Origin of the sequence: Dinoroseobacter sp. S375 (genome assembly GCF_049800775.1) — a bacterium.
GTDB lineage: Bacteria > Pseudomonadota > Alphaproteobacteria > Rhodobacterales > Rhodobacteraceae > Dinoroseobacter.
In genome coordinates this window covers 55,256-112,470 of record NZ_JBNAFR010000008.1, presented here as the reverse complement: position 1 = coordinate 112,470, position 57,215 = coordinate 55,256, and the positions used below count along the sequence as shown (strand labels likewise).

Below are 57,215 nucleotides of genomic sequence, written 5' to 3'. Positions count from 1 at the left end.
GAGACCCCGCCCCCGGCAAAGGGCACGCCCAGCCCGTCCACGGTCTGATAGGCGTCCTGCTCGGCCCCCATGGGCCGCCAGAGCCGCGTCGAGGCGAGCGCGGTGACCGATTGACCGGTCACCCGGCTGATCAGCCAGCCCAGCATGTCCGAATTGATGGTCTTGTAGTGAAACGCCTCGCCATGACGGCCCTCGGGCGCGACCTGCTGCAAATACTGCCAATAGCCGTTGGGCCCGGAATACCCCGCCGGTTTTGGCAAGGGGCTGGCCGCCGCCGAATAGCGCCAGATATCCGCCTCCGGGTCCGCGTAATCCTCGGAATAGGCCAGGCCGGTGGTCATATCCATCACCTGCCGCACCGTGGCGGAGGCGAAGGCGCTGTCACCGATCTCGGGGATGATGTCGCGCACCAAGGCCGTCTCATCCAGCACGCCCTCGGCCACCAGGATCTGTCCCAGCAGGCCGGTGATCGATTTGGTCATGGACATGATCGCATGCTTGCCATCCTCGGCCAGACAGCCCGCATAGCGCTCATAGACGATCTCGCCCCGGTGCAGGATCAGCATCCCATCCGTGTAGTTGGCGTGGAAGGCCGCCTCCCAGGTCATCGGGTCCCCATCGCCCAGCGGCTGAAACTGCAGCGCGTCGATCTCGGCCCGCAGGCGCGCCAGCCCCTCGGCGGGTGGGCGCGGCAAGGGGCGCGGTGCCCCAAGGCCCCGGCTGATCTCTTCTGTGGGCAGAAACTCCCGCAGGTGACAGACGGACCAGCGCAGGCGCGGAAAACTGAAATACACCGAATCCGGCTGGGTGATCTGCTTGTCCGGCGGCGGGGGAAATCCCTGCATCCAGCCCATCACGCGCGGATCGCTGTCCTGCGCCGAGAGCGTCCCCGCAGGCAACTGCGCCGCGGCGGGTACGGTCAGGAATGACAGGCCAAGGGCGGCCGCCAGAAAGATGCTGCGCATGGGGGCTCCTTTCGATTTGCGTCTGCCGAAGATCTAGGGCGATTGCGCGCGCTGTCGCGCGGCGGGATCGGGTGATCCGCATCCGCCTTTTCGAGGATCAGCACATCGGCCCCCTCCTCCAGTGCGGCGAGGGCTGCACACAGGGCCGCATTTCCCGAGCCGACGACGATCACATGCTTTGACATCTTGTCCTCCATCCGATACGAATCTTGTATCCAATCGGATACAATGGTGAATGACCCGACCGTGACACGCAAGGACAACCCCGAACTCAACCAGGGCGGCGCGGCCTATGCCGCTCTGCTCAAGGCCATTCGCGCGGGGCATTACGCCCCCGGAGACCGCCTGCGCGAGGTCGAGATCGCCGAGCGTCTGTCCCTGTCGCGCACGCCGATCCGCGAGGCGCTGCGCCGGTTGGAGGCTGATGGCATTGTCGAGCACAAGGCCCGGATCGGGGCGGTCATTCGCCAGCTCAGCCATGCTGAGGTGGTCGAGCTCTACGAGATGCGGCTGGTGCTGGAGCGGACCGCCTCGGAGCTTGCGGCGAAACATGCCGTGGGCGCGCAGGTCGATGAGCTGGCCGCGCTGAACGCCCAGATCGCTGCCTGCCAAGGCGACAGTCAGCGGGCCGCCGCGATCAACCAGCAATTCCACGAGGTGCTCTACCGCGCCGGGCGTAACCGCTTTCTGCTGGAGGCGGCGCGGGCGCTGAACAACGCGCTCTTGCTGCTGGGCCCGACGACGTTGGCCGACGAGGCCCGCATCGAGACGGTCTGCCACCAGCATGACGCGATCATCGATGCGATCCGCGCGGGGGATGAAGCCGCGGCGGGTGCGGCGGCCGAGGCCCATCTGGAAACCTCCCTGCGCCACCGTCTCGCTGTGATGCGCGCCCTGTGATCCTGCTGCGGACATATGCGATCGCCTTGCTGGGGGTTGCCGTCTTCACGGCGCTGGACCTGCCCCTGCCCTGGCTGCTCGGGCCGATTGCTGCCTGCCTGATCGCCGGTCTGCTGGGGCTGGATCTGCGTGGGTTGAAGCCGGTGAACGAGGCGATGCGCGCGGTTCTGGGCGTAGCGGTGGGCGCGACGCTGAGCCTGTCGGTGGTTCTCTCCATGGCGGCGATGTGGCCGACGCTGATGATGATCCCGGTGCTGATCGCACTCTCTGCGGTGATCGGGGTGCCCTATTTCCAGCGCCTCTGGGGCTTCGACTTCGCGACCAGCTACTACTCGGCCATGCCCGGGGGCCTGCAGGACATGCTGGTCTTTGGTGAGGAGGCGGGCGGCGATGTGCGCGCCCTTTCGCTGATCCACGCGACGCGGGTCATGGTCATCGTCACGATCCTGCCCTTCGTGCTGGAATGGGGCTGGGAGGTCGATCTGTCCAACCCGCCCGGCGCCCCGGCCGCGAGCATCCCCGTCGCGCAGCTTGCCCTGATGGTCCTGGCCGGCCTCGTCGGCTGGCAGGTTGCCCGGCGCGTCGGTCTCTTCGGGGCGTCGATCCTCGGCCCGATGATCGCCGCCGGAATCCTCGCCATGCTGGGGATCCTGCAATACCGCCCGCCCGCCGAGGCGATCTGGGCCGCTCAGTTCTTTATCGGGATGACCGTGGGCGCGAAATACGCAGGCGTCACCGGGCCCGAGGTGCGACGCGACGTGCTCGCGGCGCTGGGGTTCTGCGTGGTGCTTCTGGTGCTGGCGCTGATCTTCACCGAGGCGGTGATCCTGCTCGGGCTCGCCCCGCCGCTCGACGCGCTTCTGGCCTTCGCACCGGGGGGGCAGGCCGAGATGACCGTGCTGGCGCTCTTGACCGGGGCGGATATGGCCTTTGTCATCGCCCATCACATCCTGCGGATCGTGACCGTGATCGTCGGGGCACCGGTCGCCTCGCGCTGGCTCAGCCCCAAACCTCCGGGTTGATCATGTGGATCGGCGCGCCCGCCGCAAAGGCCGCCACCTGATCGAAGATATCCGCGAATTGCAGCGCGTACTCCTCTTCGGTGACAAAGCCGATATGAGGCGTGGCAATCACGTTGGGATGGGTCAGGAGCGGATGGGACGGGTCGGTCAGCGGCTCGGTGTCGAAGACATCCACCGCGGCCCGGATCCGGCCCCGGGCGATCTCAGCCTCCAGCGCGCCGGGCGCGATCAGCCCCGCGCGCGCGGTGTTCACCAGAAGACTGCCCGGCGCCATGGCCGCCAGATCCGCCGCGCTAACCCCACCTCGCGTCTCGGGCGTGAGCCTCTGATGGAGGCTGACCACGTCCGAACTCGCAAAGAACTCGGCGCGCGAGGCCGCGACCTGCGCGCCATCGGCGCGGGCCCGGTCCCGACTGCCCTCCGAGGCCCACCAGTGTACCGTCATGCCCAGAGCCTCGGCAGAGGCCGCCACCGCCCGGGCGATCCGGCCATAGCCCAGAAGCCCAAGCCTCCGCCCCCGGAGGGTCCGCCCGACGCCCGCCTGCCAGTGCCCGGCGCGCAGCGACGCCACTTGCGCCGGCAGGTCCCGGGCACTGGCCAGCATCAAGGCCAGCGTCAGCTCGGCCGCCGCATAATTCGGCCCACCCCCGCCCTTCATCTTCGAACAGAGCAGCACCCCGTGCGCGGTACAGGCCGGAACGTCGATATGGGGATAGGTGCTGCGCTGGGAAATCAGGCGCAGCTTCGGCAAATGCGCGAGCAGCTCCTGGTCGATCGCGGTGCGCTCGCGAAACAGCACCAGCGCCTCGGCCTCGGCCAGACGCGCGGCCAGCGTGGCGCGGTCGGCCATATGATCGGTCCAGACCGTGACGTCATGCCCGGCCAACCGGTCAAAACAGGGCAGGCCCCGCAGGGTGTCGAACCAATCGTCGAGAATATGAACCTTCACCTGGCCTCCCCCTTTTCGGCAGCGTCTAGAGATGCCCGGGCCCGAGATCCTCCGGCGGCAGGAGCCGCCCGATAACCGCGATCAGAAAGGCCGTACTGATCCCGAAGGTCAGCAACCCGGTGATGGCCCCGAAGGTCGCAAAGATCCGCAGCCCCTCGCCCAGCGTGAGATCCCCGTAGCCGAGGGTCGTGTAGGTGACGGTCGCGAAATAGAAACTCGCGGCGATGTCATCGAAGGCCCCGACGCTCGTAAAGGCAAAGGCCCAGGTCCAGATCTGGATCGTGTGCGCGGCCACGATGATCATCAACGCCAGCGACAGCAAGAGCGCCGATCGCACCACTTTTCCGTTATGATGGAACCGCTTGTGGACAGTTGCCATTGCCGGAATGCTCAAGGCCATGAACCCCACATGAACCAGAGCGCACACTGTCAGAAAGCAGCTTCCCAACAGAACTTGGGCGGTCATCGTCATTGGCGTCCTTTCCAGTTTGACTGGCGTGGTAAACACTGCAAGCGTACTGGAAAGTCTATAACGATGGAGCCCCGGATGATGAACCAGCTAATCGCGCGTGTCTTTGTGACCGCTGCGCTCACCGGTATGCCTCTGGGTCTGGCCGCGCAGGACAGCGCGGCGCAGGACATTCCGCGCCCTGCCAAGGTGGCCGTGGTCGAACAGACCGCAAGCGAGGTGACCCGGACCTATCCGGCCATCGTTCTGCCCTCCGATGAGGTTGAGCTCTCCTTCCGGGTCAGCGGGCCGGTGGTCGATCTGCCGATCCGGGCCGCAACCAGCGTGGTCAAGGGCGATGTGATCGCCCAGATCGACCCGCGCGATTTCGAGCGCCGGGTTGCCCAGCTCGAAAGCCAGCGCGACCAATCCGCAGCCCAGCTCGAGGCGCTGCGCATCGGTGCCCGGGTCGAAGAGGTCGCCGCACTCGAGGCCGCGGTCGCGTCCGCCGAGGCTCAGCTGGAGCAGGCTCAGGAACAGGCAGCCCGGACACGGCAGCTGACCGAACGGGGCGTGGCCTCCACAGCGCAGCTCGAGGGGGATGAGGCGAATTTGCGGGTCGCACAGGCCAATCTGCGCGCCCAGCAGGAACAGCTTGCCATCGGGCAATCCGGCGGACGCCCGGAGGATATCGAGGCCGCAGAGGCCGTGCTGCGCGGGCTCGAGACGGAAATCCAGATCGCCCGCGACCAGCTGGATGATGCCACCTTGCGCGCGCCCTTTGACGGGATCATCGCGCGGCGCGATATCGACAGCTTCACCATCGTGCAGGCGGGGCAGAGCGTGGCGCTGCTGCAGAACCTGCAGATTGTGCATCTTCTCTTCGACGTGCCGGGACCGGATGTCACCGCGCTCTCGGCCAATGGTCAGGAAAATATCCGCAACAAGGTGACCTTTGACGCCCTGCCCGGAGACATTTTCGACGGCGAGATCGTGGAATTCTCGGTCCAGGCCGACAGCGCAACCCAGACCTATCGCGGACGCGTGGCGGTGGTCCCGCCGGAGAACGCGGCGATCCTGCCGGGCATGGTGGGGCGTGTCCTCTCTTCGGCGCCGGGCAATGGTCAAAAACTGCTGATCCCGCTCACCGCCCTTGCCGCCGACCCAGGCGGCAGCCCCTTTGTCTGGCAAGTGCTGGAGGACAATACCGTGCGCCGCCAGCCCATCACCCTCGGCGAGGCCGAAGGCGACAAGGTCGCGGTGGAGGACGGGCTTGCCGCTGGAGATACGGTTGTGGCCGCCGGGGTGAGCCAGATCATGGAGGGCATGACGATCCGCCCGGTCACGAAGATCGGGGGCTGAGCCAGTGGATCTCGCAGATTTCGCACTGAAAAAGCGGGTCATCTCAGCGGTCTCCACGATCCTGATCCTGATTGCCGGCTATTACGCCTACTCGACGCTGCCACGCTTCGAGGACCCGGAATTCATCATCCGGCAGGCCCAGATCATCACCCCCTATCCCGGGGCGGGCGCCGAGGAGGTGGCCGAAGAGGTCACCGAGGTGATCGAGGATGCGCTGCAGCAATTGCAGGGCGTGCTCGAGGTGCGTTCGGTCTCGTCGCCGGGGCTGAGCAACGTGATGGTGGAATTCAATATCCCCTCCGTGCCCGATTACGACACGCTCTATCAGCGCTTTGCCCAGATGCGGGCCAAGATCGACGATGCGCAACCGAACCTGCCCCCCAACGCCCTGACCAGTCAGGTCTATGACGATTTCGGGGATGTCTTCGCGCTCTATTTCGCGGTGGTGGGCGACGGCTATACGATCACGGATCTTTACAACTACGCCAAGGAGTTACAGCGCCTTCTTGTCACGGTGGATGGCGTCTCCAAGGTGGTCCTGAACGGCGTTCAGGACGAGGTGATCTATGTCGAGTTTTCCTCGGCCCGGCTGATCGAGCTGGGGCTTACCTCCGAGCAGGTCTCGCAGATCCTTGAGGGTCAGAACCTCGTGATCCCGGGCGGCTCGATCCAGGCGGGGCAGACGCGACTGGAAATCCGCGTGCCGGACGGGGTCTCATCAAGCGAGGCCATCGCGAACCTGATCATCACAAATCCCGAGAACGGCGCGCTGTTCCGCCTTGGCGATATCGCCGAGATCAAACGCGGTCTCGTGGACCCGCCCGCCGGGTTGATATACCGCGACGGTCGGCCCGCCATCGGGATCGGCATCTCGAACACCCTGGGCGGCAATGTCGTGAATATGGGCGTCGCCGTGAAAGAGCGGATGGCCGAGAACATCTCGGAACGTCCCATCGGGATCGAAGTCCTGCCGATCTCGGACCAGAGCGACAGCGTAAAGGTCTCGGTCGACGACTTTGTGGGCAACGTGGTGCTGGCCCTTGTGATCGTGGTCGGCACGCTGATGATCTTCATGGGTCTGCGTTCGGGCCTTCTGATGGGGGGGATCCTGCTGATCACCGTGGCAGGGACGCTCTTCGGGATGCTGCTCTACGGGCTGGACATGCAGCGGATCTCGCTCGGGGCGCTGATCATCGCCCTAGGGATGCTGGTGGACAACGCGATCGTCGTGGTCGAGGGCACGCTGGTCCGAGTCCAGAAAGGCGAGAGCACCGCCAAGGCCGCCGTGGCCGTGGTGAACCAGACGAAATGGCCCCTGCTTGGCGGGACTGTGGTGGGCTTTCTCGCCTTCTCGCCCGTGGGATTCTCGCCGGACAATACCGGTGAATATGCGGGCAGCCTGTTCTGGACCATCGCGATCTCGCTGCTGTTCTCCTGGTTGGTGGCGATCTGGCTGACGCCCTATTTCTGCTCGCTCCTGCTCAAGCCGCCTGCCCCATCCGAGGACGGCAAGCCACCTGCCCCCAAACCCGAGAACCGGGCCCTGCGCGCCTATCGCGGCCTGCTCGCCAAGGCGATCCGCTTTCGCTATGGCACGGTGGTGCTGGTCGTGGCGCTCTTTGCCTCGGCCATCGCGATGTTCAGTCAGGTGCCGCCGGGCTTCTTTCCGACCTCGACGCGGCCACAATTCGTGGTTGACTACTTCCTGCCCAAGGGCACCGATATCTCACGCACCCGCGAAGACGTGCTGGAAATCGACGCCCATGCCCGCACTCTGGCCGGTGTGACCGGCACGAACACTGCCGTGGGCAGCGGGCACCAGCGTTTCATGCTGATCTACGAATCCGAGGATCCGGACAGCTCGTACGGACAGGTGCTGGTGGATGTGGAGAGCTTCGACCAGATCTCGGAGCTCGTGGATGAATTGCAGAGCTGGGTCGATGACCGCTTCCCCGAAGCCACGGCCAAGGTCTGGCAATTCACGCTGGGCCCGGGCGGCGGCTCCAAGATCGAGGCACAGTTCAGCGGCCCCGATGCGGCCACCCTGCGCGCCCTGGCGAACCAGGCCAAGGAGGTGATGGCCGAATATGGCGCCATCGCGATCAAGGATGACTGGCGCGAGCAGGTCCCGGTGATCGAACCCAGGATCGATACTGACAGCGCGCGGCGACTTGGCCTCTCGCAGGCGGATATCTCGAACGCGCTTTACGGGCATCTCAACGGGATCACCCTGGGGGTGTTCCGCGAGGGCGACGAGCTGCTGGATGTGGTGATGCGGCCGCGCGAATCGGATCGCAACGATGTTAGCGGGCTGCGCAATGTGCAGGTCTTCAGTCAGGTGACCGGCGGCTATATCCCGATTTCGCAGGTCGTGGACCGTTTCGACGTGGTGTTCGAGGCGGGCAACCTGCGCCGGGTTGACCGGCAACTGACCATCACCGCGCAATCGGACAACGCGCCCGGTGTGCTGTCGGGCGATCTCTTTGAGCAGGTCCGCGGCCCTATCGAGGACATCCCCCTGCCCCCGGGCTACACGCTCAGCTGGGAGGGTGAATACGGCAACTCGCAAGAGGCCAATGCCGGTCTCGCCTCGACCATGCCGCTCGGGTTCGGGGCCATGATCCTCGTGGTGATCCTGCTCTTCAACGCGGTGAAACAACCGCTGATCATCTGGCTGACGGTGCCTCTGGCCCTGATCGGGGTGATCTGGGGGCTGGCGCTGACCGGGACACCTTTGGAATTCATGGCCATCCTCGGGGTGTTGTCCCTGACCGGGATGCTGATCAAGAATGCCATCGTTCTGATCGACGAGACCGACAGTCAGATTACCGATGGCAAGGCGCGCATGTCCGCGGTGGTGGACGCCGCCGTCAGCCGCGTGCGCCCCGTCGTGCTCGGCGTGCTGACCACGGTGCTCGGGGTGGTGCCCCTGCTTTGGGATCCGTTCTTCCAGTCGCTGGCGGTGGTGATCATCTGCGGGCTGAGCTTTGCCACGGTCCTCACCCTTATCATCGTGCCGACGCTTTACACGATCTTCTTCCGCGTCCGCTCGGAAGAGACCGAAGGCGCGGCAGGCTAGAGGCCGACGAAAACCCGGATCACAAAGGCATTGGCCAGATCCACGAAGAAGGCCGAGACCAGGGGCAGCACGATGAAGGCCAGCGGTGCTGCCCCGTAGCGTTTCGTCACCGAGGACATGTTCGCGATTGCCGTGGGCGTGGCCCCGAGGGCAAATCCCGCAAACCCCGCGCTCAGCACGGCAGCGGTGAAGCTGCGCCCGATGGCCGGAAAGACCACGAGGAAGATGAAGGCCGTGGTCATCGCCACCTGCAGGACCAGCACCCCGAGGATCGGCCCGCCCAGCTCGACCAGTGTCCAGAGCTGCATGCTCATGAGCGACATGGCCAGAAAGACCGACAGGCTGTAATCCGAGACGACGGCCAGGGCGCGGCTCCCCGCTGGCCATGTCAGCCGTGGCAGCAGGTAGGGAATGGTGTTCGACATCACGATCCCCACCAAAAGGCAGGGCACGAAGAGCGGCAGTTGCACCCCCGCCTCGAGGATCGCCACATGGGCGATATAGCCCAGCAGGATCGCCACATGGGCCGCCAGCATGGCGCGCATCAGGCTGATATGGTTGACCACCTCGCTGGGCGCGCCGGGGTCCTCGAATTCGAGCCCGACCACCGGGGCGGCGTCCTCCTCGCCGCGCAACCCGTGGCGGTCGATCAGCCGCTTGGCGATCGGCCCGCCCATGGTCGCCGCCAGCACCAGTCCCAGCGTCGCCGCCGCGATCCCCAGCTCGGAGGCGGCGTCAAAACCTGTCATCTCTTCGATTTGCGGCCCCCAGGCGATGGCCGTGCCATGCCCGCCGATCAGCGAGGCAGAGCCCAGCAGCACCCCGACCGGTGTCGGCAGATCAAAGAGCAGCGCACCGAGATAGCCGACCGCGTTCTGCAGCACCATGAAGCCCACCGTCAGCGCCAGCAGCACCCCCAGAAGCCGCCCGCCGCGCAGCAGATCCGCAAAGCGCGCGTTCAACCCGATACAGGCGAAGAACAGCACCAGAAGATAGTCCCGCACTGCCAGATCGAAGACGATCTGCCGCCCGCTCAGCGCGAAGACCGCCCAGGTCACGAGGGCCACCGCCAGCCCACCCGAAACCGGTTCGGGGATGTTGTAATCCTTCAGAAGCCGCAGGCTGCGGGTGAGGAACGCGCCCACGAAATAGACCAAAAGGCCAATCGTGACCGAGATAAAGGCGGGGACGAGGATGTCAGGCATGGGGCCCTCCGGGGTGACGCATCGCCCCGGGGTTTCGCCCTGCCGACCGGTGATTGCAAGGGAATGGTCAGGCCCTGTCGGTCCTGTCGCGGGGTCCCGCCAGATCGTTCAGGATCGGGCAATCGGGACGATCATCCCCGTGACAGGCCGAGACGAGCGTCTGCAACGTCTCTTGCATGGCGCGCAGCTGTGCGATCTTGTCGTCGATCCGGGCCAGATGCTCTTCGGCAACGGCCTTGACCTGCGCGCTGGCGCGGTGGTCATCCTCGTAAAGCGCCATCAGGGTCCGGCAATCCTCGATCGAGAACCCAAGGGTGCGCGCCCGGCCCAGAAAGGCCAGCTTGTGCAGGTCGCTGTCGCGAAACACGCGGTAGCCATTGGCACTGCGCACCGGGCGGATCAGGCCGATCTCTTCGTAGTAGCGGATGGTCTTGGGCGGCAGGCCCGCGCGTTCGGCGACATCTCCGATATTCATCGGCTCACTCCGCAGGCTGCGGCGCAGAGGCCGGGCTGGATGCGTGATCCGCCCCGGCATTGACCGGCGCGAGACGCCGGAGCCGCAGGGCATTGCTCAATACCGAGACCGAGGACAGCGCCATCGCCCCGGCGGCAAAGATCGGCGAAAGCAGGATCCCGAAGGCCGGATAGAGCACGCCCGCCGCCACCGGGATCAGCGCCGCGTTGTACCCAAAGGCCCAGCCAAGATTCTGGCGGATATTGCGCAGGGTCTGCTGCGAGAGATGCCGGGCATTGACCACGCCGCGCAGATCCCCGGACATCAGCACGACATCCGCGCTCTCGATGGCGATATCGGTGCCGGTGCCGATCGCGATGCCCACATCCGCATGGGCCAACGCGGGCGCATCGTTGATCCCGTCCCCGACAAAGCCGAGCGTCGCCCCGGGCTGCGCCGCGCGCAGGGCATCGAGCGCGGCGACCTTGCCGTCGGGCCGGACCTCGGCGATGACCTCGTCGATGCCCGTCTCGCGGGCAATGGCCTCGGCGGCGGCGCGACTGTCACCGGTGATCATCGCCACCTGCAGCCCTTGCGCCTTCAACGCGGCAATCGCGGCGCGACTGCCGGGCTTGATCGGATCGGCCACGGCCAGCACGGCCACCAGTGCGCCATCCCGCGCTACATGGACCACCGTACGGCCCGCGGCACCGAGCCGGGTCGCCTCGGCCTGCAGGATCTCGGTGGACAGGCCCGCCTCAGCCATCATCCGCGCCGTGCCGATCTGAATCTCGGCCCCCTCCACATGTCCGCGCACGCCCGTGCCCGTGTCGCTTTCGAACCCGGTGACCGGCGCGAGCGCGACGCCCTCGGCCCGGGCCGCGCGCAGGATCGCCTCGGCAATCGGATGTTCCGAGGCCGCCTCGACACTCGCCACCGCGCGCAAGAGCTCCGCCCGCGCGACGCCGGGCCGCGTCACCACATCCGTCAGCTCGGGCCGCCCGGCGGTGACCGTCCCGGTCTTGTCGAGCGCGATGATCCCCACCTGGCTCAGGCTTTGGAGCGCATCGCCCTTGCGAAAGACCACCCCCATCTCGGCCGCCCGCCCGGTCCCGACCATGATCGAGGTCGGCGTGGCGAGCCCCATGGCGCAGGGGCAGGCAATGATCAGCACCGACACCCCGGCCACCAGTGCAAAGCCCGGCCCCGGGCCAAAGGTCAGCCAGATCGCCACGGTCACAAGCGCGATGCCCAGCACCGCGGGCACGAACCAGCGCGTGACCAGATCGACGAGCCCCTGGATCGGCAGCTTGGCCCCCTGGGCGTCTTCGACCATGCGAATGATCTGGGCCAGCGTGGTATCCGCCCCGGTCCGGCTGACCGTCACCGAAAGCCCGCCCGCGCCGTTCACCGTACCGCCGGTCACCGGATCGCCAAGCGCCTTGGCCACGGGCAAGGGCTCGCCGGTGATCATGCTCTCATCCACGAAGCCACTGCCCTCGGCGACAGTCCCGTCCACCGGGATCCGCTCGCCCGGGCGAATGCGAACGGTATCGCCCCGCCCCAGCGCCTCGACCGGTACATCCACCGGCACCCCGTCGCGCAAGAGCCGCGCCACCGGCACCTGCAGGCTGAGCAGGCTCTGGATCGCAGCGCCCGTGCGGCCCTTGGCCCGCGCCTCCAGCCAGCGCCCCAGCAGGATCAGCACCACGATCACCGCGGCGGCCTCGAAGTAGACCGCGCGGGTGGCCTCGGGCAGCAGCCCGGGCGCGAAGGTTGCAACCATGGAAAAGCTCCAGGCGGCCCCGGTCCCCAAGGCCACGAGGGCATTCATATCCGGCGCGCCATGGCGCAGGGATTGCCAGCCACGCGCGAAAAACAGCCGCCCCGGTCCGAGCAGCAGAAGCGTGGTAAGCAGCGCCTGCAGCAGCCAGGAGGTCTGCATCCCGATGGTCCCGGCAATGAGATGGTGAAAGGCGGGGATCAGATGGCTGCCCATCTCGAGCACGAAGACCGGCAGGGCCAGTGCCGCGGCGAGGGCTGCCCGCCGGGCCATCTCCTGCGCCTCCTGCGCCTGACGCTCGGCCCGGGCCGGGGGGCTGGCCCCATCGGCAAGGGTTGCCGGAAAGCCCGCCTCGGACACCGCCGCCATCAATTGCGCCGGGCTGGTCGCCCCGTCGAGATAAGTGATCGTTGCCGCCTCAGCGGCCAGATTGACCGACGCCGTCTCAACCCCGGGGATCGCCGTCAGCACCCGCTCCACCCGCCCGGAGCAGGAGGCGCAGGACATGCTGGAGACCGACAGGGTCGTGCTGGCCATGCGCGGGGCGTAGCCTGCCTCCGCCAATGCCGCGGACACGGCTTCCAGTGCCTCCGGATCGCACAGCGTCACGCGGGCCTCCTCGGTGGCGAGGTTCACCGCGCTGTCGGCCACCGCCGGAAGCGCGGCGAGCACACGCCCCGCCCGCCCGGCGCAGGAGGCGCAGTTCAGCCCCGTCAGGGACAGGGAATATTGATGAGCATCGGCTTGGGACATGGCAGGACTCGGTCTTGTGTCCCGCCTATTTAAGGCTTCCAGCCACTGGAAGCTCAAGGGGGCGGAGAATTTGCCGCGCCTGCCAGCCGCAGGGCCAGCGCGCTGCGCGGCCGCAAACCTGCGTCTCCGAGCGCCGGGATCCCCGGCTGCATCCGGGCCAGACGGGCCACGCGCTGCGAGCCCTCAACCGGCTCCGCCTATTGCCCCGGCTGCGGTGTCCCGGGTGTCCGGAAAATGGCCGAGGCCGTCGCCGCGTTCGTCGCCATCAGCGTGTCGTAGAGGATCGCCAGCCGCAGCAGAGATTTGACATCCACGTCATGGGGCAGCGCCGAGAGCGGATCGATGAAGAAGACCAGCGCGTCGAGCTTGCCCTCGGCGATCATCGCGCCGATCTGCGCGTCCCCGCCCAACGGCCCGCTCTTGAGCGCGGTGATGTCCAGCCCCGCTTCCTCGCGCAGCCGCCCGCCGGTCGTGCCCGTCGCAAAGAGCGCATGGGGCTCGAGCAACGCGCGGTGATCCTTGGCCCAGGCCACCATGGCGTCCTTGCGTTGGTCATGGGCGACCAGAGCGATGGAATATGTCATTGGGCTCAGCTCCCCTTTTCCGTCTGACCCCCTTTTATAGGCCATGGAAACCTGCCCGTCGCGGAGAATGCGTCGCAGGGGCAGCCGCCCCTGCCCGATTGCCCTGTCGCGAGGGCCATGTCAGCCTGAGGGGACGTTCCAAACGCCGGAGAAGCCCATGCCCCCGCTCACCAAAACTGCCGCCCAGATGGTCGCCGACGCCCGCGCCCGGATCGAAGAGATCGGCACCGAAGAACTGATCGCCATGGTCGAGGATCCCGAGGTGGTGATCGTTGATATCCGCGACATTCGCGAGCGGCAACGGGACGGCTACATCCCGGGCAGTGTCCATGCCCCGCGCGGCATGATCGAGTTCTGGGTCGACCCGGACAGCCCCTATCACAAGCCGGTCTTTGCCCAGGACAAACGCTATGTCTTCCACTGCGCCTCTGGCTGGCGCTCGGCCCTGACTGCGGCCACCTTGCAGGATATGGGTTTTGCCGCCGCGCATCTGCGGGATGGTTTCAAGGACTGGAAAGCCAAGGACGGCCCGATCGCGCGGGACGACTAGCGGTCAGGTAAAGACCTTCGCCACCACGAGGAGTGCGCCCAGAAACGGGACGGCCCCGGCCAGCACCCAGAGCCCGTCGCGGGTCAGCATGCCCAGCGTGATCAGTGCAATCGCAGCACCGAGCAGCGATGCGGAGAACGGCACAAGCTCGAAAAACGGGATGAGCGCGGCCAGCGCGATGCAGCTCAGGGGCAAGGCGAACCAGATCGGGCGACGAAAGAGCAGCCCGATCCGGCGATGGGCATGCCGGTCAAACCAGCGCCCGACTGGCAGGACCCGCTCCAGCCCCGCGCGCAGCCGCTGCCCGGCAATCGCGCGCCGCTTGATCCAGGCGGGCAGCCACAGGCAATGGCGTCCAGCCAGCATTTGCCCGGCGACAAGGATGATGATCAGCGCGTTAAAGCTTGAAAACAGGGGGATTCCGCTGAGCGGCGAGACCAGCGTGATCGCCGGCAACAACAGGAGCGGCAGGAAACTCGCCTGCCCGAAGGCCGTGATCAGATCACCGATCGAGACATCGTCCCGCTCGGCCACATCCAGCGCGCAATCAAGGACGCGGGTCATGGACCAATCGTCATCCTCCTCGACGTCCTGTGGCGCCACGCTGGCATCGGTCATTCTGGCTCAAACCCTGTAACACCGCCCCCTGCGGTCCTCCTCAACAGATGGCCCTTCGGCGGGTTTATGCAAGGCGCGCGGGGGAAATCCGCTGCAGGCGCGAAGCGGCCAGCCAGCTTGCCGCCGCCATGGCCGCCGCCGTCCCAAGGCAGAGCGGCAAGCCCCCCAGCTGATAGCTGAGCCCCGAGAGCAGCGTGCCCAGCAGCCGCCCTGCCGCGTTGGACATGTAGTAGAAGCCCACATCCATCGTGACCCGCTCGGCCTTGGTGAAGGCCAGGATCAGGTAGGAATGCAGCGCCGAGTTCAGCGCAAAGACCACGCCGAAGAGCATCAGCCCCCCGACCAGCGCGCCGGTGAGCCAAGGAGCCGGTCCCCCGGCAAGCGCCACCAGCAGTGCCAGCATCGCCGGGATCAGCGCCAGCAACCCGACCCAGAGCCGGGCAAGCCCGGTGATCTGGGCATCGGTCTTGTCCCGCGCCCGCAACAGCGCCGGGGCAAAGCCCTGCACCGCGCCATAGCCGATGATCCAGAGCGCCATGAAGGTCCCGATCTGGAAGAACGCCGCGCGGTTGCCCTCGACACTGCCATCGGACAGCACGCTGTAGAAATAGATCGGGATGCCGACCACGAACCACACGTCCCGCGCGCCGAACAGGAACAGGCGCGCCGCGCTGAGCCAGTTGACCCGCGGATCCTTGGAGAAGACATCGCGAAACTTCGCGCCCTTCGCCCCCTGCGGCAGGCCGGGCGGCATGAAGATCACCACGGCCGCCAGCACCAGCGTCAGCGCCCCCGCCATGGCCCAGACTGCCGGGACAAACCCGGCGGTCGCCAGAAGAGCAGCCCCCAGCAGAAACCCGAGCCCCTTCACCGCGTTCTTGGACCCGGTCAGCGCCGCGACCCAGCGGAACAGCGCGCCCTCCCCCGAAGGCGCCAGCACCTTGACCGCGGATTTCGCGCTCATCTTCGACAGATCCTTGGCCACGCCGGAGGCCCCCTGCACCGCCATCACGAAGGCGACCGAGGCCGCAACGCTCCAGCCCGGGTCGAGCTGTGCCAGCGCCACCAAAGCTGCGATCTGGATCCCGAGCCCGGCATAAAGCGTCGAGGTCAGGCCGAACCGCGCCGCGATCCAGCCCGCGCTGAGATTGGTGATCACCCCCATGAGCTCGTAGAGCAAAAAGAGATAGGCAAGCTGCAGCGCCGTGAAGCCCAGCGTGTGGAAATGCAGCAGCACCAGCATCCGCAGGGCCCCATCGGTGAGCATGAAGGCCCAATAGGCCGCCGTCACCGCCAGATAGGCGCGCAGGCCAGAGGGGGCAGCAGCGCTCATAGGCTGGCCAGCACCATGCGGGTCACATCCGCCAGCCGCCACGCATAGCCCCATTCATTGTCGTACCAGGCATAGACCTTCACCTGCGTCCCGTTGACGACCATGGTGCTTTGGGCGTCGATGATGCCCGAGCGCGGATCATTGGTGTAATCGCAGGACACCAAAGGGCGCGTCTCATAGCCGAGAATGCCCTTGAGCTCCCCTTCGGCAGCGGTCTGGAAAAGGGCGTTGACCTCCTCGACGCTGGTTTCGCGCTCCACCTCGAAGACGCAATCGGTCAGGGATGCGTTGAGCAGCGGCACCCGCACCGCATGGCCGTTCAGACGGCCCTTGAGCTCGGGGTAGATCAGGGTGATCGCCGTGGCCGAGCCGGTGGTTGTCGGGATCAGCGAGTTCAGGGCCGAGCGGGCCCGGCGCATGTCCTTGGCGGGCCGGTCCACGATGGTCTGGGTGTTGGTCACGTCGTGGATTGTGGTCATGGAGCCATGCTTGATGCCCAGCCCCTCATGCAGGACCTTGACCACCGGCGCGAGGCAGTTGGTGGTGCAGCTGGCCGCCGTGATCAGTCTGTGCTGGTCCGGGTCATAGATCTGATGGTTGACCCCATAGACGAGGTTCACCGCCCCGCCATCCTTCACAGGGGCCGACACGACGACCTTGCGGATGCCGGCGTCGAAATAGGGGGCGGTCTTGGCCCCGGTCTTGAACACCCCGGTGCAATCCACCACGAGGTCGACCCCCAGCGCCGCGAGGGGCAGCTTTTCGAGGTCACTTTCCTGCGTGAAGCGGATCGCCTGCCCGTTGATCGACAGGCTGTCGGGCCCATGCGCGATCTCTGCATCCCAGCGCCCATGGACCGTGTCGAATTCCAGAAGCAGCGCATGCTGCTCTGGCGTGCCGACCGGGTCGTTCAGCAGAACCAGATCCGCCTCGAGCCCCTCGTCGAAAAAGGCCCGCAGGACCAGTTTTCCAATCCGGCCCAGGCCGTTCAGCGCGATTTTTGGGCGCGTAGATGTCATCTCATCGTCTTTCCGTAAGGGTGGCAGGGGTCAGGGCGCGGGCCGCCCGATCTCGTCAAGCCGGGCCTGAAGCGCCAGTCTGTCGAGGGATTGCAACGGGAGTGCGACAAAGCGTTCGATGCGGTCGCGCATCTGACGATAGGTCTCGGCAAAGGCGCGGGATGTCTCCGCTTCGTCCCCCTGAACCTGCGCTGGATCCGGCACGCCCCAATGGGCGCTCAGGGGCAGACCGGGCCAGGGCGCGCACTCTTCATTGGCGGCAGCGTCGCAGACTGTGAACACGAAATCCATATCCGCCGCATCCGGCGTCTGGACCGCAGAGACCGGCTTGGATCGCAGCCCTTCGACGCCATGCCCATGCCCCGCCAGCACCTCGAGCGTGTGCGGGTTCACACGACCGGTCGGCATGCGCCCGGCGGAACGCGCGACGAACCGCCCCTCGCCCAGATCTGTCAGCAACTGCTCGGCAAAGATCGAGCGGGCGGAGTTCCCGGTGCACAGGAACAGCACGTTCCGAACCCGTGGCTCCGCTGCGGGACCCGGATCAGGCAGGCAAAGATCCGGGCGCCCTCGGCAGCAATCGGCGACCAGATAGCTCAGCAGATCTCCCATCCGCCCCATCTCGGCCGCGTAGATCACCGCCCGCCCGTCGCGGCGCGAGCGGACCAGACCGACCTGCTGCAACGCGGAAAGGTAGACCGACAAAGTGTTGGGCTTCAGCGAGAGCGCCGCCGCCATCTCGGACGGGCGCACCCCCTCGGGTCCGCGCCGCACCAGCAGGCGAAACACCCCAAGACGACCGGGATGACTGAGCGCGTCGAGCGCGTCGGAGGCTTCGATCAATTCCATAATTCATGAATATATGAACTATAGAATTGGACAAGCCCCAATTCCCCGCCAGAGCTGTTTTTTGCAAATCACGCCAAAGTGACATAGACTGGACGGGTCATCTCGCCGCTGGGGGGACGGAGATGCATCGATACAGCCGATTTGCGCTCAGTTACGCACCGGATCCGGAAACGGATCTTGCGGTGTTGGGCAAGCATTGGCTCGGCTGGGATCTTGAGCGGGGTCAGGACGTCCCGCTGTTGAAGATTGATCGATTGCCCTTGCCCCTGTCGAAGATTGCAGCGCGTCGGCGTCGCTATGGCTGCCAGGCCCTGCTGGTCGCGCCCTTTCGCCTTGCCGCCGGGCATTCGCCCCTCGACCTCCACCACCGCGCACGCGCCATTGCCGAGCATTGTACCGAAGTGCCCCTCGCGGGATTGCGGCTCGACCCGCAATCGGGCGCCATCGCCCTGCTGCCCCGGGATGAGAGCCCGGCGCTGGAGCGGTTCTGCACCACGGTCACGCGCAGCTTTCAGGATCTGCAGGTCCCGGCCACAGGCCCCGCCCATGCGGAGGCGCCTCGCCCGGACACCCCGCCCCCGTTTCAGTTCCAGCTCAGCGATACCCTCCCTCGGGCCGAACTGATCGCCCTGGCGGCTGCCATGCGGCCGATCATCGAGCCCAACCTGCCCCGGCCCTTCCACCTGCGCAGCCTCAGCCTCGTGGGTGAGGACGCCACCGGGTGGTTCCGTCTGATTCAGCGCTACCCGCTGCGCGCGTCGGGCACCGCCCTGATCAGCGATGCTCCGATCCGGGCGGAACGCCCCCGCATGCCCTTGCTCTGGTAAGCAGGCCAGAAGGTCAGGTGCGCGGTGTGTTTGTGGTTGGAAATCTGCCCCGCTGGAACAATGCCCGTGCCGTCGAGGGGAGGAGGAGGCCGACGGAAACGGGCATTGCCAGACGAGGTCTTTGTGACAGCGACACAACCGATCGTCACTGTAGGTTCACATTACTGCAAGTTCAGGGCCCGTCCACTTTTGCCGAATTTGGCGCGCGCAAAATCAGTGTTTTTGCAACGGCTTTTACAGGCTGCGTTTCGCAGATGCGCCCTCGGGGCCAAATGCCTCTTTTGACGGCATTCTGAGAATGGATCAGCCGTGGGCGTGTCCAAGATGTGCGTAGCCCGACCAGAGAATCGCGCCCCCGACGAGGCAAATCAACACTCCGGACAGATAGGGCGCGGCGGCGAAAATCGCGTCCAACCGCCCGCTTCGCTGCCGCACGGCCGAAAGACCCATGGCCGCCACGACCCCGACCAGCACCAACGTCGCCGCAAGCCCCAGCGAGAAGGCCGTGACAAGCGTCACCCCGAGCCCGATCTGTCCCAGATGGAGACAGAGCAGAAAGACTGTGATCGCCGCAGGACAGGGGATGAGGCCACCGGAGAGTCCAAACAGGATCGTCTGCCCTGTCCCGGTCCGCCCCTGCGCCAGACGGGCCTCGATCTCGCTGGCATGGGCGAGGGTATGGGCGTCCATATGATGATCGCCCGGCCCGTGTCCGTGTCCGTGTCCGTGTCCGTGTCCGTGTCCGTGTCCGTGTCCGTGTCCGTGTCCGTGTCCGTGTCCGTGATGCGCGTGCGCCATCGTTTCCGGACCCGCAACAGGCTCAACCGACCTGTTCGCATGCCGCCTTGTGCGCCCCTGTTGCGCCAGCATCCACACACCGATCGCGATCACCATCGCCCCGCTCAGCATCATGAAATAGGGCTCCAACGCCGCGCCGATCAGCGCATCGCCATAGATCAGGGCCAGCGCCGCCAGCACCCAGACGATCAAGGAATGGGACAAGGCCGCCGACAGCCCAAGCAGCACCGCCTGCCCCACGGTGCCCTTGGCGGCGATGATATAGGCGGCCATCATCGTCTTGGAATGCCCGGGCTCCAGCCCGTGCAGCGCGCCCAGCGCAAGCGCCAGCGCAAAGAGCACCAAGGGGTTGGCCCCGCCCGCCGCAATCATCCCGCTCAGATCCATGCAGCCCTCCCGGTGAGCCGCGTTCGAGGGGCTGTCTGGTCTGTCATCACAGGTACTTCGTCAACGCGCGCATCTCGTCCAGCGCGGCTTGCAGGGCCTCGGGCTCCGGCGCGGGGGCGCTCAGGCAATGGTCCATGTGATCCTGAATCAGAACGCGTTTCGCCTGCTCGACCGCCTTCTGCACTGCGTGCAGCTGCTGGGCAATCTCGGCACAGGGCCGCCCGTCTTCCAACATGCCGCCGATGGATCTCAAATGCCCCTCGGCACGTTTGAGGCGCTTGGCGATTGCGGGATGGCTGGCATGTCTGTGCGGCTCGGTCATCGGGGCAGCTTATCCTCCCCCGGGGGATAGGTCCACGTGACGTTTTCCCCGTTGCGGACCACCGCCCCTTCTCCGGCGCGCAGCCAAATGCGCCGCAACTGCGCCCCACTTCCGGCGCGATCCCGGGTCAGGACAGAGCAATGCGCGCCGGGTGATCGCGCACGTGTTGGAGGAAAGGATGGATCTAACAGATCTCGACTGCCAAGGGCAGTCCGGCCCCTTGCAACTCTGGCTCGGGATCGCCGAAAGCGACGCCTGCCTGAGCCTTACGGTCACCGCCTTGCAAGGGGCGGTGGTTCTGGCCGCGGCGATCACCGCGCGTCACTGGATCTTGCGCCAGTCCCGCCTCCCGCAACAGCCCTGCCCGATCACCCGCGGCGGAGACAGGGACGCGACCCGCGCCCCAGCAGCATGGCCGCCAAGCCACCGGAAACACCCCGGAGCGCAGTGAGGTCAAAGTAGCGCCCGGCGCAGTCCGACCCGGCACCGCCGGGGAGGGCTCCGCCGCAGAGCGCCGAGTGGCGCGGCCTGCCGCGTCGCGGAGACGCTCTGCCCCTCGACAAAGTCCGAGGCGACGCCCCGGCCCCCGCCCCTCCTAGCGCAGCCGCTCTTCGGTTTCGGCGTCGAACAGCATGACCCGATCCGGCGACAGGACCAGGCCTACCCCACTGCCCTCCGGCAGCGGGTCCTCCTCCCCGGCCTCAACGGTCAGCCGCGCCCCATCGGCCGCCTTGAGATACAGGTAGGACACATCCCCGAGCGCTTCGGTCACGTCGACCAGATGGGTATCCCCCGCCGGATCAAGCTTGAGGTGTTGCGGGCGCACGCCGACAATCACCTTGCCGGACCGCCCCTCCGCGGCAGTCACCGCCAGCGGCGCGACCCCATCCACATGGACCATCCCGTCCCTGATTTCGCCCTTCAGGAAGTTCATTGCGGGCGACCCGATGAACCCGGCGACAAAGACATTGTCCGGGTCGCGATAGAGATGCAGCGGCGCGCCCACCTGTTCGATCTTACCTGCGCGCAACACCACGATCTTGTCGGCCAGCGTCATCGCCTCGACCTGGTCATGGGTGACATAGACCATGGTCGCGCCGATTTCCTTGTGCAGACGGGCGATCTCCACCCGCATCTCGACCCGCAACTCCGCATCTAGGTTCGACAGTGGCTCGTCGAACAGAAACACCTCCGGCCCGCGTACGATGGCCCGACCAATCGCCACCCGCTGCCGCTGCCCGCCCGAGAGCGCCTTGGGCTTGCGCTTGAGATATTGATCGAGCTTGAGGATCTCGGACGCCCCCGAGACCTTCTGCCTGATCTCGTCCTTGGGCACGCCGTTCATCTTGAGCCCGAAGCCCATGTTTTCTTCAACGGTCATATGGGGATAAAGGGCATAGGTCTGAAACACCATCGCCACGCCCCGCTCGGCAGGGTCCAACCGGGTCACATCCCGGGGGCCGATCGAGATCGTCCCGTCGCTGGTCTCCTCCAGACCCGCGATCATCCGCAACAGCGTGGACTTGCCACAGCCGGACGGGCCGACAAAGACGCAAAACTCGCCATCCTCCACGGTCAGATCCACACCATGGATCACCTGCGTGTCTCCGTAGCGCTTGATAGCGTGTTCCAATACGATCCCGGACATGCCCGGCCCCTCCTCCGTTCAGGTTCCTGTATGTGGCAGCGCGTCGGTGGCGCCTGGGAAGTGCCAGTCCTGCGCGTCTGCAGCGATGCGCTCCGCCGCGTGGCGAATGAGCGGTGCGTGCGCCTCGAGGGCGGGCAACGCCATGCGGGCGGTGGTGCTCGTGATCGACAGCGCGCCCAGCACGCGCCCGCCCCCGGCAAGGATCGGCAGCGCAAGGCAGATGATCCCCGGTTCATGCTCTTCGCGGTCAAAGGCGTAGCCCCGGGCGCGGATCTCGGCGAGATCCCGGCGCAGGCTCTCGCCACTGGTATGGGTGTGTTCGGTAAAGCGGTGGAATGACTGCTGCGAGATGATTCGCGCCAGCTCGGCCTCCGGCAGGAAGGCAAGCATCGCCTTGCCCACCCCGGTGCAATAGGCCGGCCCGACCTTGCCCGCCTGCGAGAACATCTCGACCGGCTTCGCGGCATTGCGCTTGTCTACATAAAGCACCTGGGCATTGTCGAGCTGCGCGAGATGGACCGTCTCGCCCAGCTCGGCGCTCAGGGCATCCACATGGGACCGCGCCAATGGGGCCAGCGAGCTTTGGGTCCAGGCCGCATGGGCCAGACGCACAAGGCGCATGCCCGGCGCATAGGTCTGCCGGTCCGGATCATATTGCAACATGCCCTGATTGGTCAGCGTCTGGACGAAGCGATAGAGCGTCGCCTTGGGGAACGTGCTGTCGGTCAAAAGCTCGCCAAACCGCACCGGGCGGCCATATGCGGCCACCTGGTCCAGAACAGCCAGCGCCTTGCCGACGGTACCATCTCCAGTCATGCGGGTCTCCTCCCTTGGCTCCGCTCTTGGCGGCGAAAACCTGTTGACAGCATAGGCGACGTCAGGTCATCATTTCAATATATAAAACTTGGTTTCAAATATTGAAACTAAAATCCGCATGAGACCATAGGGAGGACATCATGCAATCCACACTGAAAGCGTCCGTTGCGACGCTGGCCTGTGCCGCCGTTCTGGCCGGGCCAGCCCTTGCCGAGGATCTGAGCGGCAAGCTCGTGATCTTCTCGGACATGCACGATCCGGCCCCGCGGGCGACGATGGAGAAGCTTGCCGCCGATTTCGACGCGATGCATCCGGATCTCGAGGTCGATCTGACGATCATCAACCGCGAAGAGTACAAGACGCAGATCCGCAACTTCCTGACCGCGAACCCGCCCGATGTGGCGAACTGGTATGCGGGCAACCGGATGTTGCCTTATGTGAATGCGGGCCTGTTCGAGGACGTTTCGGATGTCTGGGATGCAGAGCTTTCGGCCAATCTGGCCTCGACGAAGCTCGCGATGACCATCGACGACAAGCAGTGGGGCGTGCCCTATACCTACTACCAGTGGGGTGTCTATTACCGCGAGGACATCTTCAACGAGCTCGGGCTGAGCGAGCCCGGCAACTGGGAAGAATTCAAGGCAAACTGCCAGGCCATTCTGGATTCTGGACTGAAATGCTATTCCATCGGCACCAAGTGGCTGTGGACCGCGGCGGGCTGGTTCGACTACCTGAACCTGCGCCAGAACGGGTATGAGTTCCACATGGCCCTGACCAATGGCGAGATCGAGTGGACCGATGATCGTGTCAAAGACGTTTTTGCGCGCTGGCGCGAACTGATCGACATGGGCGCGTTCATCGACAACCACACCGCCTATAGCTGGCAGGAATCCGTGCCTTTCTTCACCCAGGGTGATGCGGCCATGATGGTAAAAGGCAACTTCGCCGTCGATCTCTACCGGAAGGGTGGCCTGACTGACGATCAGATCGGCTTCCACCAGTTCCCGGAGATCACACCCGGCATTCCCATGGCGGAAGAAGCCCCCACGGACACGTTCCACATTCCCTCAGCCGCGCAAAACAAGGTCGCCGCGAAGGCGTTCCTGAAGTTTGTCACCGAGGCGGGTCAGCAGACAGAAGCGAACATCACGCTGGGTCAGCTGCCGGTGAACCGGAACTCCTCCGTATCCGATGACGAGTTCATCGTCGAAGGGTTCGAGCTGCTGAACAACGCCTATGCGCTGGCGCAGTTCTTTGACCGGGACGCTCCGGCGGAGATGGCCAAGGTCGCCATGGAAGGCATGCAGGAGTTCATGGTCAAGCCGGACGAGATCGACCGGATCCTGAGCCGGCTCGAGCGCGCGCGCAAGCGGATCTACTAAGCGGATCCCGGGCGCCGTCGGGGAACCCCGACGGCGCGGACGCACCCCGGACCAACGGGCGCACAAGGACCGGCGCGGTCGGGATCTCCCGGCCCCGCCTCACCGGCCCGCCCCTGCAAACGGTGCATGATCATGGCCGCGACATCGGCCCGTTTCGGGTCGATGCCACCGCGCAGAACCGCCATCGCCCCCGGCCCGCGCCGGTCCGTGGTTTCAGGAAAGGAGACCTCAATGCCCGCAGAATTGAGCCGTCTTCGCGGCACGCCGCATCGTTGCGCATGCAGATTTGAACCCCGGATGATGACGGACCGGACCCGGACCGGGTCCGCCCCCCTTGCCCCAGAAACGAGCGTTTAGCCATGTCCGAGACAGCCCTTTCCGATGTTCGTGCCGTCAATGGCGGCGGCTCCTGGTTTCACCGCAACCAGTTCGCGCTGACCCCCTGGCTGTTCCTTGCGCCGGGGATCCTGTTCTTCGCGCTCTATGTGATCTTCCCGATCTTCCAGTCCTTCAATGTCTCACTCTATGAATGGGACGGGCTGGGGCAGCCGGAATATGTCGGGCTGCGCAACTACGAGGATCTCTATTGGGAATTCGTGGACCGCGACGCGTTCTTCACCTCTCTGAAGAACAATGTGATCTGGTTGGTGCTCTACCTGCTGGCCATCCCCGGCGGGCTGTTCATCGCGCTGTTTCTGAACCAGACGGTCACGGGCATCCGGTTCTACAAATCGATGTTCTTCTTTCCCTTCGTCATCAGCCAGGTGGTCGTCGGCCTTGTCTTCACATGGTTCTACGACCCGACCTTCGGGTTGCTGAACACGTTGCTGGGTTCGGTCGGGATCGCGCCCATCAACGTGCTGGGGGATGAGCGCTACGTGACCTACGGCATCATCGCGGCGGGGCTCTGGCCGCAGACGGCCTATTGCATGATCCTCTACCTGACGGGCCTCAACGCCGTGGACCCCGAGCAGATCGAGGCAGGCCGTCTCGACGGGGCCAAGCGCTGGAAGATGCTGTGGTACATCATCATCCCGCAGCTGCGCCCGGCGACCTTCATCGCCTTCGTGGTGACGATCATCGGCGCCCTGCGGTCCTTCGACATGATCTCGGTGATGACCGCGGGCGGGCCCTTCGGGTCGAGCCGGGTGCTGGCCTATTACATGTTCGAAGTCGCGCTGAGCGAATATGGTTTCCGCATGGGATATGGCGCGGCGATCGCGGTGGTGCTCTTTGCCATCATGCTCTGCTTCATCGCCTATTTCCTCTACTCCATGTACCGCGAAGAGAAGGCACGGTGATGCAGACGGCCTCCCTACTCCGCGACAGCGTGGATACGATCTGCGCCCGTCTGCCCGGGGCCGAGCTGGCCCTGTCCGAGGACGAGATCCCCTCCTGGAAGGTGGGCGGAAAGATGTTCGCCTGCTTTGGCCATAAATACCCGGGTGTTGCGGTCAAATGCGACGCGGTAGAGACCGCGTCCATGCTGATCGAGGCCGGGGTCGCCGAGCGGGCGCCCTACTTCCACAAAAGCTGGGTACGACTGCCGGAGGATGCCGCCCCGGAGGAGATCATCCACCGCGTCACGACCTCCTATGATCTGATCCGCGCCAAGCTGCCCAAGGCCCTGCGCGACGGCCTGCCCCCCCGGAAAGGAGCCTGAGATGTTTCCAGCCCCCATCGAGACGGCCCCCCGGGGTCAGCAAATCGCCTACAAGACGCTGCTGCCGGTGGCGTTGATCTTCTGGCTTTTGCCGCTGATCGCCGTGGCGGTCTTCTCCATCAAGCCGGCAGGAGATTTCGCCACGGGCAATTACTGGACCTGGCCCTCCTCGATCAGCTTCGTGGAAAACTACAGCCGGGTCTTTCTGGAATCGGACATGCCCCGCTACCTGATCAACTCGGTGATGATCACGGTGCCCACAGTGATCGGCGCGGTGGCTCTGTCCTGCATGACGGGCTTTGCCCTCGGCATCTACAAATTCAAGGCGAACCTGTGGATCTTCTTCATGTTCGTGGCGGGCAATTTCGTCCCCTTCCAGATCCTCATGGTGCCCGTACGCGACCTGACGCTGGATCTGGGGCTCTATAATACCAAGACCGGGCTCGTGCTCTTTCACATCGCGTTCCAGACCGGGTTCTGCACGCTTTTCATGCGCAACTTCATCCGGGCCCTGCCCTTTGAGCTGATCGAGGCTGCGCGGGTCGAGGGGATCGCGGAATGGCGGATCTTCTGGTTCGTGGTGCTGCCGCTGATGAAGCCCGCGATTGCGGCGCTGTCGGTGCTGATCTTCACCTTCATCTGGAACGACTACTTCTGGGCCGTGGTGCTGACCCAAGGGGTCGATGCCCAGCCGGTCACCGCCGGGATCACCTCCTTCAACGGGCAGTACACGGCCGCCTATCACATGATGAGCGCAGGCAGCATCATCGCCGCCCTGCCGCCGGTCGCCATGTTCTTCCTGATGCAGAAACACTTCATCGCTGGTCTCACTCTTGGAGCTGTGAAATGACCAAAATCGCCTTTGTCGGGGCAGGCTCGACAATCTTCATGAAAAACATCCTCGGGGATGCGCTGCATTTCGAGGCTTTGCGGGATGGCCATTTCGCGCTGATGGATATCGACGCGACGCGGCTCGCCGAGAGCGAGCTGGTGGCGCGGGCGATGATCCGCACCATGGGCACGGGCGCGACCGTGAGCACCCATACGGATCGCCGCGCCGCATTGGAGGGGGCCGATTTCGTGGTCACCGCCTTCCAGATCGGCGGGTATGAGCCCTGCACCGTGACGGATTTCGAGATCCCCAAAGCCTACGGTCTGCGCCAGACCATCGGCGATACGCTGGGGATCGGCGGGATTATGCGGGGGTTGCGCACGGTGCCCCATCTCTGGTCTGTGGCCGAGGATATGGCTCAGGTCTGCCCGGATGCGGTGATGCTGCAATATGTGAACCCCATGGCGATCAACACCTGGGCGCTGGCGGAACGCTACCCCCATGTGCGGACCGTGGGCTTGTGCCATTCGGTACAGAACACGGTGCAGGAGCTGGCCCATGACCTGGACCTGCCGCAGGACGAGATCCGCTACCGGGTGGCCGGGGTGAACCATGTGGCATTCTTCCTCGAGCTGACCCATCGGGGCCGCGATCTCTATCCTGCGTTGCGGGCGGGATATGCGGGGGGGGCGCTGCCCAAACCGCCGCTCCTGATGCCGCGCTGCGCGAACAAGGTGCGCTATGAGGTGATGGATCATCTGGGCTATTTCTGCACCGAAAGCTCCGAGCATTTTGCCGAATACGTGCCCTGGTTCATCAAGAAGGGACGCGAGGATCTGATTGCGCAGTTCGCCGTGCCGCTGGATGAGTATCCGACCCGCTGCCTCGAACAGATCGCAGACTGGCGCGCCCAGGCCGCCGGGCTGACGGGGGCAGCGGAAATCCCGGTGGAGAAAAGCCACGAATTCGCCGCCGAGATCATGAACGCCATGGTCACGGACCAGCCTTACCGGATCTATGGCAACCTGCAGAACACAGGCCAGACCCCGCAACTGCCCCTTGGTGCGGTGGTGGAAACCCCCTGCCTCGTGGACAGCAACGGGGTGCAGCCAAGCACGGTGACGGATATCCCGCCGCAGCTGGTGGCGTTGATGCGGACCCAGATCAATGTGCAGGAACTGATGGTGCGCGCGTTGCTGGATGAGACACCCGAGCATATCTACCACGCCGCGATGATGGATCCGCACACCGCCGCGGAACTGGACTTGCGCCAGATCCGCAACCTTGTCACGGATCTGCTTGCCGCCCATGGCAGCTGGATCCCAGACTGGGCCCGCCCGAAGAAAGCCGCATGATGACCAATCACTTCCTCACGTGGCGCGGTGCACATGTGCACCGCGCAGGACGCTCTGGGCGCCCTGGCGAGACGCACACCATCCCGCAGGCAACGCGCAGCTGCGCGGGTCCGCGCGGTGCATATATGCACCGCGCACGGGGGTGCCCGTGACCACTGATCGCCGCAACCGTGCCTGGTATGGCAAGCTCGACAAGGACGGGTTCATTCACCGCTCCTGGATGAAGAACCAGGGCTTTCCGGACCATGTCTTCGATGGCCGCCCGGTCATCGGGATCTGCAACACCTGGTCCGAGCTGACCCCGTGCAATCACGGCCTGCGCACCCTCGCCGAAGGCGTCAAGCGCGGCGTGTGGGAGGCGGGCGGCTTCCCCGTCGAGTTCCCGGTCATGTCGCTGGGCGAGACCCAGATGAAGCCCACCGCCATGCTGTTCCGCAACCTTCTGGCCATGGATGTCGAGGAATCCATCCGCGCCTATGGCATGGACGGCGTCGTTCTGCTGGGCGGCTGTGACAAGACCACCCCGGGCCAGCTCATGGGCGCAGCCTCGGTCGACCTGCCCTCCATCGTGGTCTCGGCAGGACCGATGCTGAACGGCAAGTATCGCGGGCAGGATATCGGATCGGGCACGGATGTCTGGAAGTTCTCCGAGGCTGTGCGCGCGGGCGAGATGACACTGGCGGATTTCATGAATGCCGAAGCTGGCATGTCCCGCTCCGCCGGGGTCTGCATGACCATGGGCACCGCCTCCACCATGGCCTCACTGGTCGAGGCGATGGGCCTGTCCCTGCCAACCAATGCCGCCCTTCCGGCGGTGGATGCGCGGCGCATGGCGCTCGCGCATCTGACCGGCAAACGCATCGTCGAAATGGTCGAGGAAGACCTGCGCCCTAGCGCGATCCTGACCAAGGAGGCCTTCGAGAACGCGATCCTCGCCAATGCCGCCGTGGGTGGCTCGACCAATGCGGTCGTCCACCTTCTGGCGCTGGCGGGCCGCGCCAATGTCGATCTGAGCCTCAAGGATTTCGAGATCGGCGGCGAGATCCCCCTGCTGGTGAACTGCATGCCCTCGGGCCAGTACCTGATGGAGGATTTCGCCTATGCGGGCGGCGTGCCCGTCGTACTGTCGGAACTCAAGGACCATCTGCGTCCCGCCACCACCGTGCTGGGCAAGGACATCTCCGCCTATGCGGAGGGAGCAGAGTGTTTCAACAGCGATGTCATCCGGTCGATGGAGGCCCCTGTGAAGCCCGCAGCCGGGCTCCGGGTTCTGACCGGCTCGCTCGCCCCGGACGGCGCGATCGTCAAACCCTCGGCGGCCACGGATGCCCTGCTCGAACATGAGGGGGAGGCCTTCGTGTTTGAGAACATCGAGGACATGAAAGCCAATATCGACCGCGACGACCTGCCGGTGACGCCCGAGACGATCCTCGTGCTCAAGGGCTGCGGACCCAAAGGCTATCCCGGCATGCCGGAGGTGGGGAATATGCCGATCCCGGCCAAGCTCGTCCGCGAAGGCGTGCGCGACATGATCCGCGTCTCAGACGCGCGCATGTCGGGCACCGCCTATGGTACCGTGATCCTCCATGTGGCGCCCGAGGCGCAGGCGGGCGGACCGCTGGCCCTCGTGAAGAACGGCGACCGGATCCGCATCTCGGCCAAGGACGGGGTGCTCGACCTGCTGGTGGAGGATGCCGAGCTTGCCGCGCGCCGCGCAGCCTGGACCCCCGACCCGCCCCATTACACGCGCGGCTATGCCAAGCTCTATGTGGATCACGTGCTGCAGGCCAATCAGGGCGCGGATCTGGATTTTCTGGTGGGTCAGGACACCCGCCCTGTGACACGAGAAAGCCACTGATGACTGCGAGCTATTCCGACCTCGACGGCGCGTCCGTCTTCATCACCGGCGGCGGCTCCGGCATTGGTGCTGCGCTGACCGATGGGTTCATGTCCCAGGGCGCGCAGGTGGCCTTCATCGGTCGCTCCGACGCCAGCGATTTCGTCGCCGAGATGACCGCGAAACACGGGCGCGCGCCGCTCTTCATTCAAGGCGACATCACCGATACGGAAGGCCTGCGCGCCGCCATCTCCCGGTCGGCGGAGGCCCATGGCCCCATCACCGCCCTCGTGAACAACGCCGCCAATGACAAACGCCACAGCACCGCAGAGGTTACGCCCGAGTTCTGGGACTGGATGCAGGCGGTCAATCTCAAGGCCTATTTCTTTGCCGCCCAGGCCGTGACGCCCGGCATGGCGGCGGCGGGCGGCGGATCCATCGTGAATTTCAGCTCGATCAGCTACATGATGGGGAATGCGGGCTACCCGGCCTACACCACAGCCAATGCCGGGATCACCGGCCTCTCGCGCAGCCTTGCGCGCGAGTTCGGGCCGGACAGGATCCGGGTCAACGCCCTCGCCCCGGGCTGGGTGCTGACCCAGAAACAGCTCGACATGTGGGCCACCCCCGAGGATCTGGAGGCGCATCTGTCCCGCGCCTGCCTCAAGGAGCATCTCGCCCCCGAGGATATCGTTGGCGCGACCCTGTTTCTTGCCTCGGCCAGCAGCCGTATGATGACCGGACAATGCATGGTCGTGGATGGTGGCGTGGTGGTGACAGGATGAACGAAACCGGCTGGATCGCAGTAGACTGGGGCACTTCGCATCTGCGGGCCTGGCGCATGGCCGGGGAGACAGTCCGGGCCGAGGCGCATTCGGATGCGGGCATGGGCACGCTGGATCGCGCCGGGTTCGAACCCGCCTTGCTGGCGCTGATTGGCGACTGGCTGGAGGGGCCCACGGATGTGCTGGCCTGTGGCATGGTTGGCTCCCGTCAGGGCTGGGTCGAGGCGCCCTATGCGGCGGTGCCCTGCGCCCCGCTGGGCCCCGCCCCCGTGCGCGCCGCCTGCGCCGACTCGCGGCTGCGGGTCCATGTGATCCCGGGGCTCAAGCAACCCAAGCCTGCGGATGTCATGCGCGGGGAAGAGACCCAGATTGCCGGGTTTCTTGCCCGCAACCCGGGCTGGGACGGGGTGATCTGCTTGCCGGGCACCCATACGAAATGGGCCCATATCAGCGCGGGCGAGGTCGTCAGCTTCCAGACCTTCATGACCGGCGAGCTCTATTTCACCCTCGCGCACCATTCGGTGTTGCGCCATTCGCTCGCGGATGCAGGCTGGGACGCTGAGGCCTTTGCCGAGGGGCTCAGCGATGGCATGGCCCGGCCCGAACGGATCGCGGCGCGGCTCTTTGGCCTGCGCGCCACGGATCTGCTCGAAGGCATTGCACCGGATGCGACGCGCGCGCGGCTCTCGGGCCTCCTGATCGGGGCGGAGCTTGTCGCCGCCCGCCCCTATTGGCTGGGCCAGCAGGTGGCGCTGATCGGCGCGCCCAAGGTCACCGCCCCTTACCAGACCGCGCTCGAGGCGCAAGCCGTGCCCGCCCGGATCGCCGATGGCGCCGAGATGGTGCGCGCCGGACTCGCCAGCGCCTATGCCAGCTTGAGAGAAACCGCATGAGCAGACCCCTGATCGCCATTTTGCGCGGCATCACCCCGCCCGAAGCCGTGCCCGTGGCGACGCGGCTCGTCAGCGCCGGGATCGACCGGATCGAAGTGCCGCTGAACTCGCCAGACGCGCTGGACAGCATTACGGCCATGGTCGACGCCCTGGGCGACAGCGCGCTGATCGGGGCGGGCACGGTCCTGACCCGGGACGAGGTGCGCGATGTGAAGGCCGCGGGCGGACAGATCATCGTCTCGCCCAACGCCGACACAGACGTCATCCGCGAGACCCGCGCGCAAGGTATGCTGAGCTTTCCCGGCGTGTTCAGCCCGACCGAGTGCTTTGCGGCGCTCGAGGCCGGGGCCACGGGGCTGAAGCTCTTCCCGGCCTCGGTCGGTGGGCTGGGGCTCTTGAAGGCGCTGGTGCCCGTCTTGCCGAAGGGCACGGACATCTATGCCGTGGGCGGGATCGACGGGCCGGATTTCGCGGCCTGGCTCGCGGCGGGGGCCAAGGGGTTCGGTCTGGGCAGCTCGCTCTATGCACCGGGCGACACGGATGAACAGGTCTATCTCAAGGCGCTCAGCATCGTGCGCTATTACGGGGCGGCCATCTCGTGATCGCGGCGCTCTATGATGACCGGCCCTGCGCGCTTGGCGAGGGGCCGCTCTGGCACCCCGAACGTCAGCAGCTTTTCTGGTTCGACATCACCGGGCAGCGGATGCTGTCGCGGGATGCCGACGGGCCGTTGGAATGGGCGTTTGACGAGATGGTCTCGGCGGCGGGTTGGGTGGATCGCAATACGCTGCTGATTGCGTCGGAAACCGCCCTTGCGACCTTCGATTTGATCGAGGGCGAGAGCCAGTTCCTCGCCCCGCTGGAGGCGGACAGCCCCGCCACCCGGTCCAATGACGGGCGCGCGGACCCCTGGGGCGGGTTCTGGATCGGGACCATGGGCAAGGCGGCAGAGCCCGGTGCCGGAGCGATTTATCGCTTCCATGATGGCGCCTTGCGGCGGGTTGAGCCGGGGATCACGATCTCCAACGCGATCTGTTTCGACCGGGACCGGGCCTGCGCCTATTACACGGACACACCGACACGGCAGGTGATGCGCCTGCCCGTTGATGCAGAGGGCTGGCCCGATGGCCCGGCAGAGGTGGCGGTCGACCTGCGCGCCGAAGGGCTGAACCCGGACGGTGCTGTGACCGATAAGGAGGGCAATCTGTGGATTGCCCAATGGGGCGCATCCCGCGTGGCCTGCTACAGTCCCGAGGGCGCGTTACTTCGGGCCGTGGACTGCGCCGGGCAGCATGCCTCCTGCCCTGCCTTTGGCGGGGCCGGGCTGGATCAGCTCTTTGTCACCACGGCGCGCGAGGGGCTCAGGGCCGAAGAGATTGCCGAGGCCCCCGAAAACGGCTGCGTCTTCACCGCCCATGGGGTCGCCCAAGGGCACCCGGAACCACGGGTGATCCTGTGAGCCGCAAACTGGGGGTGTGCTACTACCCCGAGCACTGGCCCGAGGATCAATGGCCGCGCGATGCGGCCCGGATGAAAGCGGCAGGGCTGACCCTTGTCCGGATCGGCGAGTTCGCGTGGTCCCGGCTCGAACCCAGCCCCGGGGATCTGCAATTCGACTGGCTGGACCGCGCGGTCGCGGTGCTGGCCGAGGCCGGGCTCGAGGTGGTGATGGGCACCCCAACGGCCACCCCGCCCCGCTGGATGCTGGACAAGCATCCCGACATGCTGGCCCATGATGCCGAGGGCCGCCCGCGCGGGTTCGGATCACGGCGGCATTACTGTTTCGCCCATCTCGGCTACCGGGCCGAGGCGGCGCGGATCGCCCGGATCATGGGCGAACGCTATGGCCGAGACCCGCGTGTGGTGGCCTGGCAGATCGACAATGAATACGGCTGCCACGACACCACGCTCAGCTACTCCCCCGCCGCGCGAGACGGGTTCCGCGACTGGCTGGCGCAGCGCTATCAATCGACAGAGGCGCTGAACCGGGCATGGGGCAATGTATTCTGGTCCATGGACTATGACAACTTCGACCAAATCGAGTTGCCGAACCTGACCGTGACCGAGCCGAACCCCTCTCACGCCATGGCGTTCCGTCGTTTCGCCTCGGATATGGTCGTCGCCTTCAACCGCGCGCAGGTGAACGCGCTGCGCCCGCTCACGGATGCGCCGCTGATCCACAACTATATGGGCCGGGTCACCGAGTTCGATCACCATGACCTTGGCACGGATCTGGAGATCGCGAGCTGGGACAGCTATCCGATGGGCTTCCTGATGGACCGCGTTGAAGGCGATGCGACCCACAAGGCGACCTATCTGCGCCAGGGGGATCCGGATTTCCAGGCCTTCCACCACGACCTCTATCGCGGGGTCGGGCAGGACGGACGCTGGTGGGTCATGGAACAACAGCCCGGCCCGGTGAACTGGGCCCCGTGGAACCCCGCCCCCCTGCCCGGGATGGTGCGGCTCTGGTCCCACGAGGCCTTTGCCCATGGGGCCGAGGCCGTGTGCTATTTCCGCTGGCGGCAGGCCCCCTTCGCGCAGGAGCAGATGCATGCGGGCCTTCTGCGCGCCGATGATGCCAAGGCCCCGGGCCTCACTGAGGCGCGTCAGGTGGCGGAGGAGATCGCCGCCCTGCCCGAGGCGCGGATCTCGCGCGCGCCCGTGGCACTGGTCTTTGACTACCCGTCCCAATGGGCCTGGGAGGTGCAGCCCCAGGGCGCGGATTTCGATTATTTCTCGCTGTGTTTCGAGATGTATCGGGGCTTGCGGAAACTGGGCCTGTCCGTGGATATCCTGCCCGCGGATCCGGCGCGCCTGTCGGGCTATGACCTGATCCTCGTCCCGGGCCTGCTCAGCCTCAGCGCCGAGATGACGACCTTTCTCGCCGAGACCCCGGCACAGGTGCTGATCGGCCCGCGCGCAGGCTCCAAGACACCGGAGCTGACCATGGCGCTGCCGCTCGGCCCCGGCCTGTACGACCTCGACGTCACGGTCACCCACGTGGAAAGCCTGCCCCCCGGCGCGGGGCGTGCTCTGACCGGGGGCGGTCAGGCCGAACGCTGGATCGAGGCAATCGAGAGCCCGATCCCGCCCCGGATCACGACCGAGGACGGCGCGCCGATGCTGTTGAGCGCGGATCGCCAGAGCTATCTGGCCGCTTGGCCGGACCCGGAAGCCCTCTCCCGGATCCTGCGAGATCTTTGTGCACAGGCAGGCATCAATACCACCAAAATGCCCGAAGGCGTGCGACAGCGCGTGATGGGACCCCACCGGTTGGTGGTAAATTATTCCCCCGAAACCCGTATTTTCGAAGACGACCACTTGCCCCCGGCGGGCCTGCTGTGGAAATTGGCCTCATGAACAAAAATGTCGCACCCGAGATTCCCACCCCGCGTTTTGACGAGATGCGGCAAACCACCTGTTACATGTGCGCCTGCCGCTGCGGGATCAATGTGCATCTCAAGGATGGAAAGGTCGCCTATATCGAGGGCAACCGCGCCCACCCGGTGAACAAGGGCGTGCTCTGCGCCAAGGGTTCGGCGGGCATCAAGCAGCACACCGCCCCTTCGCGCCTGCGCGCACCGCTGAAACGCGTCGGCCCGCGCGGCTCGGGCCAGTTCGAGGAAATTTCCTGGGAGGAGGCGCTGCAGACCGCGACGGACTGGCTCGCCCCCCTGCGCGAGGAGGCCCCGGAGAAGCTCGCCTTCTTCACCGGACGCGACCAGTCACAAAGCTTCACCAGCTTCTTTGCGCAAAACTTCGGCACACCGAATTACGCGGCGCACGGTGGCTTCTGCTCGGTGAACATGGCGGCGGCAGGGATCTATACGATGGGCGGCGCGTTCTGGGAGTTCGGCTCACCGGACTGGGAACACACCAAGATGTTCCTCCTCTTCGGGGTCGCCGAAGACCATGACAGCAACCCGATCAAGATCGGCCTCGGCAAGCTGAAGAAGCGCGGCGCCAAGGTGATCGGGATCAACCCGATCCGCACGGGCTATAATGCCGTGGCGGATGATTGGTACGGGATCACACCGGGCACCGATGGCCTGCTGATCCTGTCGCTGATCCACTGCCTGCTGCGCGCGGGCCGGATCGATCTCGACTATCTTGCGGCCTTCACCAACGCGCCCGTGCTGGTGAACGAGGACCCGGCGAGCCCCGAGCATGGCCTGCTGCTGCGGGACGAGGATGGCGAGCTGCTGATCCTCGACCGGGCTACGGGCAAACCCGTCCCCTTCGACACACAAGGCGTGCAACCGGACCTCGCTGGCTCGCACCGTCATGCCGGGGTCAGCCACCGCCCGGTGATCCAGCATATCGCCGAGAAATACCTCAGCGAAGACTACGCCCCCGAGGCCGTGGCCGAGCGCTGCGGGATCTCTGCCGACCGGATCCGGGGCCTGGCCGCCGAACTGGCGCGCACCGCCTTTGACGAGGCGTTTGAACTCGACATCCCCTGGACGGATTTCCGCGGCAACACGCATGCCAAGATGCAGGGCCGCCCGGTGGCCATGCATTCCATGCGCGGCATCTCCGCCCATGGCAACGGCTTCCAGACCGCCCGCGCCCTGCACCTCTTGCAGATCCTGCTCGGCACGGTGGAGGTCCCCGGCGGCTTCCGCTTCAAACCGCCCTACCCCAAACCGCCCGAGGCGCATCCCAAACCCCATTGCAAGGTCACGCCCGGCGCGCCGCTGGATGGGCCGCATCTGGGGTTTGTGCACGGCCCCGATGACCTCTGCCTCAAACCCGATGGCAGCCCCGCGCGCATCGACAAGGCGTTCTCCTGGGACAACCCGATGTCCGCCCATGGGCTGATGCATATGGTGATCTCCAACGCCCATGCGGGGGATCCCTACAAGGTCGACACGCTGTTCATGTACATGGCGAACATGGCGTGGAATTCGTCCATGAACACCGCCGAGACCATGGCGATGCTCACCGATACGGATGAGAATGGCGACTACAAGATCCCGCATATCATCTATGCCGACAGCTACGATTCCGAAATGGTCTCCTACGCGGATCTGATCTTCCCGGACACGACCTATCTCGAACGCCATGACTGCATCTCTCTGCTCGACCGCCCGATCTGCGAACCCGATGCGGTGGCTGATGCAATCCGATGGCCCGTGGTGGAGCCTGACCGCGATGTCCGCGGCTTCCAATCCGTGCTGGTGGAGCTCGGCGCGCGGCTCGGCCTGCCCGGGTTCGTCGACGGCGATGGCAAGCAGCTCTATTCGGATTACGCCGATTACATGGTGAACCATGAACGCCGCCCGGGCGTCGGCCCGCTCTCGGGTTTTCGCGGCAATGGCGATGCGGCGGGGCGCGGCGCGCCGAACCCCGACCAGCTCCAGCGCTATATCGACAATGGCGGCTTCTGGGAGGCCGAGGTCCCCGAAGAGGCCCGCTATTACAAGCCCTGGAACAGCGCCTATCAGGACTGGGCGGTGGAGATGGCCTTCTACGACAAGCCCCAGCCATATATCTTCAACCTCTGGTCCGAGCCCCTGCGCCGGTTCCAGCTCGCCGCCGAGGGCCATGGCGCGCGCCAGCCGCCGGACCACCTGCGCGCCCAGATCAAGGAGAAACTCTCCCCCCTGCCCATCTGGTACGACAGCACCGATGCCCGCATGGTCGAGTTCCCCCTCCATGCCCTGACCCAGCGTCCCATGGCCATGTACCACTCCTGGGGCTCGCAGAACGCCTGGCTGCGCCAGATCCACGGGGTCAACCCCCTCTACGTCCCCAGCGCCGTCTGGGAGGAGCACGGCTTTGCCGAGGGCGACTGGGCCACCCTGACCTCGCGGCACGGCCAGATCACCATCCCCGTGGCCCTGATGGCCGCGCTGAACCCGAAAACCGTCTGGACCTGGAACGCGATCGGCAAGCGCAAGGGCGCCTGGGGCCTCGACAAGGACGCGCCCGAAGCCACCAAGGGCTTCCTGCTCAACCACCTGATCTCCGAACTGCTTCCGGCACGCTCGGACGGGATGCGCTGGTCGAACTCCGACCCGGTCACCGGCCAGGCCGCCTGGTTCGACCTGCGGGTCAACATCGCCAAAACCGGCACCCAGCCCGCAAGCCAGCCCAGCTTCCCGCCGCTCGGAGCCCGCTCATGACCCCCAAGCTTAAGTCCCCAAATATCCCGGGGGGTCTGGGGGGCTGGCCCCCCATATCCTGCCGCCAGCCAAGGAGCGCTCCATGACCGAGCTTCCCGCCAGCACCGAAAAGAAGCTCGGCCTCGTCATTGACCTCGATACCTGCGTGGGCTGCCACGCCTGCGTGGTCGCCTGCAAGGGCTGGAACGATCAGGCCTATGGCGCACCGCTCAGCGATCAGGACCCATACGGCGCGGAACCCACGGGCACCTTCCTCAACCGCGTCCACAGCTACGAGGTCACGCCCGAGGCAGGCCCGGCCCAGCTGATCCACTTCCCGAAATCCTGCCTCCATTGCGAGGACGCGCCCTGCGTGACCGTCTGCCCGACCGGGGCCAGCTACAAACGCGCTGAGGACGGGATCGTGCTGGTCAACGAGGATGCCTGCATCGGCTGCGGCCTCTGCGCATGGGCCTGCCCTTACGGCGCGCGCGAGATGGATGCGGCCGCGGGTGTGATGAAGAAATGCACCCTCTGCGTCGACCGGATCTACAACGAGACCCTGCCCGAAGAAGACCGCCAACCCGCCTGCGTGCGCACCTGCCCGGCGGGCGCTCGCCATTTCGGGGATCTGGGCGATCCTGACAGTGCCGTGAGCCAGCTCGTTGCCGAGCGTGGCGGCATGGACCTCATGCCCGAGCAGGGCACCAAGCCCGTCAACAAGTACCTGCCGCCCCGTCCCAAGGATGATGTGCCGGAATTTGACGTGCTCGCCCCCTATCTCGAACCGGTCGCGACCGAGCCCACGGGCTTTCTGGGCTGGCTCGACCGCACTCTGGATCGGATCTGAGCCATGCATCCCGCAAAATCTGTCATTCTCTTCACCTCCCTGTCCGGCATCGGCTTTGGCCTGCTGATCTGGCTCGGGCTCGGCATTCCCAAGGCCGTGGGCTGGGTCGGGTTCGTCTATTACGCGCTGGCCTTCGCGCTGTCGGTGGGCGGGCTGATTGCCTCGACCTTCCATCTGGGCAACCCGCAACGGGCTTGGCGCGCCTTCACCCAGTGGAAAACAAGCTGGCTCAGCCGCGAAGCGGTGCTGGCCGTGGGCGCGCTGACGATCATGGGGCTCCACGCGGCGGCGGCGGTGTTTCTCGGCTACCAACCCGCATTCCTAGGGCTGCTCGGCGCGGCGCTCTGTCTGGCGACAGTGCTCGCCACGGCGATGATCTATACCCAGCTCAAAACCGTACCGCGCTGGAACCAGCCGGCCACGCCGGTTCTCTTCGGGCTGCTGAGCCTTGGGGGCGGGGCGCTTCTGGCCGGGCATATCACCACGGCGCTCTGGCTGCTGGCCGCCATTGGGGCCGTGCAGGTCTGGGCGTGGCTGCACGGCGACAAGGCCTTCTCCGGAGGCGCCACGACCCTGTCCAGCGCCACGGGCCTCGGTGCGCAGGTCCGCGCCTTCGAGCCGCCCCATACGGGCGGCAATTACCTGATGCGCGAGATGGTCTACGAGGTCGGTCGCAAGCATGCCCTGAAGCTGCGCGTGATTGCCCTGGGTCTGATGGCGGTGCTGCCGCTGGTGCTCATCCTGCTCAATGACAAGCATCTCGTGGTCGGACTCGCCGTGATCTCCCATTTCGCCGGGGTGCTGGTGGCGCGCTGGCTCTTTTTTGCAGAAGCCGAGCATGTGGTCGGGCTCTATTACGGACGGGAACAGAACGCCGCCAGCCCGGCCTGAGCCCCAACGGCGCGGCCCGGTCAGGGCCGCGCGCAGACCTCCTTCAACCCGGTATAGAGCGCCCGGAAGCGGGGCAACCGGTCCGCGTGGCGCAGATCGGCGCGCGGCGTGAAGACCGCACCGATCTCGGGCGGGGTCGCCAGATCTGAGAGCGCAGTAGCCCCGATGCCCAGAGCCGCGAGCTTGGCCGCCCCCAGGGCCGGGCCCTGATCGGCCCCGGCCGGTCGCCGCAGGGGCACCCCAAGCACATCGGCCAGCGTCTGCAGCACCAGATCACTGCGCGCTCCGCCGCCAATGGCCAGCGGCGCGTCCGCGCTCAGCCCGGCCTCGTTCAGCGCATCCTGCGCATCGGCAAAGCTATAGGCGATGGCGTCGATCACGGCGCGCATCATTTCCCCCGGCCCGGTGCCGTGGCTCAGTCCCTGGAACCCCGCGCGAGCACTCGGGTCACCATGGGGCGTCCGCTCGCCGGTCAGGTAAGGCAGGAAGAGGGGTGTGTGGCGCGGATCCGCGGTCTGAGCGGCCGCAAGCAGGTCTGGCAGCTCGCGCCCCAAGGCTCGGGCAAGCCAGGCCATGGGGGCCGCCCCGTTGAGCATGGCCGCCATCTGGATGTATCCGCCCGGCAGGCAATGGGCGAAACTGTGCAGCAGGCGTTCCGGGTTCGGTGCGTGCCGGTCACTGGCGAGCAGATACTGACCGGAGGTGCCAAGCGAGATCATCGCGCGACCCGGCTGCACCACGCCCACCCCCACGGCGCCCGCCATGGCATCGCCGCCGCCTCGGATGACCGGCAGGCCCGGGCGGAGACCCAGCGCCCTTGCGGCGTCGCGTGACAGCCCTCCGGCGGGTGCGGTGCCCTCGGCCAGCTTCGGGACCTGGGCGCGTGTGAGCCCGCTGAAGGCCAGCGCAGCGTCATCCCAGTCCCGTGCCGCCTGATCGAGCCAGAGCGTGCCTGCGGCCTCGGACATCTCGGAGACGAACCCGCCATGGAGCCGGTAGCCCAGCCAGTCCTTGGCCTGCAGCACCATCGCGGTCGCGCGATGGGTCTCGGGCTCGGCCCGTGCCAGCCAGGCGAGCTTGGGGGCGGTAAAGCCCGGCATGGGCGGCACCCCGGCCCGGGCGCCAATCCCCGGCAGGGCCTCGGCCATGGCAGCGCTCTCGGCCTCCGCACGGTTGTCATTCCAGAGCATGGCCGGGCGCAGGACCGCACCGTCTGCGCCAAGACAGACCGCCCCATGCATCTGGCCCGAAAGGCCAATGGCGCTGATCGCGTCCCAGCCCGCTTGCCCTTTGAGATCGGCGCAGGCCTGGCAGACCGCGCGCCACCAATCTTCGGGATCCTGCTCGCTAGCACCGGGCGTCGGTGTGGCCACCTGCAACGGGGCACTGGCCGTTCCGCAGACAGCCTGCCCGTCCCAAATCAGCGCCTTGACCGCCGATGTGCCAATATCGAGACCGAGATACATGGGCTCCTCCCTTTCCGCCGCCGCCAAGCGCGGTCCACATGTGGACCGCGCCGTCGCGCCCCGCCCGCTGCGGTCTCTCTTGGGTACGGGCGCGTGCTCGCTGCCGCAACGAAAAAGGCCCGCGCAGGGCGGGCCTTTTCCAGATCTGATGTCTGGCTTCAATCAGTCGATGAGCGGCAGCAGCTTGTCGAAGCTCGCCTTCGCGTCGCCGTAGAACATCCGCGTGTTCTCCTTGTAGAAGAGCGGGTTCTCGATGCCCGAATAACCGGTGCCCTGCCCCCGCTTGGAGACGAAGACCTGCTTGGCCTTCCAGCATTCCAGAACCGGCATCCCGGCAATCGGCGAGTTCGGATCCTCTTGTGCGGCGGGGTTCACGATGTCATTCGACCCGATCACGATGGCCACATCCGTCTCCGGGAAGTCATCATTGATCTCGTCCATCTCCATCACGATGTCATAGGGCACCTTCGCCTCGGCCAGCAGCACGTTCATGTGCCCGGGCAGACGGCCCGCAACCGGGTGGATCGCAAAGCGAACTTCCTTGCCCTGCCCGCGCAGCTTGCGGGTCAGCTCGGCAACGGTCTGCTGGGCCTGGGCCACGGCCATGCCGTAGCCGGGGATGATGATGATGCTGTCGGCTTCGTTCAGTGCCGTCGCAACACCATCGGCATCGATCGCCACCTGCTCGCCCTCGACCTCCATCTGCGGGCCACCGGCACCACCAAAGCCACCAAGGATCACGCTGACAAAGGCCCGGTTCATGGCCTTGCACATGATGTAGGACAGGATCGCACCGGAGGAGCCCACCAGAGCGCCGACCACGATCAGCAGGTCATTGCCGAGGCTGAAGCCGATCGCCGCCGCCGCCCAGCCGGAGTAGCTGTTGAGCATCGAGACAACCACGGGCATGTCCGCGCCGCCGATCCCCATGATCAGGTGATAGCCGATGAAGAGTGCCAGCAGCGTCAGCAGAACCAGCGTCCAGCTGCCTGCGCCACCCAGATACATCGCCGTCAGCACCAGCGAGCCTGCTGCCGCTGCCGCGTTCAGCATATGCCCACCGGGCAGCTGCTTGGCCGCGGAGTTCACCTTGCCCGCCAGTTTGCCATAGGCAATCACGGAGCCGGTGAAGGTCACGGCGCCGATCCAGATGCCGAGCACCAGCTCGACCCGGAGAATGCCGATCTCGACGCCGGATTTCTTGGCGATGAGCTTGCCGAAGGAGGACAGACCGTCGGTGATCTCCTTGGGCAGACCGATGGCCGTATAGCCATCCGCACCCACCGCGCCAAGCACCTGGCCATTGGCCTCGTAGATCGCCGCAATGTCATTGATCATCAGGTCGGCGTTGAAGCCCACGAAGACCGCCGCGAGGCCAACGAGCGAGTGCATGATCGCCACAAGCTCGGGCATCTGCGTCATCTGCACCTTGGTGGCGAGCTGATAACCGACCGCCGCGCCGAGCGCGATCAGGATGATCGAGGCCCAGGCCAGCCCCTGACCGGGGCCCGTGATCGTCGCCACAACCGCCAGCGCCATGCCCGCGATGCCATACCATACAGCGCGCTTGGCGCTCTCTTGTCCGCTCAGACCACCCAGAGACAGGATGAAAAGAACTGCTGCAACCGCGTAGGCCGCAATCGTAAATCCGAATTCCATAGTCCGGAGCTCCTTAGGATTTCTGGAACATGGCGAGCATGCGCCGTGTCACGAGGAAGCCGCCGAAGATATTCACCGAGGCCATGAAGATGCCCGCCGCGGCGAGCACGGTGATCAGGAGCGAGCTCGATCCGATCTGGATCAGCGCGCCGAGAATGATGATCGACGAAATTGCGTTGGTCACCGCCATCAGGGGCGTGTGCAGCGAGTGTGCCACGTTCCAGATGACCTGGAAGCCGATGAAGACCGACAGGATGAAGACGATGAAATGCTGCATGAAGCTCGCGGGCGCAATCAGGCCCACCCCCAGCAGCAGCGCCGCGCCAACGGCCAGAAGCGTGACCTGGTTCTTGGTCTGCGCCTTGAAGGCCGCGGCCTCCTCGGCCTTGATCTCCTCGGGGGTCTTCTCCTTGGGCTTTTCCTTGGTCTGCGCCGCGATGGCCGCAATTTTCGGCGGGGGCGGCGGGAAGGTGATTTCGCCCGCATGGGTGATGGTCGCCCCGCGGATCACGTCATCGTCCATGTCGTGATTGGTCTGACCGTCCTTCTCGGGGGTCAGATCGGTCATCAGGTGACGAATGTTGGTCGCATAGAGCGTCGAGGACTGCGCCGCCATCCGGCTCGGGAAGTCGGTATAGCCGATGATGGTCACGCCATTATCGGTGACGATCTTCTCGTCCATAACGGTCAGCTTGCAGTTGCCGCCCTTCTCGGCGGCGAGATCGACGATGACCGAGCCAGGCTTCATGCTCTCGACCATGTCCTTGGTCCAGAGCTCGGGCGCTTCGCGGTTCGGGATCAGCGCGGTGGTGATCACGATGTCCATCTCGGGGGCCAGTTCGCGGAACTTGGCGAGCTGGGCCGCCGCGAATTCGGGGCTGGAGACCGAGGCGTACCCGCCCGTGGCCGCGCCATCCTGCTGCTCTTCCTCGAAGTCGAGGAAGACGAACTCGGCGCCCATGGATTCAACCTGCTCGGCCACTTCGGGACGCACGTCGAACGCATAGGTGATCGCGCCCAGCGAGGTCGAGGTCCCGATGGCGGCCAGACCGGCCACACCGGCGCCCACAACCAGCACCTTGGCGGGCGGAACCTTGCCCGCTGCCGTGATCTGACCCGTGAAGAAGCGACCGAAATTGTTGCCCGCTTCGATCACCGCGCGGTAGCCCGCGATATTGGCCATCGACGACAGCGCGTCCATCTTCTGGGCGCGGCTGATGCGCGGGACCATATCCATGGCAATGACGCTCGCGCCCTTGTCCTTGGCCAGATCCATCAGCGCCTCGTTGGCAGCCGGATAGAAGAAGCTGATCAAGAGCTGGCCCTTGCGCAGACGCTTGGCCTCGGTCTCGCTGGGGGGGCGCACCTTCGCGACGATGTCCACCGCCTTGAACAGCGCGGCGGCGGTCTTGACGACCTCTACCCCATTGGCCTCGTAAAGTGCGTCCGCAAAGCCAGCCGCGTCGCCCGCGCCGGTTTCGATTGCACATTCATATCCGAGTTTCTGCAACTGAAGTGCAGAGTCTGGCGTCATCGCAACTCGTGCTTCGCCAGGAAAGATTTCCTTCGGTGCCCCGATCTTCACGTGTCTTCCTTTCCCGTTTCCACCCAAGCGGGCTTTTCGTTCAAATGGCCTCTTAACACTCGGATTTGATTTGCCGCAACAGGGTGTTAGCGCCACCAGTTCGAGACGCCCCCATGCAATGGGCGCATAGCTTGCCGTGCGATACAAGCATACCTTCGTATACAATTGCAGCAGGGATCAGAGCCAGCGCCGGGTCTGTGCACAATAGGCATCGAAGCGCGCGCCAAAGGCCGCGCGGGCGCGCTCCTCTTCGGCGCGCGCGAAGCGCTGGTCAAGAATATAGACCAAGGCCGCCGCCAGAGGCAGCGAAATCCACGCCTCCCAGCGCAGCATCAGCCCGGTCAGGATCAGGACATCGCCGAGGTAGATCGGGTTGCGCGTGCGCCGAAAAATCCCCTCGGTCAGCAGGGTGCCCGGGGTCAGATGCGGGACTATCGTTGTGGAATGCTTACGAAATTCCAGCGCGGCCAGCAGGATGAGCAGGATCCCTCCACCCACCAGAACACCCCCCAGCAGATCGGTCACCGCCCCGCCCGCAGGACCAATGGGCAGGAACTCCGCCTGAGCCCAGCCGAGCAGCGCACAGATCAGCAGCCAGAGCGGCGGAATGTCGAGCATCTGGTCCAGAGTGAGGTCGCGAAACGGGTTGCCCATGGCGGTCTCCAACGCGGCGCGGGCCGCTGTTTCCTGGCGAGTTAGACGCGCCCCGCGACACATCTCAAGCGCGAAATTGATGCAGCCCCGGCACAAAGCCCCGCTCGGGAACTGCGTCAAGATGCGCGGCGGTTTTTTATGCGATTTGCACAGAGCTCATGGGCCAGCGGGCCCGGATCGGCGAACGATCCGGGCAACCGGAGGGGGCGGGAGGGGTCACTCCCACTCCATCTCCTCGAAGACCCGGCCCGCATTCTTGGTCGCGAGCTCCTCATAAGTGTCGAGATGGGCATAGGGGGTCTGGTCCACGTAATAAGCCTCGCTCAGATCGCCGCCCTCGTCGATATGGGCGCGGATCTGACCCCGCAGATAGACGAGATAATCGCGGGTATAACGCCGGACCTGCGCCATGTTGGTCGGGTGGCCATGCCCCGGGATCACATAGGTCGCCCCGAGCGGCTCGAAGGCGGTCTCCCAGGTTTCGACCCATTCCGAGGTCACGGTATCGGCAAAGATCGGCGGCATCCGCTCGTGAAAGGCCATGTCGCCCGCGATCACGATCTCCCAGTCCGGCAGCCAGACCTGAATGTCGCCCGGGCTGTGCGCCGGGCCGAGATGCAGGACCTCGATCCGCACATCGCCGAGCTCGATCACCTCGCGCTCCTCAAAGGTCCGGTCGGGGGCGACCAGCCGCGTGCCCTCGGCCCGGTCGCGGTTGTAGCGCTTCATGCCTTCTAGGATCTGCGCGCCGTATTCCTCGAACTCATGGGCCGCATCCGCATGGGCGAGGATCTCCACCCCCTGATCGCGCCAATAGGAGTTGCCGAGCATGGCATGCCCCTGCCCGTTCTCGTTGATCACCAGCACCACGCGCTGGTCGGTGATCGTGCGGATCTCGGCATGGAGCGCTTCGGCCAACTGCGCCGAGGCTCCACCATTGACGACGACCACCCCGGCGCCCGTCAGGATGAAGCTGAGATTGTTGTTGTGCCCGGCATTCTCATAGGTCGGCGGCGCCGTCGCCCCGATCGCGGACCAGACATGGGGGATCACCTCCACCGGCTTGGAATAGAGCGGGCTCTGCGGGTACTGATCGGGAATGTCCTCGCTGGCATGGGCCGCAAGGGGCAAGGCGATCGCCGCACAGGCCAAGAGACTGGGCAATTTGGGCATGGTGTTTCCTCCTGCCCAAAACATTCCATTTTCTGAATGTAATGTCCAGTCTGTTGCGTGCCCCACTAAGACCGCCATAGTCCAAAAAATCCAGAGCAACTCTGCCATTGGAGATGCAAGAAATGATCGTCAAACGCAGCCTTCTCAAGCTACGACACAGTATGGCATTTGTCGTTCTAATTATCTTGGCGCCATCCCTGTTCTTCGCCTACGGGGCACTCACCGCTGGTGAAGGCTACCTCCTCACCCTGGATGGCATGCTGAACCTAGCGCTTGGCGGGAGCGGGATCCTCTTGGGGATCGCTTTGATGACGCATTGCATCCGCGGATACTTGGATAAATCACCGCTGGTTTCGACGGACGAGGGCGGCATCCGTTTTGTCAAAAGAACACTCCCTCGCATCAAGGAAGAACGCATCCATGTCCCATGGCGTGACGTTGCGGCGATCAAGTCTTTCGATGATCGCGTTGCAAACAGGAGCTTTCACGAAGCCAAACGCGGCAGGAAGGGATTCAGCGTCGAAACCACCTCCGGGGACAGCCATTTCTTTGGATCCAACGATTTCGATGAGAAACTGCAAAACGTGACAGTGCTGCTTGTCGAAGAGTTGGAGCGCGCAGGCTTCTCTATCGAGCATATCCCAAGACAGCGCGGGTACGGCGTGGCGGTCGAAGAGTGGCGTGTCGTGGAGAACTCTGACACCGCCCCATAAGACTTGTGGTTTCAACAACTTGCCAAAGCTTCCTAGAGAGCCCGGAGGTCTTGGACACGTCTTGGTGGGGGCACGGGTCCGCTTCTGAGGGGTCCGCTAGGCCGAAATCGCCACGGGCACCGGGCGGCGTCCATCGGCCCAGGCGCGGACCGCATCGCCAAAGGCGGTGAAGAGCGGGCGCGAGACCGGGTCCTGATCGGCGTTCCATTCCGGGTGCCACTGCACCGACAGCGTGAAGCCCGGCGCATCGGCGATATAGATCGCTTCCGGCGTGCCATCGGGCGCGTGCCCGTCGATGATCACGCGCTGTCCCGCCTCCATGATGCCTTGGCCGTGCAACGTGTTGGTTCGCACCTCCGCCGATCCAAAGACCCGCGCAAAGGGCCCGTTGGGCGAGACCGAGACGGTCTGGCGGATTTCGAACTTTTCCTCCAGCGTTCCGTCGGGCGGCATGCGGTGGTTCTCGCGCCCCGGGATCTCGCGGATCTCCGGGTGGAGCGTCCCGCCCATGGCCACATTGACCTCCTGAAACCCGCGGCAGATACCGAGAAACGGCTGCCCCCGTTCCACGCAGGCCCGCACGAGCGGCAGGGTGATCCGATCCCGCGCCCGGTCGAAATCGCCGTGTTTTTCCGTGGGGATATGCCCGTACTCTTCGGGATGCACATTGGCGCGGGCCCCGGTCAGGACGAAGCCGTCACACACTTCCAGCAGCTCCTCGACCTGGACGAGTTCGGGGTCGGAGGGGACGATGAAGGGGATCGCGCCCGCCACATGGCTGATGGCGCAAGAGTTCATCGATCCGCCGGCATGGACCGGGTATTGATCGTTGATCAGGTATGAATTGCCGATAATCCCTACGACCGGGCGCGCCATGATACATCCTGTGAAACTGTGGTACAGCGCTGGATATATGGCATTTCCCGGATCGGGTCGAGAGACAGGGGCGCACAGGGCCGCACAGCCCATGTGCGTCTCTGTGCGCCCTGCTCAAGTCGCTGCGCGTCGTGGCACGGCTCAGGCGTCGGCAAAGAACCCGGCGGCCTCGATGGCGGCGGTGGCCGCGGCGGCATCGTTCTCTGAGGTGTCGCCTGTCACGCCCACGGCCCCGATCACGGCGCCCTTGCGGTCACGCACCAGAACGCCGCCGGGCACGGGCACGACCTTGCCTTCGAAAGCGCCGTTCATCGCGGCCATGAAATAGGCCTGGCTCTCGGCGCGGGCCATCTGGGCCGAGCCGGGCAGACCCAGCATCACCGCGCCATAGGCCTTGCCCCGCGCGATCTCGAACCGGCCCGGGCTGGCGCCATCCTCGCGCTCGAAGGCAATCGGATGGCCGCCTGCGTCCAGTACGATGACCGTGAGGGGCTTGAGCTCCATCTCCTTACCCTTTGCGAGGGTGGCCTTGATGATGGAGCGGGCTTTGCGAATGGAAATCATGATACGTCCTGATGGTAAGGCGGGCGCGACGCGCATCGCCGGAGACTGGGAAAAAGGGAGGCGTCCGCGCCGTCAGGGCCCGAACGCTGTGCGGGGCGGGTCCGCGGCGGGCGCATGGGCCCGCCGCCCCCGATCCTACGCGCTGAGGCTGGCGGGCTGTGCGGTCTGCGCCTTGAGCTCGAGCCGCCGGGCATGGAGCACCGGCTCGGTATAGCCCGAGGGCTGCACCCGGCCCTCGAAGACCAGATCGCAGGCCGCCGCAAAGGCCACCCCGTCAAAGCCGGGCGCCATGGGCTGATAGCTGGGATCCGAAGCGTTCTGCGCATCCACCACGGCGGCCATCTTGCGCATGCCTTCCATGACCTGATCCCGCGACACCACCCCGTGATGCAGCCAGTTGGCCAGCGCCTGCGAGCTGATCCGGCAGGTCGCGCGGTCCTCCATCAGGCCGACATCATGGATGTCCGGAACCTTGGAACACCCGACCCCCTGATCGACCCATCGCACTACATAGCCGAGAATGCCCTGGGCATTGTTCTCGATCTCGGCGGTGATTTCCTCGGCGCTCAGATTGCGCCCATCGAGCAGCGGAATGGTCAGCAGGTCAGACAAGCGCCCCCGGGCACCGCCCGCGGCAATCTCGTCCTGCCGGGCGAAGACATCGACCTTGTGGTAATGGGTGGCATGCAGCGTCGCCGCCGTGGGAGACGGCACCCAGGCGCAATTGGCCCCGGCCTGCGGATGGCCGATCTTGGCCTCCAGCATGCCCGCCATCAGATCCGGCATGGCCCACATGCCCTTGCCGATCTGCGCCTTGCCCTGCAAACCGCAGGCCAGCCCGATATCCACATTGCGATCCTCATAGGACGCGATCCAGGCCGTGCCTTTCATATCGCCCTTGGGCAGGAAGGGCCCCGCCTCCATGGAGGTGTGGATCTCGTCGCCCGTCCGGTCGAGAAAACCGGTATTGATGAAAGCGACACGGGCCTTGGCCGCATGGATACAGGCCTTGAGATTGGCCGAGGTCCGGCGTTCTTCATCCATGATGCCGATCTTGACCGTGTTGCGCGACAGGCCCAGCGCGGCCTCCACCCGGGTGAAGATCGTGTCGGTGAAGGCGACCTCTTCGGGGCCGTGCATCTTGGGCTTGACCACGTAGACCGAGCCATGGACCGAGTTGCCCCCGTCCCGCGCCAGATCATGCATGGCGATGAGCGTGGTGACCATGGCATCCATCAGCCCTTCGCCCACCTCGGCGCCGTCGCGATCAAGGATCGCGGGGTTGGTCATCAAATGCCCGACATTGCGGATCAGCATCAGCGCGCGCCCCTTGAGCACCAGCGGATCGCCATTCGGCGCGCTCGCGGTGACGTCCTCGGCCAGGGCGCGGGTGAAGGTCTTGCCGCCCTTGGAGACCTCCTCGGCCAGATCGCCCTTCATCAGGCCCAGCCAATTGCCATAGGCCTGCACCTTGTCGGCGCTGTCCACGGCTGCGACGCTGTCCTCGCAATCCATGATCGCCGAGACCGCCGCCTCGAGCAGCACGTCCGAAATCCCTGCCGGGTCCGCCGCGCCAATCGGGCTGGTGGGGTCGATCATCACCCGCAGATGCAGCCCGTTCTTGCGCAGCAGCACCGAGGTCACATCCCCTGCCGGGCTGGTGGTATAGCCCACGAACTGGTCCGGATCGACCAGCGGGCGCAGATCGCCGGCGACAAGCTCCAGCGTGCCATCGGCCACATCCACGCGGGTCACATCCGCCCAGGACACGCCCGCGAGCGGGGCGGCCGCGTCCAGATGCTGGCGCGCCCAGGCCATCACACGGGCGCCGCGCTCGGGGTCATAACCCTTGCCGCTCGGGCCGTCGCCCATGGCGTCGGTGCCGTAAAGCGCATCATAGAGCGACCCCCAACGGGCATTGGCCGCATTCAGGGCGTAGCGTGCATTGGTGATCGGCACCACGAGCTGCGGGCCGGGGATGGTCGCGATCTCGGGATCGACATTGGCGGTCTCGATGGAGAAATCCGCAGGCTCGGGCACAAGGTAGCCGATCTCCTGCAGGAAGGCCGTGTAGGCCTCCGCATCATGGGGTGCGCCGCGATGGGCCACATGCCAAGCGTCGATCTGGGCCTGCAGCTCCGCCCGCCTGGCCAGAAGCGCGCGATTGGTCGGCCCTTCGTCATGAACCAGCGACGAGAAGCCTGTCCAGAAGGCCTCAGCCGCGACACCGGTCCCCGGGAGCGCTTGCGTCTCGATAAACTGCGCCAGATCGGCGGCCACCCGGAGCCCTTGGCGATCAACCCGTTCCATGTCCTACGTCCTCCTTTGGCCCGCCAGTCCCCAGGACCCGGGCCTGTACCCCATTGTATGCGTTCGTACACGAACTAGGGAAGAAGTTTCCGATAGGCAACAAGACTTCGTAAAATCGGTTCGAAAAAACGACCAAAGCGGGCCATTTCTTGCGGTTGCGCAATTTTATGACGTCCGGGCTTCGTCTTTGTCGGAAGTTAGGGCGCGCGGGCTCCGGCGACAGCGTTCCGAGCAGTATTTCACCGCCTCCCAATCCCGCGCCCATTTCTTGCGCCAGTTGAATGGCAGACCGCAGGCCGCACAGGTCTTGCTGGGCAGGTAGGCTTTCTTGCGCATCCGCCCCATCAGAGATCGAAACTCAGCTGATCCGGCGCGGGTTTTGCGCCGCGTGTCCGCGTCGCCGTGGCGCGCCTCGCCTTGCGAGGCGCGCGGTCGTCCACAAACCGCCCCTGGGGATCCTTGCGGCTGGCGTGTTTCTCGACCACATGCGCGGCCTCGGCGCGGAATTCCGCGCCTGTGCGGATCGCCCAGACCTTCTGGCGTGCCTCGGCGGCGGCCGCCTTGGGATCGACGATGGGCGCGGGGTAGTGACGGTCGAGGATCTGCCCTGCCCCGTCCCAGCGCCAGGGCTCCTGCAGGTAGCGATCCGGCACGCGCGCCAGTTCCGGCAGCCAGCGTCGGGTAAAGACCCCCGCCGGGTCGTTGTCATGACCTTGCTTGACGGGATTGTAGATTCGCACCGTGTTCATCCCCGTCGTGCCCGATTGCATCTGCACCTGCGGCCAGTGGATCCCCGGCTCGAAATCCGTGAAGTACCGCCCGAGGATCACCCCTGACGCCCGCCAGTCAAGCCAGAGGTGATAGGAGGCCACAGCAACCAGCATCGCCCGCGCCCGGAAGTTCAGCCAGCCCGTGGCGATCAGCGACCGCATGCAGGCATCCACAAAGGGCAGCCCGGTCTCGCCTCGCGCCCAGGCCTCGAGCCGCGTTGCGTCAGGCTGGGCCGGACGCAGCCCTTCATAGGCACTGTGCAGGCAGCGATGCTCGAGGCTGGGCTGATCCTCCAGCTTCTGCATGAAGTGATCGCGCCAGGCGAGACGGGCCTCGAAGCTCTTCATGGCTCCGATCCAGCCGTCCCGGGTGCCCTTGGCTTCGACCTTGCGGGCTTTGGCGGCCTGGGTCGCCTCGCGGCCCGACAGGTTGCCCAGCGCCAGATGCGGGCTGAGACGCGAGCAGGCCGCCGCCCCGTCCAGTGGGTTGGCCATGGCGGCGCGATAGGTCTGGCCCCGCTCGGTCAGAAACCCGCCGAGCAGCGACAGCGCCGCATCCCGTCCGCCCGGCTGCCGCCCGGGGCATGGATCCGCCGCCAGACCGAGATCCGCGGCATCGGGCAACGCACCGCCCATGGCCCCGGCACCTGCCACCCCGCGCAGCGCGGGCACGGGCTGTTGCGGCGTGGCCATGCGTTGATCGCGCTGGCGCGCCCAGCCATCGCGCCCGGCAAGGCGGCGGACCACGCCCGATTGCGGCAGCTCATCCCACCGCACTCCTTGCGCCCGGGCCCAGGCGGCAACGGCCCGATCCCGGGCAAAGGTCCAGCTGTTCCCAGTTTCTTCATGGCTGATCATCCGGGTGATGCCATGGGTGACGCGCAAGGCCTCGAAGACGGCGACCGCCTGCCCGGTCTCGATGCGCAGCGGTGCGCCCAGCCGGGCAAGGGCGGCCGCCAGGCTCGCCACGCTCTCCCGCGTGAAGGCCCATTGCCGGGCGGATGTGTCGGGCTCGGCCCAATACTCCGGCTCGACCACATAGACGGGCAGGACCGGACCAAGTGCGGCCGCCGCGCAGAGGGCCGGATGATCCTCGACGCGCAGGTCACGCTTGAACCAGACAAGAACAGGGGAGAGAGCGGTCATGCCTGTCGAACTAGCGTGCGCGCCCGTCGGTCAAGACAGCCTGCGGGCGCGATGTCCTGACCAAAGTCCAGAGTGCGTAACGAGTAGCCCGTTTTCCCTATCCAAGAGCGCAGCGGATCTGTCGCGATTTGATGCAGCGATCCCCGCCATGCAGATCGAGCGGAGTCTGATCGACCGCAATCCCTTCTTGCCCTCAACCGCAGGTGACCCAACAACGCGCTGGACCGCCACGGGAACGGCACCCCGGAACGACGGCTGTGACGCTGCCCCCATGACGATCCCCCCTCGGCGTTCGGCGCCTTGGCGGCCTTGCGGGACGGTGGTGGCGCGAGTGATGGCACGGGGCGCGCGCACGAGCGTTCAGGGCCACTGGCCATTCCCGAAAAACTGTCGCAAATTGCAAAAACGCCCATCAGCAGGAGCCCGCAATGCGCGACGCCGCCCCCCAGACAATCCGTCTTGCCGACTACACCCCCTATCCGTTTCGCATCGACCATGTGGCGCTGGAATTCCGCCTCGCCCCGGTGGCAACGCGGGTCATCGCAACGCTCAAGATCACGCCGCTCTCCTCCGGGGCGGATATGCGGCTCGATGGGGAAGACCTGCGGCTGATCCGGGCGACGGTGGATGGCCGCTGGCTCGACCTGACGCCGGATGCGACCGGGCTGACGGTTCCGGCCGCCGAGCTGCCGGACGGCCCGTTCACCTGGGAATGCGAGGTGCAGATCACACCGGCGGAAAACACCGCGCTCGAGGGGCTCTACATGTCGAAAGGCATGTATTGCACCCAATGTGAGGCCGAAGGCTTCCGCAAGATCACCTTCTATCCGGACCGCCCGGATGTGATGGCCCCGTTCGATGTCCGCATTCTGGGCAACGAGGACGGTAGCACGCCGGTGCTCCTGTCCAATGGCAACCCGGATGGCCATGGCCGCTGGACCGATCCCTGGCCCAAGCCTGCCTATCTCTTTGCGCTTGTGGCGGGCCAGCTCGTCGCCGTGGAGGACAGCTTCACCACGGCCTCGGGCCGCGAGGTCGCACTGAAAATCTGGGTCCGTCCGGGGGATGAGGACAAATGCGCCTATGCCATGGATGCGCTGAAACGCTCCATGCGCTGGGACGAGACCGAATATGGCCGCGAATACGATCTCGACATCTTTCAGATCGTCGCCGTGGACGATTTCAACATGGGCGCGATGGAGAACAAGGGCCTCAATATCTTCAACTCGAAATACGTGCTTGCCTCGCCCGAAACGGCGACGGATCGCGATTACGAGCTGATCGAGGGGATCATTGCGCACGAGTATTTCCACAACTGGACCGGCAACCGCATCACCTGCCGCGACTGGTTCCAGCTCTGCCTCAAGGAGGGGCTGACCGTCTTCCGCGACCAGCAGTTCTCGGGCGACATGCGTTCCCACGCGGTCAAGCGGATCGACGATGTGCTGATGCTGCGCGCGCGCCAGTTCCGCGAGGATGCGGGACCGCTTGCGCACCCGGTACGGCCCGAGGAATACATCGAGATCAACAATTTCTACACCGCAACGGTCTATGAAAAAGGCGCCGAGGTGATCGGGATGCTGCGCACCCTGATCGGGCCCGAGGCCTATCGCAAGGGCTGTGACCTCTATTTCGAGCGCCATGATGGCGAGGCCTGCACGATCGAGGACTGGATCGCCGTCTTCGAAGAGGCCACGGGCGAGGATCTCACACAGTTCCGGCTCTGGTATGCGCAGGCCGGCACACCGACGCTCGACGTGGCGGAGGCCTGGTCGGACGGGACCTACACGCTCACCCTGCGCCAGGACCTGCCCGAGACACCAGGCCAGAGCGACAAGTCCCCCCAGGTGATCCCGGTGACCACCGGGCTTCTGGGCCGCGACGGGGCAGAGCTTGTGCCCTCCCAAACGCTGGTTCTGCGCGAACAGACGCAATCCTTCCGGTTCGAGGGCCTGCCCGAACGCCCCGTGCCGTCGCTGCTGCGTGGGTTCTCGGCTCCGGTGCGGCTGCGTCACGGGATCAGCCGCGCGGATCGGCTGCTTCTGCTGGCCCATGACACGGACCCGTTCAACCGGTGGGAGGCCGGGCGCAGTCTGGCCAAGGACACGCTGATCACCATGATCACCGAAGCCACCGCCCCGGCGGAGGCGTTTCTCGACGCGGTCATGACCGTGGCGCAGGATGCGCGCCTCGATCCGGCCTTCCGGGCCCTGGCGCTCGCGCTTCCCTCGGAGGATGATCTGGCCCAGACCCTCCATTCGGGCGGGGTAACGCCGGATCCCGATGCGATCTACGCGGCGCGCAAGTCCCTGACCCGGGCCATCGCGACCCATGGCGCCGAAGCCTTTGGCCAGCTCTATGACGCCATGGCCGTTCCGGGCCCCTACACCCCCGATGCCAAGGCCGCGGGCCAGCGTGCCCTGCGCGGCACAGCGCTGCGTCTGCTGTCCGAGATCGATGAGGGCGCGCGGGCCAAGGCGCAGTTCCTCGGCGCTGACAACATGACCGAACAGCTTTCGGCCTTCTCGGCACTGCTGAGCATCGGCAAGGGCACCAACGCGGTCAGCACCTTCTATGAACAATGGTCCGGCGACCGTCTGGTCATGGATAAATGGTTCGCGCTGCAAATCTCGCTCGCGGCACCCGACAAGGCCGTGCGCGCCTGCAAGGCCCTGACCGCGCACCCGGATTTCGACTGGAAGAACCCCAACCGCTTCCGTAGCACACTCGGGGCGCTGGCCATGAACACCGCGGGCTTCCACACGGCGTCGGGCGAGGGCTACGAGCTTCTGGCCGACTGGCTGATCCGGCTCGACCCGCTCAACCCCCAGACCGCCGCGCGGATGTCGAGTGCCTTTGACAGCTGGACCCGCTATGACGAGAAACGTCAGCGCCTGATCAAGATCGAGCTGGAACGGATCGCCGCAACCCCGGGCCTGTCGCGGGATGTCACCGAAATGGTCGGGCGCATCCTCGCCGCCTGACCTCGCATAACCCAACGGAGCCCTCCCTTGTCTCATCTCCTCATCACCGGCGCTAGCGCGGGCATCGGCGCCGCCTGCGCCCGGCTGTCCGCGCGCCCGGGCCTGCACCTGTCGCTGCACTACCGCTCCGATGCCGATGGCGCGGCCGCCGTCGCGGCCGATTGCGCGGCGTCCGGTGCCACCACCTCGCTCCATGCCGCGGATCTGGGCGATCCTGACCAGATCCCCCGGCTCTTTGCCGAGATCGACGCGGTGGGCGCACCGCTCACGGGCCTGATCAACAATGCCGGGATCGTGGATGTGCCTGCCCGGGTCGACGAGATGAGCGCAGATCGCGTGACCCGCATGTTCGCCGTCAACACCGTGGGCGCGATCCTCGTGGCTGGGCAAGCCGTGCGCCGCATGTCCACCCGCCATGGCGGGTCGGGCGGGGCCATCGTCAATGTCTCGTCCGCTGCGGCCCGTCTGGGATCACCGAACCAATATGCCGATTACGCCGCATCCAAAGGCGCCATCGACACCTTCACAAAGGGCCTCGCGCTCGAGGTTGCGGGCGAGCGCATCCGCGTCAACGCCGTGCGACCGGGCATCATCACCACCGAGATCCACGCCAAGGGCGGCCTGCCCGACCGCGCCGCGGATCTGGCTCACGCCGTGCCCCTCGCCCGCCCCGGCAGCGCCGAGGAAGTGGCCCGCGCCATCCTGCACCTGCTCTCGGATGAGGCCAGCTACACGACCGGCGCCCTGCTGGATGTCGCAGGCGGGCGCTGATCTGGCTTAAGTCTGGAAATATCCCGGGGAGAGCGCGAGAGGGGCTGGCCCCTCTCGCCCCGGGCGACGCGCGTAGCGCGGCGCAAAACCTCCCGAGCCAAGCCGCCAATCCCCTCAGACCGATCAGCTCTCGTAGCGGGTGTTGCCACGCCGGTTGGTGTCCAGCGGCAGATCCATGTGCAGCGGCTGATGCGCCCGCTGCGAGCAGCTCTGGCGCGGGCACATCTGACAATTGATCCCGATCTTGCCGAAAAGCTTGGTGTCGCTCAGCCGATAGGGCGCGGCATAGCCGATCCGCTCCGCATGGCTCAGCTCGCATCCCAGCGCCACCGCCAGTCGGCGCTCCTGGGTGTCGCGGCTGAACACCGGGCGATCCGTGGTCCGGCTGATGGTGAAGAACTGCTCCCCATCGGGCAGTTCCACGAATTGCGGCAGGATCACACCGGGCGAGGTGAAGGTGTTGTGGATGTTCCACACCGGACAGGCCCCGCCATACTCCGCCAAGTGAAACGACGTGGAGTTGAATCGCTTCGTAACATTTCCCGCCTTGTCGATCCGCATGAAGAAAAACGGCACCCCTTTGGCCCCGTCCCGCTGCAAGGTGGTGAGCCGGTGACAGACCTGCTCGAAGGCCACGGAAAACGCCGCCGCGATCCGGTCCACATCATACCGCGTGCGCTCCGCCAGCTCGAGGATCGGCTCATAGGGCATCAGCACGGCGGCCGCGAAATAGTTCGCCAACTCCACCCGACAGCGCGCCAGACCAGACTTCTCCGAGAGCCCTGCCCCCGCCGTCAGGCTGTCGAAAATCTCGGGAAATTCCACGAGGCCCAGCACATGGGCGAGCTGGAAAATCCGGTTGGGATGATCGAGCGCCTCGGACAAGCGCAGGCGCCTCGCCGCCTCGTCATAGACCCGCAGGCTGTCGGGCATGTCGTGGATCCGCTCCAGCGTGACGGTGATCCCATGCTGGCGGCTGAGCCGGTCCTTGAGGTCGGAATAGATGTCATCCGGCCCGCCGGGCATGGCTGCACGCACGGCCTCGGCGGCGCATTCCAGCTCGTCGAAGTGGTTGCGATGATTGCGAAAAAAGTCGTGGATAATGGTCTCGGGCGAGGTCGCCACCAGATCGGGCAGCCCGCCGTCAGAGCCCATGCGCATCACCTTCTCCAGCGTCGCGCGATGAGACTGGTGAAGCTGCAGGAACCGCGCCACCAGCTTGGGCGCATGATCCAGCGCCGCACGCAGTTCCGTCAGATCCGGAGCCGCATCGTC

General features: G+C 65.7%; 51 protein-coding genes (2 of these 51 running past the window's edge). 24 read left to right on the top strand and 27 right to left on the bottom strand.

The window, feature by feature from the left end; genetic code table 11:
* Together ACP150_RS16875 and ACP150_RS16870 are read right to left on the bottom strand one after the other, a co-directional pair.
* Positions 1–854, bottom strand: partial view of a serine hydrolase domain-containing protein gene (locus ACP150_RS16875; RefSeq protein WP_424967916.1) — the 5' portion only. It extends 361 nt beyond the left edge of the window; 854 of the gene's 1,215 nt are visible here — the first part of the coding sequence; the start codon lies at positions 852–854; its stop codon lies off the left edge, out of view.
* A gap of 65 nt (positions 855–919) precedes the next feature.
* Complete coding sequence (locus ACP150_RS16870; RefSeq protein WP_424967844.1) at positions 920–1,150, bottom strand: FAD-binding protein; 231 nt, start codon at positions 1,148–1,150, stop codon at positions 920–922.
* Between the two features lie 46 nt (positions 1,151–1,196).
* On the opposite strand from ACP150_RS16870, the gene ACP150_RS16865 reads away from it, so the two are divergent.
* Together ACP150_RS16865 and ACP150_RS16860 are read left to right on the top strand one after the other, a co-directional pair.
* Positions 1,197–1,865, top strand: a complete 669-nt coding sequence (locus ACP150_RS16865) for a GntR family transcriptional regulator (RefSeq protein ID WP_424967843.1) — start codon at positions 1,197–1,199, stop codon at positions 1,863–1,865.
* Positions 1,862–2,887, top strand: coding sequence for an AbrB family transcriptional regulator (locus tag ACP150_RS16860; protein ID WP_424967842.1), 1,026 nt, complete (start codon positions 1,862–1,864; stop codon positions 2,885–2,887). Before ACP150_RS16865 ends, ACP150_RS16860 begins: the two co-directional genes overlap by 4 nt.
* On the opposite strand, the gene ACP150_RS16855 is transcribed toward ACP150_RS16860, so the two are convergent.
* Complete coding sequence (locus ACP150_RS16855; RefSeq protein ID WP_424967841.1) at positions 2,865–3,836, bottom strand: NAD(P)-dependent oxidoreductase; 972 nt, start codon at positions 3,834–3,836, stop codon at positions 2,865–2,867. The two genes, ACP150_RS16860 and ACP150_RS16855, sit on opposite strands and share 23 nt — an antisense overlap.
* A 25-nt stretch (positions 3,837–3,861) precedes the next feature.
* Positions 3,862–4,302, bottom strand: coding sequence for an ion channel (locus ACP150_RS16850; RefSeq protein ID WP_424967840.1), 441 nt, complete (start codon positions 4,300–4,302; stop codon positions 3,862–3,864).
* Positions 4,303–4,383: 81 nt separating this feature from the next.
* Here ACP150_RS16850 and ACP150_RS16845 point away from each other — a divergent pair, with 81 nt between their 5' ends.
* Entirely contained in the window at positions 4,384–5,646 is a 1,263-nt protein-coding gene (locus tag ACP150_RS16845; protein ID WP_424967839.1) for an efflux RND transporter periplasmic adaptor subunit, read from the top strand.
* A gap of 4 nt (positions 5,647–5,650) precedes the next feature.
* Entirely contained in the window at positions 5,651–8,725 is a 3,075-nt protein-coding gene (locus tag ACP150_RS16840; RefSeq protein WP_424967838.1) for an efflux RND transporter permease subunit, read from the top strand.
* On the opposite strand, the gene gltS is transcribed toward ACP150_RS16840, so the two are convergent.
* The 4 genes from gltS to ACP150_RS16820 all read right to left on the bottom strand — a co-directional run bounded on the left by gltS (position 8,722) and on the right by ACP150_RS16820 (position 13,504).
* Positions 8,722–9,930 carry a sodium/glutamate symporter gene (gene gltS / locus ACP150_RS16835; RefSeq protein ID WP_424967837.1) on the bottom strand — a complete coding sequence of 403 codons (1,209 nt, stop codon included), beginning with the start codon at positions 9,928–9,930 and terminating at the stop codon, positions 8,722–8,724. The genes ACP150_RS16840 and gltS overlap by 4 nt on opposite strands.
* A gap of 67 nt (positions 9,931–9,997) precedes the next feature.
* Complete coding sequence (cueR, locus tag ACP150_RS16830) at positions 9,998–10,405, bottom strand: Cu(I)-responsive transcriptional regulator (RefSeq protein WP_424967836.1); 408 nt, start codon at positions 10,403–10,405, stop codon at positions 9,998–10,000.
* Between the two features lie 4 nt (positions 10,406–10,409).
* Positions 10,410–12,920: a heavy metal translocating P-type ATPase gene (locus ACP150_RS16825; protein WP_424967835.1), complete on the bottom strand. Its 2,511-nt coding sequence runs from the start codon at positions 12,918–12,920 to the stop codon at positions 10,410–10,412.
* Positions 12,921–13,117: 197 nt separating this feature from the next.
* The gene (locus ACP150_RS16820; protein ID WP_424967834.1) at positions 13,118–13,504 is read right to left on the bottom strand and encodes a methylglyoxal synthase; all 387 of its coding nucleotides are present in this window, start codon (positions 13,502–13,504) and stop codon (positions 13,118–13,120) included.
* Between the two features lie 157 nt (positions 13,505–13,661).
* On the opposite strand from ACP150_RS16820, the gene ACP150_RS16815 reads away from it, so the two are divergent.
* Positions 13,662–14,054 carry a rhodanese-like domain-containing protein gene (locus ACP150_RS16815; protein WP_424967833.1) on the top strand — a complete coding sequence of 131 codons (393 nt, stop codon included), beginning with the start codon at positions 13,662–13,664 and terminating at the stop codon, positions 14,052–14,054.
* A gap of 3 nt (positions 14,055–14,057) precedes the next feature.
* Here ACP150_RS16815 and ACP150_RS16810 read toward each other — a convergent pair whose 3' ends face one another.
* From ACP150_RS16810 to ACP150_RS16795, 4 genes are all read right to left on the bottom strand, one after another.
* Positions 14,058–14,672 carry an exopolysaccharide biosynthesis protein gene (locus ACP150_RS16810; RefSeq protein WP_424967832.1) on the bottom strand — a complete coding sequence of 205 codons (615 nt, stop codon included), beginning with the start codon at positions 14,670–14,672 and terminating at the stop codon, positions 14,058–14,060.
* Between the two features lie 64 nt (positions 14,673–14,736).
* On the bottom strand, positions 14,737–16,005 hold the full coding sequence (gene arsJ, locus ACP150_RS16805; protein WP_424967831.1) for an organoarsenical effux MFS transporter ArsJ: 1,269 nt from the start codon (positions 16,003–16,005) through the stop codon (positions 14,737–14,739).
* Positions 16,002–17,024, bottom strand: coding sequence for an ArsJ-associated glyceraldehyde-3-phosphate dehydrogenase (locus tag ACP150_RS16800; protein WP_424967830.1), 1,023 nt, complete (start codon positions 17,022–17,024; stop codon positions 16,002–16,004). Before ACP150_RS16800 ends, arsJ begins: the two co-directional genes overlap by 4 nt.
* A 30-nt stretch (positions 17,025–17,054) precedes the next feature.
* Positions 17,055–17,873 (bottom strand): helix-turn-helix domain-containing protein, encoded by an 819-nt coding sequence (locus tag ACP150_RS16795; protein ID WP_424967829.1) that lies wholly within the window; start codon positions 17,871–17,873, stop codon positions 17,055–17,057.
* Positions 17,874–17,995: 122 nt separating this feature from the next.
* Here ACP150_RS16795 and ACP150_RS16790 point away from each other — a divergent pair, with 122 nt between their 5' ends.
* The gene (locus tag ACP150_RS16790; protein WP_424967828.1) at positions 17,996–18,700 is read left to right on the top strand and encodes a DUF1045 domain-containing protein; all 705 of its coding nucleotides are present in this window, start codon (positions 17,996–17,998) and stop codon (positions 18,698–18,700) included.
* A 303-nt stretch (positions 18,701–19,003) separates the two neighbouring features.
* On the opposite strand, the gene ACP150_RS16785 is transcribed toward ACP150_RS16790, so the two are convergent.
* Positions 19,004–19,885: a nickel/cobalt efflux transporter gene (locus ACP150_RS16785; RefSeq protein WP_424967827.1), complete on the bottom strand. Its 882-nt coding sequence runs from the start codon at positions 19,883–19,885 to the stop codon at positions 19,004–19,006.
* Between the two features lie 46 nt (positions 19,886–19,931).
* Positions 19,932–20,207: a metal-sensing transcriptional repressor gene (locus tag ACP150_RS16780; RefSeq protein ID WP_424967825.1), complete on the bottom strand. Its 276-nt coding sequence runs from the start codon at positions 20,205–20,207 to the stop codon at positions 19,932–19,934.
* Positions 20,208–20,385: 178 nt separating this feature from the next.
* On the opposite strand from ACP150_RS16780, the gene ACP150_RS16775 reads away from it, so the two are divergent.
* On the top strand, positions 20,386–20,658 hold the full coding sequence (locus ACP150_RS16775; protein WP_424967824.1) for a hypothetical protein: 273 nt from the start codon (positions 20,386–20,388) through the stop codon (positions 20,656–20,658).
* Between the two features lie 144 nt (positions 20,659–20,802).
* On the opposite strand, the gene ACP150_RS16770 is transcribed toward ACP150_RS16775, so the two are convergent.
* Positions 20,803–21,855: an ABC transporter ATP-binding protein gene (locus ACP150_RS16770; protein WP_424967823.1), complete on the bottom strand. Its 1,053-nt coding sequence runs from the start codon at positions 21,853–21,855 to the stop codon at positions 20,803–20,805.
* An 18-nt stretch (positions 21,856–21,873) separates the two neighbouring features.
* A complete protein-coding gene (locus ACP150_RS16765) occupies positions 21,874–22,671 on the bottom strand; it encodes an IclR family transcriptional regulator (protein WP_424967822.1) in 798 nt (265 codons plus the stop codon).
* A gap of 140 nt (positions 22,672–22,811) precedes the next feature.
* Between ACP150_RS16765 and ACP150_RS16760 the strand changes: the two genes are divergently transcribed.
* The 14 genes from ACP150_RS16760 to ACP150_RS16695 all read left to right on the top strand — a co-directional run bounded on the left by ACP150_RS16760 (position 22,812) and on the right by ACP150_RS16695 (position 39,269).
* A complete protein-coding gene (locus ACP150_RS16760) occupies positions 22,812–24,053 on the top strand; it encodes an ABC transporter substrate-binding protein (protein ID WP_424967821.1) in 1,242 nt (413 codons plus the stop codon).
* 359 nt (positions 24,054–24,412) lie between these two features.
* Positions 24,413–25,354 (top strand): carbohydrate ABC transporter permease, encoded by a 942-nt coding sequence (locus ACP150_RS16755; RefSeq protein WP_424967820.1) that lies wholly within the window; start codon positions 24,413–24,415, stop codon positions 25,352–25,354.
* Positions 25,354–25,716, top strand: a complete 363-nt coding sequence (locus tag ACP150_RS16750; protein ID WP_424967819.1) for an MmcQ/YjbR family DNA-binding protein — start codon at positions 25,354–25,356, stop codon at positions 25,714–25,716. Before ACP150_RS16755 ends, ACP150_RS16750 begins: the two co-directional genes overlap by 1 nt.
* Before the next feature lies 1 nt (position 25,717).
* Positions 25,718–26,566, top strand: a complete 849-nt coding sequence (locus tag ACP150_RS16745) for a carbohydrate ABC transporter permease (protein WP_424967818.1) — start codon at positions 25,718–25,720, stop codon at positions 26,564–26,566.
* The gene (locus ACP150_RS16740; RefSeq protein ID WP_424967817.1) at positions 26,563–27,903 is read left to right on the top strand and encodes an alpha-glucosidase/alpha-galactosidase; all 1,341 of its coding nucleotides are present in this window, start codon (positions 26,563–26,565) and stop codon (positions 27,901–27,903) included. Before ACP150_RS16745 ends, ACP150_RS16740 begins: the two co-directional genes overlap by 4 nt.
* Positions 27,904–28,051: 148 nt before the next feature.
* Complete coding sequence (locus ACP150_RS16735) at positions 28,052–29,761, top strand: IlvD/Edd family dehydratase (protein WP_424967816.1); 1,710 nt, start codon at positions 28,052–28,054, stop codon at positions 29,759–29,761.
* Positions 29,761–30,525, top strand: a complete 765-nt coding sequence (locus ACP150_RS16730) for an SDR family NAD(P)-dependent oxidoreductase (protein ID WP_424967815.1) — start codon at positions 29,761–29,763, stop codon at positions 30,523–30,525. Before ACP150_RS16735 ends, ACP150_RS16730 begins: the two co-directional genes overlap by 1 nt.
* Positions 30,522–31,418 (top strand): 2-dehydro-3-deoxygalactonokinase, encoded by an 897-nt coding sequence (locus ACP150_RS16725; RefSeq protein ID WP_424967814.1) that lies wholly within the window; start codon positions 30,522–30,524, stop codon positions 31,416–31,418. The genes ACP150_RS16730 and ACP150_RS16725 overlap by 4 nt, the downstream gene beginning before the upstream one ends.
* A complete protein-coding gene (locus ACP150_RS16720) occupies positions 31,415–32,020 on the top strand; it encodes a 2-dehydro-3-deoxy-6-phosphogalactonate aldolase (RefSeq protein WP_424967813.1) in 606 nt (201 codons plus the stop codon). Before ACP150_RS16725 ends, ACP150_RS16720 begins: the two co-directional genes overlap by 4 nt.
* A complete protein-coding gene (locus tag ACP150_RS16715; RefSeq protein ID WP_424967812.1) occupies positions 32,017–32,877 on the top strand; it encodes an SMP-30/gluconolactonase/LRE family protein in 861 nt (286 codons plus the stop codon). The genes ACP150_RS16720 and ACP150_RS16715 overlap by 4 nt, the downstream gene beginning before the upstream one ends.
* Positions 32,874–34,781, top strand: a complete 1,908-nt coding sequence (locus ACP150_RS16710; protein WP_424967811.1) for a beta-galactosidase — start codon at positions 32,874–32,876, stop codon at positions 34,779–34,781. Before ACP150_RS16715 ends, ACP150_RS16710 begins: the two co-directional genes overlap by 4 nt.
* Positions 34,778–37,549, top strand: a complete 2,772-nt coding sequence (locus ACP150_RS16705) for a molybdopterin oxidoreductase family protein (RefSeq protein WP_424967810.1) — start codon at positions 34,778–34,780, stop codon at positions 37,547–37,549. The genes ACP150_RS16710 and ACP150_RS16705 overlap by 4 nt, the downstream gene beginning before the upstream one ends.
* 82 nt (positions 37,550–37,631) lie before the next feature.
* Positions 37,632–38,378 carry a 4Fe-4S dicluster domain-containing protein gene (locus ACP150_RS16700; RefSeq protein WP_424967809.1) on the top strand — a complete coding sequence of 249 codons (747 nt, stop codon included), beginning with the start codon at positions 37,632–37,634 and terminating at the stop codon, positions 38,376–38,378.
* 3 nt (positions 38,379–38,381) lie between these two features.
* Positions 38,382–39,269 carry a dimethyl sulfoxide reductase anchor subunit family protein gene (locus ACP150_RS16695; RefSeq protein WP_424967808.1) on the top strand — a complete coding sequence of 296 codons (888 nt, stop codon included), beginning with the start codon at positions 38,382–38,384 and terminating at the stop codon, positions 39,267–39,269.
* Positions 39,270–39,289: 20 nt separating this feature from the next.
* Here ACP150_RS16695 and xylB read toward each other — a convergent pair whose 3' ends face one another.
* From xylB to ACP150_RS16670, 5 genes are all read right to left on the bottom strand, one after another.
* Positions 39,290–40,735, bottom strand: coding sequence for a xylulokinase (xylB, locus tag ACP150_RS16690; RefSeq protein WP_424967807.1), 1,446 nt, complete (start codon positions 40,733–40,735; stop codon positions 39,290–39,292).
* A gap of 162 nt (positions 40,736–40,897) precedes the next feature.
* On the bottom strand, positions 40,898–42,394 hold the full coding sequence (locus ACP150_RS16685) for an NAD(P)(+) transhydrogenase (Re/Si-specific) subunit beta (protein WP_424967806.1): 1,497 nt from the start codon (positions 42,392–42,394) through the stop codon (positions 40,898–40,900).
* 13 nt (positions 42,395–42,407) lie between these two features.
* The gene (locus ACP150_RS16680) at positions 42,408–43,979 is read right to left on the bottom strand and encodes a Re/Si-specific NAD(P)(+) transhydrogenase subunit alpha (RefSeq protein WP_424967805.1); all 1,572 of its coding nucleotides are present in this window, start codon (positions 43,977–43,979) and stop codon (positions 42,408–42,410) included.
* A 177-nt stretch (positions 43,980–44,156) separates the two neighbouring features.
* Positions 44,157–44,633, bottom strand: a complete 477-nt coding sequence (locus ACP150_RS16675; RefSeq protein WP_424967804.1) for a methyltransferase family protein — start codon at positions 44,631–44,633, stop codon at positions 44,157–44,159.
* A 216-nt stretch (positions 44,634–44,849) separates the two neighbouring features.
* Entirely contained in the window at positions 44,850–45,806 is a 957-nt protein-coding gene (locus tag ACP150_RS16670) for an MBL fold metallo-hydrolase (RefSeq protein WP_424967803.1), read from the bottom strand.
* Between the two features lie 122 nt (positions 45,807–45,928).
* Between ACP150_RS16670 and ACP150_RS16665 the strand changes: the two genes are divergently transcribed.
* Positions 45,929–46,519: a hypothetical protein gene (locus ACP150_RS16665; protein ID WP_424967802.1), complete on the top strand. Its 591-nt coding sequence runs from the start codon at positions 45,929–45,931 to the stop codon at positions 46,517–46,519.
* Between the two features lie 96 nt (positions 46,520–46,615).
* On the opposite strand, the gene ACP150_RS16660 is transcribed toward ACP150_RS16665, so the two are convergent.
* From ACP150_RS16660 to ACP150_RS16640, 5 genes are all read right to left on the bottom strand, one after another.
* The gene (locus ACP150_RS16660; RefSeq protein WP_424967801.1) at positions 46,616–47,395 is read right to left on the bottom strand and encodes a gamma-glutamyl-gamma-aminobutyrate hydrolase family protein; all 780 of its coding nucleotides are present in this window, start codon (positions 47,393–47,395) and stop codon (positions 46,616–46,618) included.
* 141 nt (positions 47,396–47,536) lie between these two features.
* A complete protein-coding gene (locus ACP150_RS16655) occupies positions 47,537–47,959 on the bottom strand; it encodes a GlcG/HbpS family heme-binding protein (protein WP_424967799.1) in 423 nt (140 codons plus the stop codon).
* Between the two features lie 135 nt (positions 47,960–48,094).
* Positions 48,095–50,269 carry a malate synthase G gene (locus ACP150_RS16650; RefSeq protein ID WP_424967798.1) on the bottom strand — a complete coding sequence of 725 codons (2,175 nt, stop codon included), beginning with the start codon at positions 50,267–50,269 and terminating at the stop codon, positions 48,095–48,097.
* A gap of 165 nt (positions 50,270–50,434) precedes the next feature.
* Positions 50,435–50,605: a DUF2256 domain-containing protein gene (locus ACP150_RS16645; protein ID WP_424967797.1), complete on the bottom strand. Its 171-nt coding sequence runs from the start codon at positions 50,603–50,605 to the stop codon at positions 50,435–50,437.
* 8 nt (positions 50,606–50,613) lie between these two features.
* Positions 50,614–52,185 carry a deoxyribodipyrimidine photo-lyase/cryptochrome family protein gene (locus ACP150_RS16640; RefSeq protein WP_424967796.1) on the bottom strand — a complete coding sequence of 524 codons (1,572 nt, stop codon included), beginning with the start codon at positions 52,183–52,185 and terminating at the stop codon, positions 50,614–50,616.
* A 428-nt stretch (positions 52,186–52,613) separates the two neighbouring features.
* Here ACP150_RS16640 and pepN point away from each other — a divergent pair, with 428 nt between their 5' ends.
* Positions 52,614–55,169 (top strand): aminopeptidase N, encoded by a 2,556-nt coding sequence (gene pepN / locus ACP150_RS16635; RefSeq protein ID WP_424967795.1) that lies wholly within the window; start codon positions 52,614–52,616, stop codon positions 55,167–55,169.
* Positions 55,170–55,196: 27 nt separating this feature from the next.
* Complete coding sequence (locus tag ACP150_RS16630; RefSeq protein WP_424967794.1) at positions 55,197–55,940, top strand: SDR family oxidoreductase; 744 nt, start codon at positions 55,197–55,199, stop codon at positions 55,938–55,940.
* Positions 55,941–56,063: 123 nt separating this feature from the next.
* Here the strand turns inward: ACP150_RS16630 and ACP150_RS16625 are convergent, their stop codons facing one another.
* On the bottom strand, positions 56,064–57,215 hold the 3' portion of the coding sequence (locus ACP150_RS16625; protein WP_424967793.1) for a helix-turn-helix domain-containing protein. Its footprint extends 255 nt past the window's final position; the window shows 1,152 of its 1,407 coding nt (coding positions 256–1,407); its start codon lies off the right edge, out of view — the gene reads right to left on this strand; it ends in the stop codon at positions 56,064–56,066.

Bases quoted from the DNA above. Each gene is read 5' to 3' on its own strand.
- ACP150_RS16760 (WP_424967821.1), top strand. From the start codon at position 22,812: ATGCAATCCACACTGAAAGCGTCCGTTGCGACGCTGGCCTGTGCCGCC.
- ACP150_RS16775 (WP_424967824.1), top strand. From the start codon at position 20,386: ATGGATCTAACAGATCTCGACTGCCAAGGGCAGTCCGGCCCCTTGCAA.
- ACP150_RS16750 (WP_424967819.1), top strand. From the start codon at position 25,354: ATGCAGACGGCCTCCCTACTCCGCGACAGCGTGGATACGATCTGCGCC.
- ACP150_RS16770 (WP_424967823.1), bottom strand. From the start codon at position 21,855: ATGTCCGGGATCGTATTGGAACACGCTATCAAGCGCTACGGAGACACG.
- ACP150_RS16685 (WP_424967806.1), bottom strand. From the start codon at position 42,394: ATGGAATTCGGATTTACGATTGCGGCCTACGCGGTTGCAGCAGTTCTT.
- ACP150_RS16655 (WP_424967799.1), bottom strand. From the start codon at position 47,959: ATGATTTCCATTCGCAAAGCCCGCTCCATCATCAAGGCCACCCTCGCA.
- ACP150_RS16705 (WP_424967810.1), top strand. From the start codon at position 34,778: ATGAACAAAAATGTCGCACCCGAGATTCCCACCCCGCGTTTTGACGAG.
- ACP150_RS16645 (WP_424967797.1), bottom strand. From the start codon at position 50,605: ATGCGCAAGAAAGCCTACCTGCCCAGCAAGACCTGTGCGGCCTGCGGT.
- ACP150_RS16695 (WP_424967808.1), top strand. From the start codon at position 38,382: ATGCATCCCGCAAAATCTGTCATTCTCTTCACCTCCCTGTCCGGCATC.
- ACP150_RS16795 (WP_424967829.1), bottom strand. From the start codon at position 17,873: ATGGAATTGATCGAAGCCTCCGACGCGCTCGACGCGCTCAGTCATCCC.
- ACP150_RS16740 (WP_424967817.1), top strand. From the start codon at position 26,563: ATGACCAAAATCGCCTTTGTCGGGGCAGGCTCGACAATCTTCATGAAA.
- cueR (WP_424967836.1), bottom strand. From the start codon at position 10,405: ATGAATATCGGAGATGTCGCCGAACGCGCGGGCCTGCCGCCCAAGACC.
- ACP150_RS16815 (WP_424967833.1), top strand. From the start codon at position 13,662: ATGCCCCCGCTCACCAAAACTGCCGCCCAGATGGTCGCCGACGCCCGC.
- ACP150_RS16670 (WP_424967803.1), bottom strand. From the start codon at position 45,806: ATGCCCAAATTGCCCAGTCTCTTGGCCTGTGCGGCGATCGCCTTGCCC.
- ACP150_RS16720 (WP_424967813.1), top strand. From the start codon at position 31,415: ATGAGCAGACCCCTGATCGCCATTTTGCGCGGCATCACCCCGCCCGAA.
- ACP150_RS16700 (WP_424967809.1), top strand. From the start codon at position 37,632: ATGACCGAGCTTCCCGCCAGCACCGAAAAGAAGCTCGGCCTCGTCATT.
- ACP150_RS16665 (WP_424967802.1), top strand. From the start codon at position 45,929: ATGATCGTCAAACGCAGCCTTCTCAAGCTACGACACAGTATGGCATTT.
- ACP150_RS16790 (WP_424967828.1), top strand. From the start codon at position 17,996: ATGCATCGATACAGCCGATTTGCGCTCAGTTACGCACCGGATCCGGAA.
- ACP150_RS16640 (WP_424967796.1), bottom strand. From the start codon at position 52,185: ATGACCGCTCTCTCCCCTGTTCTTGTCTGGTTCAAGCGTGACCTGCGC.
- ACP150_RS16755 (WP_424967820.1), top strand. From the start codon at position 24,413: ATGTCCGAGACAGCCCTTTCCGATGTTCGTGCCGTCAATGGCGGCGGC.
- ACP150_RS16765 (WP_424967822.1), bottom strand. From the start codon at position 22,671: ATGACTGGAGATGGTACCGTCGGCAAGGCGCTGGCTGTTCTGGACCAG.
- ACP150_RS16820 (WP_424967834.1), bottom strand. From the start codon at position 13,504: ATGACATATTCCATCGCTCTGGTCGCCCATGACCAACGCAAGGACGCC.
- ACP150_RS16825 (WP_424967835.1), bottom strand. From the start codon at position 12,920: ATGTCCCAAGCCGATGCTCATCAATATTCCCTGTCCCTGACGGGGCTG.
- ACP150_RS16785 (WP_424967827.1), bottom strand. From the start codon at position 19,885: ATGGATCTGAGCGGGATGATTGCGGCGGGCGGGGCCAACCCCTTGGTG.
- ACP150_RS16745 (WP_424967818.1), top strand. From the start codon at position 25,718: ATGTTTCCAGCCCCCATCGAGACGGCCCCCCGGGGTCAGCAAATCGCC.
- ACP150_RS16660 (WP_424967801.1), bottom strand. From the start codon at position 47,395: ATGGCGCGCCCGGTCGTAGGGATTATCGGCAATTCATACCTGATCAAC.
- ACP150_RS16850 (WP_424967840.1), bottom strand. From the start codon at position 4,302: ATGACCGCCCAAGTTCTGTTGGGAAGCTGCTTTCTGACAGTGTGCGCT.
- arsJ (WP_424967831.1), bottom strand. From the start codon at position 16,005: ATGAGCGCTGCTGCCCCCTCTGGCCTGCGCGCCTATCTGGCGGTGACG.
- ACP150_RS16730 (WP_424967815.1), top strand. From the start codon at position 29,761: ATGACTGCGAGCTATTCCGACCTCGACGGCGCGTCCGTCTTCATCACC.
- ACP150_RS16870 (WP_424967844.1), bottom strand. From the start codon at position 1,150: ATGTCAAAGCATGTGATCGTCGTCGGCTCGGGAAATGCGGCCCTGTGT.
- xylB (WP_424967807.1), bottom strand. From the start codon at position 40,735: ATGTATCTCGGTCTCGATATTGGCACATCGGCGGTCAAGGCGCTGATT.
- ACP150_RS16650 (WP_424967798.1), bottom strand. From the start codon at position 50,269: ATGGAACGGGTTGATCGCCAAGGGCTCCGGGTGGCCGCCGATCTGGCG.
- ACP150_RS16845 (WP_424967839.1), top strand. From the start codon at position 4,384: ATGATGAACCAGCTAATCGCGCGTGTCTTTGTGACCGCTGCGCTCACC.
- pepN (WP_424967795.1), top strand. From the start codon at position 52,614: ATGCGCGACGCCGCCCCCCAGACAATCCGTCTTGCCGACTACACCCCC.
- gltS (WP_424967837.1), bottom strand. From the start codon at position 9,930: ATGCCTGACATCCTCGTCCCCGCCTTTATCTCGGTCACGATTGGCCTT.
- ACP150_RS16675 (WP_424967804.1), bottom strand. From the start codon at position 44,633: ATGGGCAACCCGTTTCGCGACCTCACTCTGGACCAGATGCTCGACATT.
- ACP150_RS16780 (WP_424967825.1), bottom strand. From the start codon at position 20,207: ATGACCGAGCCGCACAGACATGCCAGCCATCCCGCAATCGCCAAGCGC.
- ACP150_RS16810 (WP_424967832.1), bottom strand. From the start codon at position 14,672: ATGACCGATGCCAGCGTGGCGCCACAGGACGTCGAGGAGGATGACGAT.
- ACP150_RS16800 (WP_424967830.1), bottom strand. From the start codon at position 17,024: ATGACATCTACGCGCCCAAAAATCGCGCTGAACGGCCTGGGCCGGATT.
- ACP150_RS16725 (WP_424967814.1), top strand. From the start codon at position 30,522: ATGAACGAAACCGGCTGGATCGCAGTAGACTGGGGCACTTCGCATCTG.